Annotated in this window: 54 protein-coding genes, 1 pseudogene and 1 riboswitch (2 of these 56 cut by a window edge); of the genes and pseudogenes, 27 read left to right on the top strand and 28 right to left on the bottom strand. The window is 64.4% G+C overall.

From position 1 onward, the window contains the following. From DIZ22_RS08800 to DIZ22_RS08790, 3 genes are all read left to right on the top strand, one after another. On the top strand, positions 1-2,242 hold the 3' portion of the coding sequence (locus DIZ22_RS08800) for a TonB-dependent receptor (RefSeq protein WP_048937019.1). Its footprint begins 137 nt before the window's first position; only the last 2,242 of its 2,379 coding nucleotides appear in the window; its start codon lies beyond the left edge, outside the window; the stop codon is at positions 2,240-2,242. Beyond that, the gene (locus DIZ22_RS08795; protein WP_048937018.1) at positions 2,242-3,471 is read left to right on the top strand and encodes a dipeptidase; all 1,230 of its coding nucleotides are present in this window, start codon (positions 2,242-2,244) and stop codon (positions 3,469-3,471) included. The genes DIZ22_RS08800 and DIZ22_RS08795 overlap by 1 nt, the downstream gene beginning before the upstream one ends. Positions 3,472-3,590: 119 nt before the next feature. Beyond that, positions 3,591-4,220, top strand: coding sequence for a methyltransferase domain-containing protein (locus DIZ22_RS08790; protein ID WP_122928108.1), 630 nt, complete (start codon positions 3,591-3,593; stop codon positions 4,218-4,220). Between the two features lie 54 nt (positions 4,221-4,274). Here the strand turns inward: DIZ22_RS08790 and DIZ22_RS22385 are convergent, their stop codons facing one another. After that, on the bottom strand, positions 4,275-4,907 hold the full coding sequence (locus tag DIZ22_RS22385; protein ID WP_048937017.1) for an RcnB family protein: 633 nt from the start codon (positions 4,905-4,907) through the stop codon (positions 4,275-4,277). A 159-nt stretch (positions 4,908-5,066) separates the two neighbouring features. On the opposite strand from DIZ22_RS22385, the gene DIZ22_RS08780 reads away from it, so the two are divergent. Both DIZ22_RS08780 and DIZ22_RS08775 read left to right on the top strand, forming a co-directional pair. Then, entirely contained in the window at positions 5,067-5,999 is a 933-nt protein-coding gene (locus tag DIZ22_RS08780; RefSeq protein ID WP_122928107.1) for an ABC transporter ATP-binding protein, read from the top strand. Next, complete coding sequence (locus tag DIZ22_RS08775; RefSeq protein WP_037518912.1) at positions 5,996-6,766, top strand: ABC transporter permease; 771 nt, start codon at positions 5,996-5,998, stop codon at positions 6,764-6,766. The genes DIZ22_RS08780 and DIZ22_RS08775 overlap by 4 nt, the downstream gene beginning before the upstream one ends. A 64-nt stretch (positions 6,767-6,830) precedes the next feature. Here the strand turns inward: DIZ22_RS08775 and DIZ22_RS08770 are convergent, their stop codons facing one another. The 5 genes from DIZ22_RS08770 to DIZ22_RS08750 form a co-directional block, all read right to left on the bottom strand. Beyond that, positions 6,831-7,151: a hypothetical protein gene (locus DIZ22_RS08770; RefSeq protein WP_004212065.1), complete on the bottom strand. Its 321-nt coding sequence runs from the start codon at positions 7,149-7,151 to the stop codon at positions 6,831-6,833. Between the two features lie 113 nt (positions 7,152-7,264). Next, the gene (locus DIZ22_RS08765) at positions 7,265-8,575 is read right to left on the bottom strand and encodes an MATE family efflux transporter (RefSeq protein WP_107917692.1); all 1,311 of its coding nucleotides are present in this window, start codon (positions 8,573-8,575) and stop codon (positions 7,265-7,267) included. Between the two features lie 118 nt (positions 8,576-8,693). Further along, entirely contained in the window at positions 8,694-9,623 is a 930-nt protein-coding gene (locus tag DIZ22_RS08760; RefSeq protein WP_048937014.1) for a DUF808 domain-containing protein, read from the bottom strand. Positions 9,624-9,741: 118 nt separating this feature from the next. Continuing rightward, positions 9,742-9,984, bottom strand: a complete 243-nt coding sequence (locus DIZ22_RS08755; RefSeq protein WP_048937013.1) for a hypothetical protein — start codon at positions 9,982-9,984, stop codon at positions 9,742-9,744. Beyond that, positions 9,981-10,340, bottom strand: coding sequence for a hypothetical protein (locus DIZ22_RS08750; RefSeq protein WP_048937012.1), 360 nt, complete (start codon positions 10,338-10,340; stop codon positions 9,981-9,983). The genes DIZ22_RS08755 and DIZ22_RS08750 overlap by 4 nt, the downstream gene beginning before the upstream one ends. Before the next feature lie 103 nt (positions 10,341-10,443). Here DIZ22_RS08750 and DIZ22_RS08745 point away from each other — a divergent pair, with 103 nt between their 5' ends. Continuing rightward, entirely contained in the window at positions 10,444-10,713 is a 270-nt protein-coding gene (locus DIZ22_RS08745) for a hypothetical protein (RefSeq protein ID WP_048937011.1), read from the top strand. Positions 10,714-10,715: 2 nt separating this feature from the next. Here DIZ22_RS08745 and DIZ22_RS22380 read toward each other — a convergent pair whose 3' ends face one another. Both DIZ22_RS22380 and DIZ22_RS08740 read right to left on the bottom strand, forming a co-directional pair. Then, a complete protein-coding gene (locus DIZ22_RS22380; RefSeq protein ID WP_276309026.1) occupies positions 10,716-10,841 on the bottom strand; it encodes a hypothetical protein in 126 nt (41 codons plus the stop codon). A 47-nt stretch (positions 10,842-10,888) separates the two neighbouring features. Beyond that, positions 10,889-11,611: pseudogene (locus DIZ22_RS08740) on the bottom strand (LysR family transcriptional regulator); the annotation flags it as partial. Positions 11,612-11,743: 132 nt separating this feature from the next. Here DIZ22_RS08740 and DIZ22_RS08735 point away from each other — a divergent pair. Continuing rightward, entirely contained in the window at positions 11,744-12,496 is a 753-nt protein-coding gene (locus tag DIZ22_RS08735; protein ID WP_048937055.1) for an SDR family oxidoreductase, read from the top strand. A 78-nt stretch (positions 12,497-12,574) separates the two neighbouring features. Here DIZ22_RS08735 and rplI read toward each other — a convergent pair whose 3' ends face one another. Genes rplI through rpsF form a run of 3 tightly spaced genes read right to left on the bottom strand, consistent with a single transcriptional unit; the run spans position 12,575 to position 13,827 of the window. Next, positions 12,575-13,171, bottom strand: a complete 597-nt coding sequence (gene rplI, locus DIZ22_RS08730; protein WP_004212072.1) for a 50S ribosomal protein L9 — start codon at positions 13,169-13,171, stop codon at positions 12,575-12,577. A gap of 13 nt (positions 13,172-13,184) precedes the next feature. After that, complete coding sequence (rpsR, locus tag DIZ22_RS08725) at positions 13,185-13,409, bottom strand: 30S ribosomal protein S18 (RefSeq protein WP_004212076.1); 225 nt, start codon at positions 13,407-13,409, stop codon at positions 13,185-13,187. Between the two features lie 13 nt (positions 13,410-13,422). After that, a complete protein-coding gene (gene rpsF, locus DIZ22_RS08720; protein WP_004212077.1) occupies positions 13,423-13,827 on the bottom strand; it encodes a 30S ribosomal protein S6 in 405 nt (134 codons plus the stop codon). A gap of 246 nt (positions 13,828-14,073) precedes the next feature. Between rpsF and DIZ22_RS08715 the strand changes: the two genes are divergently transcribed. After that, complete coding sequence (locus DIZ22_RS08715; protein WP_122928106.1) at positions 14,074-15,477, top strand: GntP family permease; 1,404 nt, start codon at positions 14,074-14,076, stop codon at positions 15,475-15,477. A gap of 55 nt (positions 15,478-15,532) precedes the next feature. Here the strand turns inward: DIZ22_RS08715 and DIZ22_RS08710 are convergent, their stop codons facing one another. The 7 genes from DIZ22_RS08710 to DIZ22_RS08680 form a co-directional block, all read right to left on the bottom strand. Next, complete coding sequence (locus DIZ22_RS08710) at positions 15,533-15,886, bottom strand: RcnB family protein (RefSeq protein ID WP_010335400.1); 354 nt, start codon at positions 15,884-15,886, stop codon at positions 15,533-15,535. Positions 15,887-16,063: 177 nt separating this feature from the next. Beyond that, on the bottom strand, positions 16,064-16,780 hold the full coding sequence (locus DIZ22_RS08705) for a CPBP family intramembrane glutamic endopeptidase (RefSeq protein WP_048937009.1): 717 nt from the start codon (positions 16,778-16,780) through the stop codon (positions 16,064-16,066). 25 nt (positions 16,781-16,805) lie between these two features. Next, the gene (locus tag DIZ22_RS08700) at positions 16,806-16,997 is read right to left on the bottom strand and encodes a hypothetical protein (RefSeq protein ID WP_048937008.1); all 192 of its coding nucleotides are present in this window, start codon (positions 16,995-16,997) and stop codon (positions 16,806-16,808) included. A 110-nt stretch (positions 16,998-17,107) separates the two neighbouring features. Next, entirely contained in the window at positions 17,108-18,313 is a 1,206-nt protein-coding gene (locus DIZ22_RS08695; RefSeq protein ID WP_004212085.1) for an ABC transporter permease, read from the bottom strand. Next, the gene (locus tag DIZ22_RS08690) at positions 18,313-19,035 is read right to left on the bottom strand and encodes an ABC transporter ATP-binding protein (protein ID WP_017501185.1); all 723 of its coding nucleotides are present in this window, start codon (positions 19,033-19,035) and stop codon (positions 18,313-18,315) included. The genes DIZ22_RS08695 and DIZ22_RS08690 overlap by 1 nt, the downstream gene beginning before the upstream one ends. Positions 19,036-19,039: 4 nt before the next feature. Next, the gene (locus DIZ22_RS08685) at positions 19,040-20,587 is read right to left on the bottom strand and encodes an efflux RND transporter periplasmic adaptor subunit (RefSeq protein ID WP_053094327.1); all 1,548 of its coding nucleotides are present in this window, start codon (positions 20,585-20,587) and stop codon (positions 19,040-19,042) included. After that, entirely contained in the window at positions 20,577-22,028 is a 1,452-nt protein-coding gene (locus tag DIZ22_RS08680) for an efflux transporter outer membrane subunit (protein WP_048937006.1), read from the bottom strand. The genes DIZ22_RS08685 and DIZ22_RS08680 overlap by 11 nt, the downstream gene beginning before the upstream one ends. A 190-nt stretch (positions 22,029-22,218) precedes the next feature. Between DIZ22_RS08680 and fabD the strand changes: the two genes are divergently transcribed. The 3 genes from fabD to fabG are packed head-to-tail and all read left to right on the top strand — an operon-like array spanning position 22,219 to position 24,714. Continuing rightward, the gene (fabD, locus tag DIZ22_RS08675) at positions 22,219-23,154 is read left to right on the top strand and encodes an ACP S-malonyltransferase (protein WP_048937005.1); all 936 of its coding nucleotides are present in this window, start codon (positions 22,219-22,221) and stop codon (positions 23,152-23,154) included. After that, on the top strand, positions 23,151-23,972 hold the full coding sequence (locus tag DIZ22_RS08670; RefSeq protein ID WP_048937004.1) for a crotonase/enoyl-CoA hydratase family protein: 822 nt from the start codon (positions 23,151-23,153) through the stop codon (positions 23,970-23,972). Before fabD ends, DIZ22_RS08670 begins: the two co-directional genes overlap by 4 nt. Position 23,973: 1 nt before the next feature. Beyond that, positions 23,974-24,714, top strand: a complete 741-nt coding sequence (gene fabG / locus DIZ22_RS08665) for a 3-oxoacyl-[acyl-carrier-protein] reductase (RefSeq protein WP_004212094.1) — start codon at positions 23,974-23,976, stop codon at positions 24,712-24,714. A 17-nt stretch (positions 24,715-24,731) separates the two neighbouring features. Here fabG and DIZ22_RS08660 read toward each other — a convergent pair whose 3' ends face one another. After that, on the bottom strand, positions 24,732-25,955 hold the full coding sequence (locus DIZ22_RS08660; RefSeq protein ID WP_048937003.1) for a glycosyltransferase family 87 protein: 1,224 nt from the start codon (positions 25,953-25,955) through the stop codon (positions 24,732-24,734). A 207-nt stretch (positions 25,956-26,162) separates the two neighbouring features. Here DIZ22_RS08660 and DIZ22_RS08655 point away from each other — a divergent pair, with 207 nt between their 5' ends. From DIZ22_RS08655 to metA, 4 genes are all read left to right on the top strand, one after another. Further along, positions 26,163-26,396, top strand: coding sequence for an acyl carrier protein (locus DIZ22_RS08655; RefSeq protein ID WP_004212096.1), 234 nt, complete (start codon positions 26,163-26,165; stop codon positions 26,394-26,396). Positions 26,397-26,574: 178 nt separating this feature from the next. After that, positions 26,575-27,834: a beta-ketoacyl-ACP synthase II gene (gene fabF, locus DIZ22_RS08650; protein ID WP_048937002.1), complete on the top strand. Its 1,260-nt coding sequence runs from the start codon at positions 26,575-26,577 to the stop codon at positions 27,832-27,834. 109 nt (positions 27,835-27,943) lie between these two features. Beyond that, positions 27,944-28,915: an endolytic transglycosylase MltG gene (gene mltG / locus DIZ22_RS08645; protein WP_048937054.1), complete on the top strand. Its 972-nt coding sequence runs from the start codon at positions 27,944-27,946 to the stop codon at positions 28,913-28,915. A gap of 60 nt (positions 28,916-28,975) precedes the next feature. Further along, positions 28,976-29,084: riboswitch (SAM-I-IV-variant riboswitch) on the top strand. 39 nt (positions 29,085-29,123) lie between these two features. Further along, positions 29,124-30,050: a homoserine O-succinyltransferase gene (gene metA / locus DIZ22_RS08640; RefSeq protein ID WP_004212101.1), complete on the top strand. Its 927-nt coding sequence runs from the start codon at positions 29,124-29,126 to the stop codon at positions 30,048-30,050. A 10-nt stretch (positions 30,051-30,060) separates the two neighbouring features. Here the strand turns inward: metA and DIZ22_RS08635 are convergent, their stop codons facing one another. Beyond that, positions 30,061-30,480 (bottom strand): hypothetical protein, encoded by a 420-nt coding sequence (locus DIZ22_RS08635; RefSeq protein WP_048937053.1) that lies wholly within the window; start codon positions 30,478-30,480, stop codon positions 30,061-30,063. A gap of 107 nt (positions 30,481-30,587) precedes the next feature. Between DIZ22_RS08635 and DIZ22_RS08630 the strand changes: the two genes are divergently transcribed. Beyond that, positions 30,588-31,091, top strand: a complete 504-nt coding sequence (locus tag DIZ22_RS08630) for a 2'-5' RNA ligase family protein (RefSeq protein WP_164488926.1) — start codon at positions 30,588-30,590, stop codon at positions 31,089-31,091. Positions 31,092-31,593: 502 nt separating this feature from the next. Here DIZ22_RS08630 and DIZ22_RS08625 read toward each other — a convergent pair. The 6 genes from DIZ22_RS08625 to DIZ22_RS08600 form a co-directional block, all read right to left on the bottom strand. Further along, positions 31,594-32,820, bottom strand: a complete 1,227-nt coding sequence (locus tag DIZ22_RS08625) for an FAD-dependent oxidoreductase (RefSeq protein ID WP_048937000.1) — start codon at positions 32,818-32,820, stop codon at positions 31,594-31,596. Between the two features lie 123 nt (positions 32,821-32,943). Further along, positions 32,944-33,981: a rod shape-determining protein gene (locus DIZ22_RS08620; protein ID WP_048936999.1), complete on the bottom strand. Its 1,038-nt coding sequence runs from the start codon at positions 33,979-33,981 to the stop codon at positions 32,944-32,946. A 144-nt stretch (positions 33,982-34,125) separates the two neighbouring features. Beyond that, positions 34,126-35,169 carry a choice-of-anchor A family protein gene (locus DIZ22_RS08615; protein ID WP_048936998.1) on the bottom strand — a complete coding sequence of 348 codons (1,044 nt, stop codon included), beginning with the start codon at positions 35,167-35,169 and terminating at the stop codon, positions 34,126-34,128. 221 nt (positions 35,170-35,390) lie between these two features. Beyond that, positions 35,391-35,780: a DUF4440 domain-containing protein gene (locus tag DIZ22_RS08610; protein WP_048937052.1), complete on the bottom strand. Its 390-nt coding sequence runs from the start codon at positions 35,778-35,780 to the stop codon at positions 35,391-35,393. Positions 35,781-35,921: 141 nt separating this feature from the next. Continuing rightward, positions 35,922-38,267: a TonB-dependent receptor gene (locus tag DIZ22_RS08605; RefSeq protein WP_240626832.1), complete on the bottom strand. Its 2,346-nt coding sequence runs from the start codon at positions 38,265-38,267 to the stop codon at positions 35,922-35,924. Between the two features lie 285 nt (positions 38,268-38,552). Next, entirely contained in the window at positions 38,553-39,275 is a 723-nt protein-coding gene (locus DIZ22_RS08600) for a GntR family transcriptional regulator (protein WP_048936996.1), read from the bottom strand. Between the two features lie 157 nt (positions 39,276-39,432). On the opposite strand from DIZ22_RS08600, the gene DIZ22_RS08595 reads away from it, so the two are divergent. From DIZ22_RS08595 to DIZ22_RS08560, 8 genes are all read left to right on the top strand, one after another. Continuing rightward, positions 39,433-40,920: an aldehyde dehydrogenase family protein gene (locus DIZ22_RS08595; protein WP_122928104.1), complete on the top strand. Its 1,488-nt coding sequence runs from the start codon at positions 39,433-39,435 to the stop codon at positions 40,918-40,920. After that, entirely contained in the window at positions 40,917-41,723 is an 807-nt protein-coding gene (locus DIZ22_RS08590) for a carboxymuconolactone decarboxylase family protein (RefSeq protein ID WP_048936994.1), read from the top strand. Before DIZ22_RS08595 ends, DIZ22_RS08590 begins: the two co-directional genes overlap by 4 nt. Continuing rightward, complete coding sequence (locus tag DIZ22_RS08585; protein WP_048936993.1) at positions 41,720-42,475, top strand: SDR family oxidoreductase; 756 nt, start codon at positions 41,720-41,722, stop codon at positions 42,473-42,475. The genes DIZ22_RS08590 and DIZ22_RS08585 overlap by 4 nt, the downstream gene beginning before the upstream one ends. Beyond that, positions 42,472-43,281, top strand: coding sequence for an NAD(P)-dependent oxidoreductase (locus tag DIZ22_RS08580; protein ID WP_048936992.1), 810 nt, complete (start codon positions 42,472-42,474; stop codon positions 43,279-43,281). The genes DIZ22_RS08585 and DIZ22_RS08580 overlap by 4 nt, the downstream gene beginning before the upstream one ends. Before the next feature lie 19 nt (positions 43,282-43,300). Next, positions 43,301-44,086: an SDR family oxidoreductase gene (locus DIZ22_RS08575; protein ID WP_048936991.1), complete on the top strand. Its 786-nt coding sequence runs from the start codon at positions 43,301-43,303 to the stop codon at positions 44,084-44,086. A gap of 239 nt (positions 44,087-44,325) precedes the next feature. Then, the gene (locus tag DIZ22_RS08570; protein WP_234415590.1) at positions 44,326-46,611 is read left to right on the top strand and encodes a TonB-dependent receptor; all 2,286 of its coding nucleotides are present in this window, start codon (positions 44,326-44,328) and stop codon (positions 46,609-46,611) included. A 98-nt stretch (positions 46,612-46,709) separates the two neighbouring features. Further along, on the top strand, positions 46,710-48,359 hold the full coding sequence (locus DIZ22_RS08565) for an amidohydrolase family protein (RefSeq protein ID WP_048936989.1): 1,650 nt from the start codon (positions 46,710-46,712) through the stop codon (positions 48,357-48,359). Between the two features lie 39 nt (positions 48,360-48,398). Then, positions 48,399-50,090 (top strand): amidohydrolase family protein, encoded by a 1,692-nt coding sequence (locus tag DIZ22_RS08560; RefSeq protein ID WP_048936988.1) that lies wholly within the window; start codon positions 48,399-48,401, stop codon positions 50,088-50,090. 42 nt (positions 50,091-50,132) lie between these two features. On the opposite strand, the gene DIZ22_RS08555 is transcribed toward DIZ22_RS08560, so the two are convergent. After that, positions 50,133-50,591 carry an Lrp/AsnC ligand binding domain-containing protein gene (locus DIZ22_RS08555; protein ID WP_017499923.1) on the bottom strand — a complete coding sequence of 153 codons (459 nt, stop codon included), beginning with the start codon at positions 50,589-50,591 and terminating at the stop codon, positions 50,133-50,135. 304 nt (positions 50,592-50,895) lie between these two features. Here DIZ22_RS08555 and DIZ22_RS08550 point away from each other — a divergent pair, with 304 nt between their 5' ends. Both DIZ22_RS08550 and DIZ22_RS08545 read left to right on the top strand, forming a co-directional pair. Continuing rightward, positions 50,896-53,310, top strand: coding sequence for a membrane-bound PQQ-dependent dehydrogenase, glucose/quinate/shikimate family (locus tag DIZ22_RS08550; RefSeq protein ID WP_048936987.1), 2,415 nt, complete (start codon positions 50,896-50,898; stop codon positions 53,308-53,310). Positions 53,311-53,402: 92 nt separating this feature from the next. Continuing rightward, a complete protein-coding gene (locus DIZ22_RS08545) occupies positions 53,403-54,701 on the top strand; it encodes a carbohydrate porin (RefSeq protein ID WP_048936986.1) in 1,299 nt (432 codons plus the stop codon). 26 nt (positions 54,702-54,727) lie between these two features. On the opposite strand, the gene DIZ22_RS08540 is transcribed toward DIZ22_RS08545, so the two are convergent. Continuing rightward, positions 54,728-55,348, bottom strand: coding sequence for a TetR/AcrR family transcriptional regulator (locus DIZ22_RS08540; protein WP_048936985.1), 621 nt, complete (start codon positions 55,346-55,348; stop codon positions 54,728-54,730). A gap of 86 nt (positions 55,349-55,434) precedes the next feature. On the opposite strand from DIZ22_RS08540, the gene DIZ22_RS08535 reads away from it, so the two are divergent. Continuing rightward, positions 55,435-55,728 carry the 5' portion of an NAD(P)/FAD-dependent oxidoreductase gene (locus tag DIZ22_RS08535; protein ID WP_122928103.1) on the top strand. The gene runs 1,032 nt beyond the window's last position, so 294 of the gene's 1,326 nt are visible here — the first part of the coding sequence; the start codon lies at positions 55,435-55,437; its stop codon lies off the right edge, out of view.

Raw genomic sequence — 55,728 nt, 5'->3', positions numbered from 1 at the left:
TCGTCGTATCTCGCAATCGTCGGAAGCGATCGGCGAAGACAAGATCAACAATGTCGTCGCCGTCACGCGCGAGGCGCTGCTGTCGGCGCCGTCGGGTATTTCGGGCCTGAAGATGCTGGAGCAACTGCCCGGCTTCAACGTCCAGACCGACGGTGCACTGGGCCTCTATGAATTCGGCAACAGCGTCCAGACCCGCGCCTTCAACCTCGACCAGATCGGCTTCGTGGTCGACGGCATTCCGACCGGCCGCAGCGACGCCTTCGGTGGCAGCCCTGTCTTCCGCTATGTCGACAATGAAAATCTGGGCGTGGTGGAAGCCTCCGTCGGCGCCGCCGATGTCGGCCTGCCCAGCTATTCCAGCCTCGGCCCGGTGGTGCAGTATAACAGCATCGCCCCGCAGGAGGAGATGGGCCTGTTCGTGTCGCAGAGCTTTGGCGACAATAATATGAAGCGCACCTTCATCCGCGCCAGCACGGGCCGGGTGGGGCCGTTCCGGGCCTATGTCAGCCGCACCAAGCTGGACAGCGACCTGTGGCGCGGCCCCGGTTCGGTCGATCGCGAACATTGGGAAGGCCAGATCCATGCCGATCTGGGCGGCGACAGCTGGGCGCGCTTCAAGTTCGTGTCGAACGACTTCTTCGACTATGACTCGCCGACGATCACCCGCGCCCAGTATAATTGCACCGCCACCAGCGTGGTCGGCGCCTGCGGCCGCGACTTCGCCTATATCGAGAATGTGCCCAATACCACGACCGGCTTCGCGCCGACGGCGGCGGGCGTCTATTATTCCAATTCCAACTACACCAATGTCTACAACCTCGCGATCAACGTGCGGAAGGACAAGCTCTATGGCGGCACCTTCCACCTGGGTATCGCCGACGGCGTGTGGGCGGAATCGACCCTCTATTATGAAGACAAGAATGGCTATGGCGTCTCGCCCGACAGCTATTCCAACTCGCTGACCCGCTACACGGCACAAGCGGCTGCGGGGCTGGACGTCACCGCCCCCAAGGGCGTGCAATATGGCCGTTCGGGCGTCGGCGGCGATCGCTATGGCGTGACCACCAAGCTGCATTGGGAAAGCGGCAATAATGTCGTGGAAGGCGGCATCTGGGCTGAAGTCGACAAATATCACCGTACCCAGGCGCGCTACAACACGATGGATGGCGCCCCCGATGGCGAGCCCAATCTGGACGAACTGGTCTATCTGCGCCGCGACTATCGGTCCAAGCGCGACACGCTGCAGATCTTCCTGAAGGACACGCTCAAGCTGATGGATGACCGGCTGATTCTGGATGCCGGCTTCAAGGGGCTGATGCTGGACTACAGCCTGGGCGGCTATCGCGATTTCGACGACTATTATCGTGTCGTGGGCGGCACGGCGGTCGCAGGCTGGGGGGCGCAGTATAATACGGCCCATTATCGCGACATGTTCCTCCCGATGGCGGGCCTGCTGTTCAAGATCAACGAGCGCAGCCAGATCTTCGCCTCCTATGCCGAGACGATGGCACTGCCCAAGGGCATGGATGACATTTATGCCGTGACGCGCACCGGCACGTCGGCGCTGGTGCCCCAGCCCAAGGCGGAACGCGCGCAGAATATGGAAATCGGCTTCCGTACCAACCAGGGGCAGCTCTACGCCTCGATCGCGGGCTACTACACCAAGTTCAAGAACCGCATCCAGTCGATCACCACTTTCCAGGAAGGCGGCGGCAGCACCACCGAAACCTTCTACCAGAATGTCGGCCGTGTCGAATCCTACGGCGTGGAAGCCAGTGGCACCTACAAGCCGGCCTTCCTCAACGGCCTGGCCTATGCCAACGCCAACGTCACCTACAATAACGCCAAGTTCCAGGATGATATCGTCGCGTCGGTCACCTATGCGACCTCCGGCAAATATATCCCGGACAGCGCCAAGTGGATCGTCAGCGGTGGCGTCACGATCGAGCCTGCAAGCTGGCTGGTTGCGAACATCAGCGGCAAATATACGTCGAAGCGCTGGTCGACCTTTACCAACACGGCAGGCTCCAGCGTACCGGCTTACACCGTGTTCAGCGGTTATGTGGATATTGGCGACGGCTGGAGCTTCGGCCCGGTGAAGAGCATCAAGGCGCGCTTCAACGTCGACAATATCTTCGACAAGGACACGCTGTCCTACATCTCCTCCTCGGTGACGGGCGACGGTTCCTTCCGGCCGTTGTCCCCACGCACCTTCCAGTTCACCATTTCGGGCGAGATCTGATGCGGAATGCTTATCTGATGGGGGCAGCGCTGGTCGCGCTGCTCCCGATTGCGGCGCAGGCCCAGCCAAAAACCGTGTCGAAACAGGTCTATCAGCTGCACCAGAAGCTGATCACGCTCGACAGCCATCTCGATACCCCGGCCTCGCTCGACCTGCCGGACTGGTCGATCGACGAGGAGCATGGCGTCCATAGCGACTACACCCAGGTCGACCTGCCGCGGATGAAGAAGGGCGGCCTGGATGGCGGCTTCTGGGCGATCTACACCGGCCAGGGGCCGCTGACGATCGAGGGCTTTCGCAAGGCGCGCGATTTCGCGTTGTTGCGTGGCATGTCGATCCGATCGATGGTGGCGGCCGACCCGGACAATTTCACGCTGGCGCTGGAGGCGAAGGACGCGGCGCCAATCGCCGCGGCGGGCAAGCGTATCGTCTATATGTCGATCGAAAATGCCTATCCGCTCGGCGAGGATGTCTCGCTGATCAAGACATTCTACGACATGGGCGTGCGCGTGTCGGGCTTTGCCCATTTCGCGCATAACCAGTTCGCCGACAGCTCGACCGATCCGTCGAAGAAGCCGCGCTATGGCGGCCTCAGCCCGCTCGGCAAGGAATTGCTGAAGGAAATGAATCGCCTCGGCATCGTCCCCGACGCCTCGCACAGCTCAGACCAGGTGCTGGACGATCTGCTGGCGCTGTCGACCACGCCGGTGCTGCTGACCCATTCGGGCTGCAAGGCGGTCTATGACCATCCCCGCAACATCGATGACGATCATCTGAAGGCGCTGGCGGCCAAGGGCGGCGTGATCCAGATGAATGCCTATGGCGCCTATCTACGCGCGTCCAAGCCCAATCCGGAACGGCAGAAGGCGCTGATGGCACTCTACAGCCAGATGCGGGAGGACGCCAGGGTTTCGCCCGAGGCGCGGGCCGCGATGCTCGCCAAGCGGCAGGAGATCGACCGACTCTATCCCGACACCGACCGGCCGACCTTCGACGATTTCATGGCGCATATGCTGCATGCGCTGAAGGTCGTCGGCCCCGATCATGTCGGCATCGGCCTGGATTGGGACGGTGGCGGCGGTGTCGTCGGCATGGAGGATGTGGTTGATCTGCCCAAGATCACCGACGCGCTGCTGAAGGCCGGCTATAGCGAGGCTGACGTACAGAAAATCTGGTCCGGCAATGTGTTGCGCGTGCTGGCCGCGGCTGAAGCGGGCAAGCAGAAATAAGGGCTTGTGCCGGACCGGCCGTTGCTGGTCCGGCATGAAATCTTGTTAAGCCAATCGACGGGGGCGTTCCGGCCCGCTAAGGGGAGTCGGCACCAGAAAGGAGCGGTCGCATTTCGCCCATGCAGCACAAGCCGAAGCGCAGCCGGGCAATCGCCCTGCCGAACAGCGAGTTTCGCGCCCGCGCCACCGAATATCTCGATTTCATTGCCGCCTGGGTGAAGAAGCCCCGGCAGACCGCCTCTGTCGTGCCCAGCAGTCGCTATCTGGCGCGGCTGATGGTGGCCGACATCGATCCGCAGGGCGGCCGCGTGCTGGAACTGGGCGGGGGCACGGGCGTCTTCACCCGCGCCATTCTGGAGACCGGCCTGCCGGCCGACCGGCTGGAGGTGGTGGAGATCAACCCCGCCTTCGCGCGCGGACTGCGGCGTCATTTCCCGCATGTCTCGATCCTGGAGACGCCGGCGCAGATCGTCTCGGTCGCCGCCGCCGGTGGCCCCGGCGACTATCAGACCGTGGTCAGCGGCCTGCCGCTGCTGGCGATGGACCGCGCGATGCACATCGACATATTGTCCGAAGCCTTCCGCATGCTGAAGCCGGGCGGTAGCCTGGTGCAGTTCACCTATTCAACGCGACCGCCGGTCAGCCGTGCGGTGCTGGACCAGCTAGGCCTGGAAGTTGTCCGCGCCGGCCATACGGTGCGCAATTTCCCGCCAGCGACGGTCTTCCGCTTCACCCGACGGGGTGAATGATCGGGGCAAGAGAAAAGGGCCGCATCGGATGATGCGGCCCTTCCTGTTTCTGCCTCAGTAGAAGGCGCCGTAGACGACATCGACCACGCGGCGCGATCGGACCTCGACCAGCAGCAGGTCGGGGCCATAGCGCACCCAGCGATAGCCATAGGGCGGCGCGCCCAGGCCCAGGCGCCAATAGTCGTTGTAATAATAATAGCTGGAGAAGAAGACCGCCGGCAGGAACAGGCCGACCGTCCAGCGGCGATAGCGATAGCCATGGGGATAGCGGAAGGCCGGGCCGGGGATCGGCCGGAAATTGGGCGGACGGCCGGCGCCGGGGCGATGCGGCTGGCCTGGCCGTGGTGGCTGGACGCCGGGACCACCGGGACGGGGCGGCTGCGGTGAAGGGCCACCCGGTCGGGGTGGTTGAACCGCCGGTCCACCTGGCTGGCCCGGACCGGGCGAAGGCTGTCCGGGGCGGGGCGGTTGCGGGCGAGAGGCACCGGGCCGGGACGGCTGTGTCGACGGACCGCCGGGGCGGGAAGGCTGCACTGATCCGCCGGGGCGTGAGGGGGCGGGGGCAGGGCGCGTGGACGGAGATGGTCGAGCGCCGCCGCCGGATGGCGGTCGGCCGCCCTGCTGGGCAATGGCGATATCGGGAACGACGATCAACGCGATCGACAGATAGAGAACTGCCTTTTTCATAGCCTTCTCCACATGGTGGGGCGTCAAGCCTATGCCCGCTCATTACCGGCTTCAATCTTTTTCCAATATGTTGCTCCGCTTCGCTATTTGCCGCGCAGCCGGTTGCATGGCGCGGTCCGCCTCCTATCTTGCCGACACAAGGAAAGGGGGCGCTGCCGCATGGCATCCATCATCGAAATCAAGGGCCTGACGAAAAGCTATGCGTCGGGCTTTCAGGCGCTCAAGGGCGTCGACCTGAATATCGAGGAGGGCGAGATTTTCGCGCTGCTCGGCCCCAATGGCGCGGGCAAGACGACGATGATCTCGATCATCTGCGCCAATGTCCGCCCCTCTGGCGGCACCGTGACGGTCGCCGGCCATGACATCATCCGCGACTATCGGGGCGCGCGCGCTGCGATCGGACTGGTGCCGCAGGAGCTGAATACCGACCAGTTCGAGCGGGTCATCGATACCGTCACCTTCAGTCGTGGCCTGTTCGGCAAGCCGCGCAACGACGCCTATGTCGAAAAGGTGCTGCGCGACCTGTCGTTATGGGACAAGCGCCACAACAAGATCCGCGAACTGTCCGGCGGCATGAAGCGCCGGGTGATGATCGCCAAGGCGCTGAGCCATGAGCCGCGCGTGCTGTTCCTGGACGAGCCGACCGCCGGCGTCGACGTCGAATTGCGCCGTGACATGTGGAAGCTGATCGGCGAACTGCGCCAGACCGGCGTCACCATCATCCTAACCACCCATTATATCGAGGAGGCCGAGGAAATGGCTGACCGGGTGGGCGTCATCAACCATGGCCAGTTGATGCTGGTCGAGGACAAGACCGCGCTGATGGAGAAGATGGGCAAGAAGACGCTGTCGATCATGCTGGCCGAGCCGATCGAGGCGCTGCCGCCCGAACTGGCCGAATGGGATGTGGCGCTCAAGGCGCAGGGGCAGGAGATCGAATATCTGTTCGACACCCGCGCCGAACGCACCGGCGTCTCTTCGCTGCTACGCAAGCTGGGCGATCTCGGCATCGGATACAAGGATCTCAACACGCGGCAGAGCAGCCTGGAGGATATTTTCGTGAGCCTGGTCCATCAGGAGAAAACGGCATGAACGGCCCGAATCTGCGCGCGGTCGCCGCCATCTACAAGTTCGAGCTGCACCGGTTCCGACGCACCTGGCTGACCGGCCTGCTGGTGCCGGTCATCACCACCTCGCTCTATTTCATCGTGTTCGGCGGGGCGATCGGATCACGCATGACGCAGATCGACGGCATTCCCTATGCCGCCTTCATCGTGCCGGGCCTCATCATGATGTCGATGTTCACGGAGAGCATCTTCAACGCCAGCTTTGGCATCTACATGCCCAAATTCACCGGCACCATCTATGAGCTGCTATCGGCGCCGGTGTCGGCGATGGAGACGGTGATCGCCTATGTCGGGGCGGCGGCGACCAAGGCGCTGATCGTCGGCTTCATCATCTTTGCCACGGCCCATCTGTTCGTCGATCTGCCGGTGGCCCACCCCTTTGCCATGGTCGGCTTCATGCTGCTGATTGCCGTGAGCTTCTGCCTGTTCGGCTTTATCCTGGGCATCTGGGCGCAGGGGTTCGAGCAGTTGCAGGTGATCCCGCTGCTGATCATCACGCCGATGACCTTCCTGGGCGGCGCCTTCTACTCGATCCACATGCTGGCCGAGCCGTGGCGCACCATCACTCTGTTCAACCCGATCGTCTATCTGATCTCGGGCTTTCGCTGGACCTTCTTCGGCAAGGGCGATGTCGGGATCGAATTCAGCCTGTTGTTCGTGGGCGGCATGCTGGCGCTGTGCCTCGGCATCATCGCCTGGGTCTTCCGCACCGGCTATCGGCTCAAGAAGTAAGGATACGAAAAGGGCGGCCAATGGCCGCCCTTCTTCATTCGGGTCGATGCGATGCCAATGCCGATCAGGCGGCGGCGCTCTGCGGATCGACCGCGAACAGGGTCACGCCCTTATATTTGTCGTCGCCCTGGTCATAGAGGCCGTGCATCGCCTCGAACGTCTCGTCCAGAATCTCGACGTCGCTCAGGCCCGCCAGCTTGAACGTGCCCAGCTTCAGCTCGCGCGGCGGGCGGCCGTCGCGGTCGGTGGTCACGGCGTCCATGAACATCTCGTCATGGCGCGTGTAGAGGATGTGCGGGGCCAGCGTGACGACCATCTTGTTATAGGTCGCCTTGAGGCACTTCTGAAGCGCGATCGCTTCGAAGATAGGGGTCGGAGAGTCCATGATGGGCCGCCCATATCAAGAAACACGGCCCTGTTTCAATTGCTTTGTGCGTCGCACCATGTGCCTGCCGTGCAACCGGCCGGATTTTCACGACGAATTGTGCGGCCGTTTTACTAGCGCAGAACCAGGCCCAGCCGATCGCGCAGCGACCAGCGCGCGATCAGCAGGATCGCCACCGTGCCGAGGCCTGCAGCCAGGCCGAACCAGATGCCCACGCCATGCAGTCCCATCGGGAAAGCGAGCAGGGCGCCGACGCCGATACCGATGATCCAGTAGCCGAAAAGCGCGAAGATCATCGGCACCTTGGTATCCTGGATACCGCGCAGCACGCCGGCGCCGACGGCCTGGGCCGCATCGACCAGCTGGAACAGCGCGGCGACCGCCAGGAAGCTGACCGCCAGATTGGCGGTGGCGAGATTGGCCGGATCATGGACGTCGAGGAAGATCGACACCAGCGGTCGCGGGATCAGGACCAGCATCAGCGCAGCCGCCATGGCGAAGCCGGTGCCGACGATCAGCGCCAGCCAGCCGGCCCGACCGATCGCGGCGGGATCGGATCGGCCATAGGCGACGCCGACGCGCACGGTCGCGGCCTGACCAATGCCCATCGGCACCATGAAGACCAGCGAGGCGATCTGGATCGCCACGGCATGGGCGGCGAGCGATTCCCGGTCGATCAGCCCCATCAGGAAGGCAGAGGCATTGAACACCGTGACTTCCAACCCCAGCGTGATCGCGATCGGCAGGCCCAGCGTCCAGACGGCGCGCTGCCGGTCGCGGTCACGCGTCCAGAAGCGGCCCATCAGCCGATAACGGCGGAATCGGCGATCGACCAGGATGACGGTCAGCAGGCCGAGGAACAGGAAGGTCGAGGACAGGGTGCTGGCGATGCCGGCGCCCAGCAGGCCGAGCGCGGGCAGGCCCAGATGGCCGAAGATCAGAGCCCAGCCGACCAGCACGTTGAACGGGATGGCGAGCAGCATGATGATGAGGCCCCAGAGCGGGCGCTCCAGTGCCGAGATGAAGTTGCGTAGCGTGGTGAAGCAGAGGAAGGGCAGCAGCGCCCATTGCATGCCGCGCATCAGATGGCCGGCTTCGCGCGCCAGGTCTGGCTCCTGCCCCATGGCGCGCAATATCGCCTCGCAATGCCACAGGATCAGCCAGGCCGGCAGCACGAAGAAGGCGGCGGCGCGCAGCGTCTGGTGGACCGTGCGGCGCACGTCGCGCACCGAATGGCGGCGACGGCCGCGTTCGCTGGCGATCAGCGGCGCGGCGGCGGTGACAAGGCCGAGGCCGAAGATCAGCAGCGCGTTGAACAGGTTGATCGCCAGCGCCCCGGCGGCGACCGCTTCCGCGCCCAGTCGTCCGACGAGCAGCAGATCGGTCGCTGCGATCCCCGACCAGGCGACATTGCCCGCGATCATGGGAATGGCGAGCGTGACGAGCGCGCGCGCCTCGATGCGCCAGGGGGAAGATTGGGTCACTTGGAAGGTCCGGAGCGAGGGAACGCCGGCAAAGGCGCGGGCGCTCCCCTTAATCGCCTCAGTGCTTCTTGAACAGATGCAGCACGGCAACGATGATGCCGCCGATCACCAGGCCGACAATGCCCGCGCCGATCGCGTTCACCAGCCAGTCGATCACTGGCGCGATCGCGGGCACGGCATGGGCGGCGCCCTCGGCCAGATGATGGATCGTGCCGGGGATCAGATCCCAATGGAATTCGTGCAGGCCATGAACGATCAGGCCGCCGCCGACCCACAGCATCGCCGCCGTGCCGACCACGCCCAGCACGCTCATCACGACCGGCATCGCCTTTACCAGGCCGCGGCCGATGGCGCGCGTTGCCGCGCCGCTGCGTTGGGCGAGGTGCAGGCCGATATCGTCCATCTTCACGATGAAGCCGACCACACCATAGACGCCGGCGGTGATCGCGATGGCGACGACGACCAGGATGATCGCCTGTTCCCAGATCGGTTCGCTGGCGACAGTGCCGAGCGCAATCGCCATGATCTCGCCCGACAGGATGAAGTCGGTGCGGATCGCGCTGGAGACCTTCTGGTCCTCCAGTTCCTTGGAAGTCAGGGTCGCGGCGGCATCCGCCACCTCGTCATGGCCGCCCTGGATCGCCTCCATCAGCTTCTCCGCCGCCTCGAAGCAGAGGAAGGCGCCGCCCAGCATCAGCAGCGGCGGCAGCAGCCAGGGGGCAAAGGCGCTGAGCGCCAGTGCCGCCGGCAGCAGGAACAGCAATTTGTTGCGCAACGATCCGCGCGCGATCTTCCAGATGATCGGCAGTTCGCGGTCGGGCGATAGGCCCATGACATAGTTGGGCGTCACGGCGGTATCGTCGATAACGACGCCGGCGGCCTTGGTGCCGGCCTTGCCGGCGGCAGCGGCGACATCGTCCAGCGACGTGGCCGCCATCTTGGCGATACCGGCAACATCGTCGAGCAGCGCGATCAGACCCGAAGGCATGGTTGAATAATTCCCCTGTTGAAACGGATGGATATCATCCGTGCGCGCTTCTTAATGCGCGGGCAGGGTGGGGGCAATGGAGCGATGATTGCCGGTTCGTGACCAGGCGTCGGCGATATCAGTAATTGCCGGGCGGATCGCTGGCGGGGAAGGACTCGTCGGACTGTTCATCGACCATGTCCCAATTGCTGTCGTTCGCCTGCGGCCCGGCGTCGCGGACGATGCCGGACGAGCCGACCGGGCCGCGATCGTCCAGATCATCGGCGGCGGCACCATCATCTTTGCTGGCGCGTTCCTTCAGGCTCTTCCAGGCAACGGCGCCTAGGCCGGTCAGGAAGGCCAGTTTCAGCAATCCCCTCATGGTGTCTCCTTCGGTGAACTGTGAAGATGGACCCACTTGGCAGCGTCCTGGTCGATGCCTTCGGGAGGCAGGCGAATTTCGCCCTCCTCGTCCGCGCTGCCGGGATGATCCTCGTCCGCGCCAGTCATGCCGGGCGGAAAGATGGTCCAGCGCTGCTGCAAGGCGGTATCGATCATTGCCTGCCAGGCGGTGACGTCCCCCGTCTCGCGCATTGCCGGATCGGGCTCCTTGAGCATCGCCAATATGCTGGCGGCATCCTCGACCCAGTAGGGCCAATTATGCGTTGCCCCGGCGGCGAGGTGCCGGGCGAGGCGCTCAAGCAGGGTACGTTGATCCATGGTATCTGGAACGTTCATGGCGACTCTCCGTTCCTCATTTTCTCGCCATGCAACTTAATGGCAATCCTCGGGAAATGCCTGTCGGTATTTGAACCGATATGGGACAAAAAAGGAGGCAGACATGCCCATAGGCGATAAGCGCCGCTATACTGACAAGCAGAAGCGCAAAGCCGCGCATATCGCGCAAAGCTATGAAGAGCGCGGCATTTCGCATGACGAGGCGGAGGCGCGGGCCTGGGCGACCGTGAACAAGGATTCGGGCGGCGGCAACCTGTCGGGATCGGGGCGGGGCAAGCCCGACAGTCATGCCGCCGAACGGCGTAAGACGGCCGATCGATCGGCGGCGGCGAAGAAGGGCTGGGAAACCCGCCGCCGACGGGCGCAGGGCTGAAATCAGGGTGAGAAGATATCGCCGTTGCTGAAATGCGCGGCGAGATGATCGATCCAGGCGCGGACCAGCGGCGGCAGCCCGGTGCGGGTGGTGAAGACGAGATGGACGATCCCTCCTGTGCCTGCCATTCCGGGAACGGCAGCGCCAGGGCGCCCGAGCGCAGGTCGGCCATGCAGACATGATCGGGCAGTAGCGCTACGCCCAACCCGGCAATGGCGGCACGGCGGATGGTCTCGAAATCGCCGCAGTTCAGGCGCGGATGATGCTCGATCGACCGTGTCGCACAATCGAGGCCTTCCAACTGCCAGCTCACCGCGCCATCCTCCCCCGATGAACTGAGCGTTGGCAGGGTTGGCAGGGCATCAATATCCTTGCCGGCGACCTGATTGGCAAGCGCGGGGCTGGCGACCAAGATGCGGCGGCTGCGCGCCAGCGTGCGCATCGTCAGTTCCGCGTCGGTGTCCAGCCGGGTGCGCACGCGCAGGGCGACATCGATCCGCTCGCCGATCAGGTCGACGGGCCGATCGACCGCGACGATCTGCACATGGCCCTTGGGATAGAGCGTCAGGAAATCGGGCAATATGGCGGCCACGAACGGGGTGAGGCCGGTCGGGCAGGAAAAGCGGACGGTGCCCTTGGGTTCGCTGAGGCTGGCCTCGACCAGAGCTTCGGCGCGCTCGGCAGCGGCGACGGCGATACGGCACTGGTCATAGACCGACAGGCCAAGCTCGGTGACCCGGAAACGGCGGGATGAGCGTTCGATCAACCGCACGCCCAGTCGCTGTTCCAGCTCCGCAACCCGGCGGCTGAGTTTCGACTTGGGCAGGCGCAACGCGCGGCCGGCAGCGGCAAATCCACCGTGGGTCACAACCGCCGCAAACAGACGAAGATCATTCATATCCTGCATGCCATCGTTCTAATTATGGAACGAAGGATGTCAATTTTGCCGTCTACAGCGAAAATCGTTCCAGGATTATTTCCAATGCCACAGGCGGTGCAGGGTGTATCGCCGGACAGAAAGGAAATGATCATGGCACGCAAATTGGAAAACAAGGTGGCCGTGGTGACCGGCGGCACGACCGGCATCGGCCTGGGAATCGCGCAGGAACTGGCCGAAGCCGGGGCCAGGCTGTTCATCACCGGACGGCGGCAGGAGGAACTCGACGCGGCGGTCCGCACCATCGGCCATGGCGCCGTCGGCGTGCAGGGCGACGTGACCCGGTTCGCCGATCTCGATCGCCTCTATGATGTCGTGCAGCAGCATGGCGCACAGATCGACATATTGGTCGCCAATGCCGGCGGCGGCAGCTTCCAGCCGATCGGCGCCATTACCGAGGAGGAATTCGACCGGACCTTCGGCCTGAATGTGAAAGCCACGCTGTTCACGGTGCAGAAGGCGCTGCCGCTGCTGCGCGACGGGGCATCGATCATCCTGACCGGATCGACCGAGTCGGTGCGCGCCTTGCCGGCCTTCAGTGTCTATGGTGCGACCAAGGCGGCGATCCGAAATTTTGCGCGGCACTGGATCCTTGACCTCAAGGACCGCCATATCCGGGTCAACACGATCGCGCCGGGTGCGACCCGCACGCCGGGGCTGCAGGGCCTGACCGCCGATGATGCCGAATGGCAGGCGCTGGAAGGTGGTCTGGCCTCGCAAATCCCGCTCGGCCGGCTGGCCGACCCGCGCGAGATCGGCAAGGCGGCGCTGTTCCTCGCCTCCGATGACGCCAGCTATGTCAACGGCGTCGAACTGTTCGTCGATGGCGGCTTCGCGCAGATTTGAGCCACAGCCGCTCTCTTCAGGACAACAAAAAAGCCGCCCGGTGACGGGCGGCTTTCTCGTTTGTCAGAGCGAAGAGGCTCAGGCTTCTTCGGCCGGGGCTTCTTCCGCCTCGACGGCGATTTCGCCCGGCTCGGCGTTCGGATCGTAATCCTCGGTGAAGCCGGCTTCGTCCTTCTCGAACAGGTCGGCCATCACGTCGACGCCCTGCGCCTGCAGTTCGGCTTCTTCCGGCGAGCGGGCAACGTTCACCGTGATGGTAACGGCCACTTCCGGGTGCAGCGCGACCTTGACGTCGAAGACGCCCAAGGTCTTGATCGGACGCTCCAGCACGACCATCGCCTTGGAGACGTTGGTCACGCCATCGGCGTGCAGCGCGTCGACGACGTCACGGACGGCGACCGAGCCGTACAGGTGGCCGGCGTTCGACGACTGGCGGATCAGGACGATCTGCTTGCCGTTGACGCCTTCGGCAGCCTTTTCGGCGTCCGAACGACGAGCGGCGTTGTCGGCTTCGATCTTCGCGCGGTTGGCTTCGAACACGGCCTTGTTGGCGGCGTTCGAACGAAGAGCCTTCTTGTTGGGCAGCAGGAAGTTACGAGCGTAACCATCCTTCACGGTGACGACGTCGCCGATCGCGCCCAGCTTTTCGATGCGCTCAAGGAGAATGATTTCCATGGGTCTTTCTCCCTTACTTCACGATGTAGGGCAGCAGGCCCAGGTGACGGGCGCGCTTGATGGCCTGGGCCAGCTCACGCTGCTTCTTGGCGGACACCGCGGTGATGCGGCTGGGGACGATCTTGCCGCGCTCGGACACGAAGCCCTGCAGCAGACGGACGTCCTTGTAATCGATCTTCGGCGCATCCTTGGCGGCGAAGGGGCAGCTCTTGCGGCGGCGGAAAAACGGGCGTGCCATGTTTCAGATCTCCTTATTCGGCAGCCGGGGCTTCTTCGCGCTCACGGCGCGGGCCACGGTCACCACGGGGGGCACGGTCGCCGCGTTCGGCGCGTTCCTGCTTGCGCATCATCACCGACGGACCGGCTTCCAGCTCTTCGACCTTGATGGTCATGTAGCGGATGATGTCTTCGTTGATCTGGGTCTGACGCTCCAGCTCGGCAATCACGTTGCCCGGTGCGTCGATGTTCAGCATGACGTAGTGCGCCTTGCGGTTCTTGGCGATCTTGTACGCGAGCGAACGCAGGCCCCAGGTCTCGACCTTGGTCACCTTGCCTTCATTTTCCTCGACGATCTTGGTGGCGGTTTCCGCCAGAGCGTCCACCTGCGCCTGTGCCAGATCCTGGCGCGCAAGGAACACATGCTCGTAAAGAGCCATGGGTATTGCCTCATCTGTTGGCCGATCGCTGACGCCCACCCCATGTGGAACGCCCCTCCGGCTGTCGTCTCAAGCATTCGAAATCGTCCGACGTCCGAATCCGGGGCCGAGCGAAGGCGCGCCTATGACGGAAAAGCGGGGGAAAGGCAAGCGGCATCGGTGCAGCCATGGGCGGCAGCGGCCCTGCTTGCAGTCAGGCTTCACCTGTCTCTATCCTGCGCTTCAGAAAATGAGAAGGAGAGACGGATGGCGGTCGCGATCGCGGCACTGGCGCTGATCTTGCTGATGCTGGCGGCCTATCGCGGCATGAGCGTCATACTGATGGCGCCTTTGCTCGCCATGCTGGCGGTGTTCCTGACCGATCCGGCGACAGTGCCCACCGCCTTTTCCGGCCTGTTCATGGACAAGGTCGCCACCTTCCTGAAGCTCTATTTTCCGGTCTTCCTGCTTGGCGCGCTGTTCGGCAAGCTGGTCGAGATATCGGGTTTTTCCCGCGCGATCGTGACGGCGGTGATCGGTTTCGTCGGCGCGGGGCGGGCGATCCCGGCGATCATGATCGTGACGGCGCTGCTGACCTATGGCGGGGTCTCGGTCTTCGTGGCGGTGTTCGCCGTCTACCCCTTCGCCGCCGAGATGTTTCGCCGCGCCGATATTCCCAAGCGGCTGGTACCCGCGACCATCGGCCTTGGCGCGCTGACCTTTACCATGGATGCGCTGCCGGGCACGCCGCAGATCCAGAATGTCATTCCGGCCAGCTTCTTTGGCACCACTGCCTGGGCGGCGCCGGTGCTGGGCATGATCGGATCGGTGGTGATCGCGGCGGCGGGCCTTGCCTATCTCAACTGGCGCCGTCGGTCGATGGCGGCGGCGGGGGAGGGCTATGGCGCGCCCGAAACGCTGGTCAACGAACCCGATCGGCAGGAGGAGGCGGTGACCGTCCACCCGCTGGTCGCCCTACTGCCACTGCTGGTGGTGGGGCTTGGCAATCTGGCGTTGACGCTGCTGATCCCGCGCATCACCGGCGGGGCGGAAGAGGTGAGTATTCGGCTGGCGGGTCTGCCCGGTCCGGTGACAGCGAAGGTGACACAACAGGCGGCGCTGTGGGCGGTGGAGGGGGCGCTGCTGCTGGGCATCGCCACCATCCTGATCTTCGCTTTCCCGATCGTGTCACGGCGCTTTGCGGAAGGGTCGAAGGCGGCGGTCGGCGGCGCCTTGCTGGCGGGGATGAACACGGCGGTCGAATATGGCTTTGGCGGAGTGATCGCGGCGCTGCCCGGCTTCCTGGTCGTCAAGGACGCGCTGAAGGCGGTGCCCAACCCGCTGATCAACGAAGCCATTACGGTGACGACCCTGGCCGGCATTACCGGGTCGGCGTCGGGCGGCCTGTCGATCGCGCTGGCGGCGATGGCGGACCAGTTCGTGGCGGCGGGCGATGCGGCGGGTATCCCAAGAGAGGTGCTGCATCGGGTCGCGTCGATGGCATCGGGGGGCATGGACAGCCTGCCGCACAATGGCGCGGTCATCACCCTGCTGGCGGTGACGGGCCTCACCCATCGTCAGGCCTATAAGGACATATTCGCGCTGACGCTCATCAAGACGATGACCGTCTTCGTCGTGATCGCCGTCTATTATCTGACCGGGCTGGTGTGAACGCGAAAGCGCCCCGGAGCGGTGGCTCCAGGGCGCTTTTCAGGAAGTGGGGCGCTTAGCGGATGGCGCCGGCGACGACCGCGCCGATGATCCCGCTGGTGATCGCGACCAGCACCGCGTCATTGCCCGAGCGGACCCAGTGATAACCGCGCGGCGGGGCCGACAGGCGATAGCCGCGATAATTGTCGACGACCCGGTAATTGGTCGCATAGCGGCGATCGAAGCGCTGGCCCTTGGCCCAGTGGCGATCGTTGCGCACCACCGTCTTCTTCTGGACGACGGTGCGGTGCGGACCTTCCTTCACGACCCGGACGGTCTCGCGATGGGGCGCGGCCTGGGCCTGGGCGGTGACGATCGGGCTGGCGGCAACGGCGGTGGCGGTCAGGGCCAGGATGATCTTCTTGAACATGTCTTCACTCCTCTTGTTTCAATCGAGGGCGCCGCTTCCGGCGTCGAAGACAGAGATAGGCCGCGCTTGTCGCAAGCCTGTCCCAAGGGTGGGGCAGTTTTGTCGGAAATTGTATCAAAACCCGATTTAAGCTGAATATCGGTTCAGAAATGGCGATTTTTCAATGCCTTGTTCGACTCACAACATCAGCGAGATGGCATTGCCGAAATTGTGCAGCAGGATCGGCAGCAGCAGGCTGCCGGTACGCAGGCGCAGCCAGACGGCGAGTAGCGAGGGGATGGCAGTAAGCGCCATCACCATCGGGTCAAAGCTGAAATGGCCGCCCGAATAGCTGAACGCATGGGCGAGGCCAAACAGGCCGCAGGAAAGCAGGGCGCCCCAGCCCCAGTCGACGCCGAGAAAGCGAACCCGCCGGGTAAAGGCGCGATCGAGCGCGAAAAGCAGAATGCCGCGATAAAAGGGTTCTTCCTCCAGCCCCGGCATGGTGAGCTGGAAGGCGATTTCCTCTGCGCTGCTGGGATCGTCGGGGAAATAGAGCGCGAGCGCGGTGAAGAAGGCGCAATAGAGGAGAGCCACGGGCAGGGCAGCGGTCAGGCTGCCGCGTGCTTGCCGGAGGGTGAGGCCGACCCGCTTCCAGCCGAAGGCGGGCAGGGATGCGACCAGCAAAGTGAGGGCGAGGGCTAGCAGCTTGCCCTGCCAGTTCCAGTCGGCAGCAGGGATGAGGTCGGGGATATGGCGATAGGCGCGGGTCAGCAGCGCGTCATTGGCAGCGACCAGGGCGACGGCAACCAGCAGCCAGCCAGGCCGAAAGCCGCGCCGATCGATCAGGCCGATCGCACCGCCCGCGGCCAGCAGCAGCGCCAGCGTGCCGAGCAGGCCGATGACGCCGTTCATGCGCGCCGCTCCGGCGCGCGGCGGTTCAGTCGGTGGAAGTGGGCAGAGAGACGGGGGGCAGGGGCGTGGCGGTGACGGTCATGCGGGCGAGCAGGATGGGATGATCCTTGCCCTCCAGCAATTGTGCCGTCTGCGGTGCCTGCGCGTCGGCAAAGGGTGTGAGGCTGACCCCGAGCAGCAGAGCACTGCTGATGAGGCTGGCGGCGATCATCTTCATGGAGGCATCCCTTCCACAGCGCCGGGGCGGCGCCATGGAAGGAGGGATCAGGCAGAAGATGTCGCAGCATTATCCCGGATAACCGCCCTTTTGTCGGAAAATGTATCAGCCTATTCGTGCCGCAGCGCGTCGATCGGGTTCAGGCTGGCCGCCCGGCGGGCGGGGAAATAGCCGAACACCACGCCGATCGCCGCCGAAAAGAGGAAGGCGATCAGATTGACCTGCGGATCGAAGGTGAAGGGCACCTTCATCAGCGGCGCGATGCCGACCGATGCGATGAGCGCAATGACCAGGCCGATCAGGCCGCCCATGCACGATAGCACGATCGCCTCCACCAGAAACTGCATCAGCACTTCGCGCGCGACCGCACCGATGGCGAGGCGGATGCCGATCTCGCGGGTGCGTTCGGTCACCGACACCAGCATGATGTTCATGATGCCGATGCCGCCGACCAGCAGGGATATGGCGGCCACCGCCGCGACGATCTGGGTCAGGATGGTGGTGGTGCCGGTCAGCGTGTCGCTGATCTGCTTGGTGTCGAAGACGTTGAAATTATCCTCCGCGCCAGCCTTGATCTTGCGGCGTTCGCGCATCAGCTGTTCCAGGCTGTCCTGCACGGTCGCGCTGTCATAGGCGTCGTCGACCGCGACCATGATCTGGCTGATGTCGCGATCGCCGGTGAAGCGGCGCTGGACGAACTTGATCGGCATGACGACGACATCGTCCTGGTCGCCAAAGCCGCCCTGGCCGCGGGTCGCAAGCACGCCCACCACCTGACAGCTGACGCCCTTGATCCGCATCCGCTTGCCGATCGGGTCATTGCCCTGGAACAGGTTGGTGCGCACCGTATTGCCGATGATGCAGACCGATTTGCCGGCCTCTTCCTCGTCCGGCATGAACAGCCGGCCTTCCGACACATTCCAGGACTGGACCTGCGAATAGGCGGAGGTCGTGCCATAGACGGTGGTCGACCAGTTATTGCCTTCATAGATGGCGGTGCCGCTCGACTGGACCACCGGCGCCACGGCGCGCACGCCGGTCAGCTGGTTCTCGATCGCGGTCAGGTCCGCTTCCTTGAAATTGGGCGGGCGCGGCCCGCCGCCGCCACGGCCAAAGCCCTGGCCGGGTCGCAGTTGCAGCACATTGGCGCCGAGCGAGCTAATCTGTTCGCGCACGGCGGCGGTCGCGCCATTGCCCAGCGTCACCATGGTGACGACGGCGGCGACGCCGATGATGATGCCGAGCGTCGTGAGGAAGCTGCGCATCTTGTGCCGGTTGATCGCCCGGAAGGCGAGGATGACGGTGGTCCCCAGCATCAGCCCACGGCTCCCTTCTGCGGTCCGCCCAGGCCCTTTTCGATCCGCTCGACCAGACCATCCTTGAAATGGACGATGGTGCGGGCAAATTCGGCCATGTCGGGTTCGTGCGTCACCATCAGCACGGTGATGCCGCTATTCTGGTTGAGGTCGGTCAGCAATTGCATGATTTCCACCGACCGTTCGGAATCGAGATTGCCGGTCGGTTCGTCGGCCAGCAGCACATCGGGCTGGGTGACGATGGCGCGGGCAATGGCAACGCGCTGTTGCTGGCCGCCGGACAGTTCGGCCGGCGTATGGTCCCACCAGTCCTTGAGGCCCACCTTGTCGAGCGCGGCCATGCCCATGTCGTAACGGGTCTTCTTGTCCTCGCCGCGATAAAGCAGGGGCAGCTCGACATTTTCGAGCGCGCTGGTGCGGGCGAGCAGGTTGAAGCCCTGGAACACGAATCCGAGATAGCGGCGGCGCAGCAGCGCGCGCTGATCGCGGTCCAGCGTCTCGACATGGCGGCCCTTGAACAGGAACTGCCCGCCCGATGGCACGTCGAGGCAGCCCAATATGTTCATCGTCGTCGACTTGCCCGAGCCCGAAGGCCCCATGACGGCGACGAAATCACCCTGCTCGATGTCGAGGTCTATGCCCTTGAGTGCCTGAAAGGCGGTGGGGCCGCTGCCGAAGATCTTGGTGATCCCCCGCAGCGAGATGATGGGATCGGCGGCCATGGGATCAGGTTCCGCTCTGCCGGCCGGTGCCCCGGCTTTCCGCGCCGCTGCTGCCCTGCGGGTCGGCGGGCGTCGAGGCGACCGGGGCGGTCTGGGGCGCGGCATCGCCCGAATTGCCAAGCGACTTGACGCTGGCGGGGCTGCCGTCGGCGGCGGGATTGCGCGGGCGATCCTTCGTGTCGCCAGCGGCGGGGTCTGCCTTCTGGTCCTCGGCGGGCTGCTGCGCGCCGGCGGCAAGCTGGCCGGTGATGACCTTCATGCCGGGCTTCAGGTCGCCGCCGGTGATGACGGTGCGCGATCCGTCGCTGGCGCCGACGGTCACCTGGATCGCCTTGGGATCGCCCTTTTCGTCGAGGACATAGAGGGTCTGGCTGCTGCCCGCGCCGAAATTGACCTGGCGGTTGGCACCGCTGCGGCGCATGCGGCCGGGGCCGGGCAGGACGCTGGTGATGCCGCCGCCTGATCCGGCACCGCTGCTGGGCTTGAAGCGAAGCGCGCTGTTGGGGACGAGCAGCACGTCATGCAGTTCCTGGGTCACGATGTCGGCGGTCGCGGTCATGCCCGGACGCAGGGTTTCGTCCGCATTATCGACCGACAGCACGGCGGTATAGGCGACGACCGTGCCGGTCGAGCTGCTGGTCGTGCTGGTCGAGGACGAGGAGGACGAACTGCTGCTGGAGCTGTTCGACCCGACATTCACCCGCGTGACCTTTGCCGGGAAGGTGCGGCCGGGGAAGGCGTCGACGGCGAAATTGGCGGTCTGGCCTTCCTTGACCTGGCCGACATCAGCTTCGTCCACCGATACCTCGACCTCCATCTTGGTGAGATCCTCGGCGATGGTGAACAGCACCGGCGCATTGAGCGAGGCGGCGACGGTCTGGCCCGGCTCGATGTCGCGCGACAGGACCACGCCGGTTACCGGCGAGACGATCTGGGCGATCGAAAGGTTGGTCTGGGCGGTCGACAGCTGGGCGCGCGAGACATTCACCTGCGCCTGGGCCGAACGAAGGTTGGCGAGCGCGCCATTATAGTCGGCGCGGGCCGAATCCAGTTCGGTCTTGGCCGGCACCTTGCCACCGGAAAGCTGATAGACGTTGAGCTGGCGGTCCAGTGTCGCCTTGGCCAGCGCGACCTGCGCCTGCGCCTGGGCGACGCCGGCCTGGGAGGAGGCGACCTGGGCCTGCGTCTGGTTGATCGTGTCGACCAGGCGGCGGGTGTCCAGTTCGGCGAGCTTCTGCCCCTTGGTCACGCGATCATTGACGTCGACATAGACGGCGGTGATCTTGCCCGACTGTTCGGACCCCACATCGACCTGGTTGATCGGCTTCAAATTGCCGGTCGCCGACACGCTGACTGTCAGGTCGCCCTGGCGCGCCTCGCGGGTCGCATAATTGGGCTTGTCATCGCCGGCAAAGCAGCGGGCGACAAGCAGGACGAGGATCAGCAGCACGACGCCGATGGCGCCGCGGATAAGCCATTTGCGATGCGGCTTTTCCGGCTTGGCGCCCAGAAAGTCGTTGAGATCCTGATCGGGGCTGGCGTCATTGCTCATGGGGGCGGTCATCCATATTCTGCCAGCCGCCACCCAGCGCATTATAGAGCTGGGCGATGGCCAGGATCTCGTCCGATTGGGCGCTGGCAAGGCTGTTGCGGGCGTTCAGCAACGTGGTTTCGCTGCTGGACAGGGTCTGGAAGTCGATCAGGCCGGACTGATACTGGCTGCGCGCCAGGATTGCGGCATTGTTCGACGCTTCGTAAGCGGTGGCGAACTCGATCTTGCGCCGGCGGGCGCTGTCGAGCGAGGCCATGCCATTTTCGACATCCTCCAGCGCGCCGAGGACGCTCTGCTTGTAGGCGGCGAAGGCGCCGTCGGTCGCCGCCTTCTGCGCGCGAACCTGCGAGGCGAGGCGGCCACCATCGAAGATGGTCTGGGCGACATTGGCAAAGACGCCGCCGGTGATGAGGTCGAACAAATCCTTGAAGGCGTTCGACGTGGTGCCGATGTTGCCGCTGATGCCGAGCGAGGGATAGAGCTGCGCTTGGGCGACGCCGATCCGTGCGGTGGCGGCGGCCAGCGCCCGTTCGGCGGACCGCACATCGGGCCGCTGGCGCAGCGTATCGGCCGGAATGCCGGTGGCGATGTCGGTTGCGGCGGTGGGGATCGGTGCCGGCGTTTCGAGCGCGCGGGTCGCGTCGCCCGGCGCCTGGCCGGTCAGCACGGCGATGCGGTTGAGGCTGCCCTTCAGGCTGGCTTCGAGCTGGGGGATGGTGGCGTTGGTCTGGGCGAGCTGGGCTCTGGCCTGCTGCTCGTCGAGCGAGGAGACCAGCCCGGCCTGCAACCGCCAGCGGGCGATGTCGTAATTGTCCTGCTGCACCTTCTGCGTCTCGCGGGCGATGCGCAGCTGTTCCTGTGATGCGCGCGCCTGGACATAGTTGGTGACCAGTTCGGAAATGATGGTCATCCGCACATTGGCGAGGTCATAGCCGGACGCGGCAAGATCGGCCCGCGCGGCTTCGGCCGATCGCGACAATTCGCCGAACAGGTCGATCTGCCAGCTGGCATTGGCGCCGGCCGAATAGCTGCTGGACCAGTTGCTGGCGCCGGTGGAGATGACGTTGCCGCTGTCGTCGACACGGGTGCCGCCGGCCTGGCTGCGGTAATTCTTGCCGCCGCTGGCCGATCCGTTCACCTGCGGCAGGAAGGCGGCATTGGCCTGGCGCAGGGATTCCCGCGCCTGCCGCAGCCGTGCCTGCGCCTGGACGATGTCCAGGTTGCCGGCGATCGCCTGATCGATCAGGCCGGTCAGCGTCGGATCGTTGAGCCGCGTCCACCAGGTGGCGAGGGTGGCGTCGTCCAGCGCGGCGCCGCTGCCCTGGCTATAGCCGGCAGGCACGCCCAGCGCGGCGGATTGCGGCGCGTGATAGTTCGGTCCCGCCGCGCAGGCGGACAGGGCAAGCACCGATCCCGTGAGCCATGCAATGCGATATCGCACCTTTTCCTTGCACTCCGTCGTCGTTAAAGGGGCCAGCAATATTCCCCCGGAGAGACAGGGGGCAGGTATGTCAGGTCGTTACGTGCCGAAAAGCAATGTACGCCTCAATGCCATATATGTCTCAAAGTGTAACGTGCGTGAATTCCCGTGTTTTTCCCAGGAAAGACACCAGTAGATCAGAGGATGGAAGATGAGGGCATTTCTTTTCCCGGGCCAGGGTAGCCAGTCGGTCGGCATGGGCAAGGCGCTGGCCGAGGCAAGCCCGGCGGCAAAGGAACTGTTCCAGGAAGTCGATGACGCCCTGTCGCAGCATCTGTTCCGGATCATGGTGGAAGGCCCCGAGAGCGACCTGACCCTGACCGAGAACGCCCAGCCGGCGATCATGGCCAACGCGCTCGCCACGCTGCGCGTGATGCAGAAGGAAGGCGGCTTCAGCTTGGCTGACAAGGGTGATTATGTCGCGGGTCACTCGCTGGGCGAATATAGCGCGCTCTGCGCGGTCGAGGCGTTCGACCTTGGCACCACCGCCCGCCTGCTCAAGCTGCGCGGTCAGGCGATGCAGGCCGCCGTGCCGGTAGGCGAGGGTGCGATGGCGGCGCTGCTGGGCGCCGACATCGAAAAGGCGCAGGCGCTGGCCGATGCCGCGGCCGAAGGCGAAGTCTGCACCGTCGCCAACGACAATGATCCCAGCCAGGTTGTCATTTCCGGTCACAAGGGCGCGATCGAGCGCGCCGTCTCGCTGGTCAAGGATTATGGCATCAAGCGCGGCGTGCTGCTGCCGGTGTCGGCGCCCTTCCACTGTCCGCTGATGCAGCCGGCCGCCGATGCTATGGCGGAAGCGCTGGCGAAAGCGACGATCAACGCGCCGCTGCTGCCGGTCTATGCCAATGTGCTGGCCGCGCCGATCAGCGACACGACCGACATTCGCGAGCGTCTGGTCGAGCAGGTCACCGGCCGCGTCCGCTGGCGCGAGTCGATCGGCGCGATGTGGGACGCGGGCGTCACCGATTTCGTCGAACTGGGCGGCAAGGTGCTTGGCCCGATGGTCAAGCGCATCGCGCCCGACGCCACCGTGCGCAGCGTGGTGACGATGGACGATATCGAGGCGGTGCTGGGCGCGCTGTGAGCGAGAGCCCGGTCCTTAGCCCCCCCGTTCTAACCCAGCGCGACGGGGCCGTCCTGACGGTCACGCTGAACCTGCCCGACCGGCGCAATCCCATCTCCGATCCGGCGATGGTGGATGCGCTGTGCGACGTGTTCGAGGCGGCGGACCGGGATGCGAGCATCCATGTCGCGATCCTGACCGGGGCGGGCAGTGCCTTCTCCTCGGGCGGCGATCTCAACGCGATGCGGCCGGATGCCGGCGGGCTGCGCTCCAGCCTGCCGGCGCAGACGCGGCGCAATTATCGCGCGGGCATCCAGCGCCTGCCTCTGCTTTTCCAGGCGATCGAGCTGCCGGTGATCGCGGCGGTCAATGGCCCGGCGATCGGCGCGGGGCTGGACCTGGCCTGCATGTGCGACCTGCGCATCGCGGGGCAAAGCGCGCGTTTCGCCGAAAGCTTCGTGAAGCTAGGCCTGGTGTCGGGCGATGGCGGGGCCTGGTTGCTGCCGCGCATCATCGGCTTTTCCAAGGCGTCGCAGCTGTCGCTGACCGGCGAGACGATCGACGCGGGCGAGGCACTGCGGATCGGGCTGGTCGGCGAGGTTGTGCCCGATGCGGAGCTGATGACGGTGGCGCGGGCGCAGGCCGATGCGATTGCCGCCAACCCGCCGCATGCGACACGGATGACCAAGCGGCTGCTGCGCGCGGCGCAGACGGCCGAACTATCACAGATACTGGAAATGGCGGGCGCCATGCAGGCGCTGGCCCACGCGACCGCGGATCATGACGAGGCGATCACCGCCTTCTTCGACCGCCGGCCGCCGCACTTTAAGGGAGACTAGAATGTTCGATCTGACGGGAATGACCGCGCTGGTGACTGGCGCTTCGGGGGGCATCGGTTCCTCCATCGCCAAGGCGCTGGCCGCGCAGGGCGCCACGCTGGCGCTGTCGGGCAGCAATGAGGAGAAGCTCAAGGCCTTTGCGGCCGAACTGGGCGGCGACCACAAGACCTTGGTCTGCAACCTGTCCGACCCGGCCGCCGTCGACGCGCTGGTGCCGCAGGCGGTGGAAGCGCTGGGCGGCAAGATCGACATCCTGGTCAACAATGCCGGCATCACCCGCGACAATTTGATCCTGCGCATGAAGGACGAGGAATGGTCGCAGGTGATCGCGGTCAATCTGGAAGCTGCCTTCCGCCTGTGCCGCGCCGCCGCCAAGCCGATGATGAAGGCGCGCTTTGGCCGCATCATCTCGATCACCTCGGTCGTGGGCGTCACCGGCAATCCGGGCCAGTCCAACTATTGCGCGTCGAAGGCCGGCATCATCGGCATGTCAAAGTCGCTGGGCCAGGAACTGGCGAGCCGCGGCATCACCGTGAACTGCGTGGCCCCCGGCTTCATCCGGTCGGCCATGACCGATGCGCTGAACGATGCGCAGAAGGGCACGATCCTGGCCAAGATCCCCGCTGGCGATCTGGGCGATGGCGACGATATCGGTGCGGCGGTCGCCTATCTGGCGAGCAAGGAAGCAGGCTATGTCAACGGCCAGACCCTGCACGTCAATGGCGGCATGGCGATGATCTGACCGACCGGCAGGGGCGGTCAGGCGATCTTCGTCCGGCCGGGCAGACTATAAGCGAGCGCGCCGTCCAGCAGGATGGCGCGTCGCATCGCCAGCGCCAGCACCGCGATCGCGGCGATCAGGTTGACCGGCACATGGGTCCATTCCGACACGGCCCGGCCGAACAAAGGCGCCATCCAGGCATAGGCCAGCCAGCTTCGTTCCCAGCCAAGCACGCCGCGCTTGCCCATGTCGGCGGCGACGAAGGCGATCGCCATCCCCAGCAGCACATAGTCATAATCGAGCACATAGGGTGTGCAGAGCAGGGCGGCGCTGAGCGCAGCGGCGCCCCGCACTTCCATCGTCCCACGGCGGGCGACCAGCGCGGCGATGCCGATGGCGATGGCTGTCACCAGGCCCTGCACCACATAGGCGGCTGGAATGCTGCCGCCCCATTGGCGAATGGCGGCAAAGGGGCTTTGGATCTTTTCCCAGCCGGTGGCACCATTTTCGATGATGATATGCTGCGTCAGGGGCAGAGAATCGATGAACGCCTGCCACACCGGCCAGCCCCAGATCAGCAATGTCAGCAGGCACAGGCCGGCCGAGGTCAGACCGGCGGCCAGGAAGGCGCGGGCATTGCCGCGTGCGATGATCAGCACAGGGATCAGCACCGCAAATTGCGGTTTGTAGACCAATGCGCCCAGCAGCATGCCGGCGATCCAGGGACGTCGGTCGAGCAGGGCCATGCCGCCGCCCAGCAGGCCGGCGGTCATGAACGCATTCTGGCCATGGCCCAGGCACACCATCACCACCGGCGCACCGAGCGCGATGAGCAGCGCGTCGCGCTTACCCAGCAGGACATGGCGGACGACCATCAGCGCGCCGGCCAGCGTCAGTCCCTGCCACAGCAGCAGGGCAGGGGTGTAGGGGATTTGCGCCAGCAACGTGGCCAGGATCAGGAAGGGCGGGGGATAGTGCCAGCCATAGAAAGGGATGGCGGGATCATGATGGATCGCCTTCTGCACTTCATGATGGGCGGGCCAGTTCCATGCCTGGGCGGCCTGGCCATGGTCGGCCATCCATCCCGCCGTCCAGACGTTTGAAAAGTCGGTGCCAAGCGGTCGGCCAAGCGAATCTACCGTGCCATGGGCCGTCGCGAACAGGTGGGCAAGGCCGATCAGCGTTGCTGCCAGCATCAGCCAGGCGGTCATTCTTGCCCGTTCCGGGGTGATGAACTGGTCGGGGCACAGGCGGTCGATCATCGCTGTTGACTGGCACAAGCGGCTGAAATTTTGGTAAACAACCCGTTGTTTCCGGGTTTTTTCCGGCTTTTTATTGCCGAAACGCACCTGTCCCTCCATCTAGGGGCTTGGCGGCCTTCCCTCTTGCCTCTATCGGGGCTTGGCACTAGGGCAATGCCTTAACGGTTATTCAGAACCACCAACGATACCCAGTAAGAAGGACCACTCATGAGTGAGACCGCGGATCGCGTAAAGAAAATCGTCGTCGAGCATCTGGGCGTCGAAGCCGAGAAGGTGACCGAGGACGCCAGCTTCATCGACGATCTGGGCGCAGACAGCCTGGACATCGTTGAACTGGTGATGGCGTTCGAAGAAGAATTCGGCGTCGAAATCCCGGACGATGCGGCTGAGAAGATCGCCACCGTCAAGGACGCGATCGACTATATCGACAGCAAGGCCTAAGGGCTTCGCGGCCTGCCCTCAGTGGCGGGCCGCCCTCCTTGCACAAGGATTGGCTCCTCCTGTCCGGTGATCCCGGAGCTTGGGGAGCCTTTTCGTATCTGGCCTGCCGTTCACAAGTGCGTGTGGAACGCCTAGATGAGCGGCACGGAACCAAAAATTGGAATTTCGGAGCAAGCATATGCGTCGCGTCGTCGTAACCGGCCTTGGCATGGTAAGCCCGCTTGGCGGGGATGTCGAAACCACCTGGAAGAACATCATCGCGTCGAAATCCGGCGCGGCGACGATCACCCGCTTCGACGCCACCGATTACAAGTGCCGCATCGCCTGCGAAGTGAAGCCGGCGGATCATGAATATGGCTATGACGCCTCGCTGGACGTCGACCACAAGATCCAGCGCCAGGTCGATCCGTTCATCGTCTATGGCATTTCCGCCGCCAGCCAGGCGCTGCGCGACGCGGGCCTGGACAATATGTCGGAAGAAGAGCGCCTGCGCGCCGGCTGCTCGATCGGTTCGGGCATCGGCGGCCTGCCGGGCATCGAAAGCGAATCGCTGGTGCTGGCCAACAAGGGCCCCAACCGGGTTTCGCCGCACTTCGTCCATGGCCGCCTGATCAACCTGATCTCGGGCCAGGTCTCGATCAAGTACGGCCTGATGGGTCCGAACCATGCCGTCGTCACCGCCTGCTCGACCGGCGCCCACTCGATCGGCGACGCTGCGCGCATGATCGCGATGGACGATGCCGACGTGATGCTGGCGGGCGGCGCGGAAAGCGCGATCTGCCCGATCGGCATCGCCGGCTTCGCCCAGGCGCGTGCGCTCTCGACCGGCTTCAACGACACGCCGGAAAAGGCGAGCCGCCCTTATGACGTCAACCGTGACGGCTTCGTCATGGGCGAAGGCGCGGGCGTGGTCGTGCTGGAAGAATATGAGCATGCCAAGAAGCGCGGCGCGAAAATTTACGCCGAAGTCATCGGCTATGGCCTGACCGGCGACGCCTATCATGTCACGGCGCCGCACCCGGAAGGCAATGGCGGTTTCCGTTCGATGCAGATGGCGCTCAAGCGTTCGGGCCTGGCGCTGGAAGATATCGACTATGTGAACGCGCATGGCACGTCGACCCCGCTGGGCGACGAGCTGGAGCTGGGCGCAGTCAAGCGTCTGTTTGGCGATCATCTGGGCAGCATGTCGATGTCCTCGACCAAGTCGGCGATCGGCCACCTGCTGGGCGGCGCGGGCGCGGTGGAGAGCATCTTCTGCATCCTCGCCATGCGCGACCAGATCGTGCCGCCGACGCTCAACCTCGACGAACCGAGCGAAAGCTGCAAGGGCGTCGACCTGGTCCCGCACGTCGCCAAGGAGCGCAAGGTGCGCGCGGTGCTGAACAACTCGTTCGGCTTCGGCGGCACCAACGCCTCGCTCATCATGAAGGCGATCTGATACGCCTGATCCTCCCCTGAAAAGGGGAGGATCATGTAAGCCATAGCCGGTTGGGCATTATTTGGGTCGGGCAGTTGGGATGATGGCAAGACGATCCGGCGCAAATCCGGTGCGGCGACTGGGCTGCATCATCCTTCTGATCGGCCTGGCCGTTGTCGCCTTTGTCGGTTTCCGCTTCGTCCATGGCTGGACCGAGACGGGGCCGGCCACCCAGAATATCAGCATCGTCGTGCCGGAGGGATCGACCCTGTCCGATGCCGCGGTGCTGCTGAAATCGGCTGGCGCGGTGCGTTCGGCCGATGCCTTCCTGACCCGCGCGAAGGTCTTTGGCGGCGCCAAGCCGATCAAGGCCGGCGAGTTCGTGGTGCCCAAGGGCGCCAGCAACCGCGAGATATTGTCGATCCTGCAGGGCGGCAAGACGCTGACCCGGCTGGTCACCATCCCCGAAGGCATGCCGTCGATCCTGGTGCAGGAACGGCTGATGGCCAATGACGAGCTGACCGGCGATGTCGCGGTGCCGCAAGAGGGCAGCGTGCTGCCCGACAGCTATGCCTTCGACAAGGGCGAGCCGCGCGCCGCCGTGCTGAAGCGGATGCAGGCGGCGATGGACAAGGCGCTGGCGAAGCTCTGGGCCGAACGCGCGCCCAATACGATCGCCAAGTCGCCCCAGGAGGCGATCATCCTCGCCTCGATCGTCGAGAAGGAAACCGCGATCGCCAAGGAGCGGCCGATGGTCGCGGGCGTCTACAGCAACCGCCTGCGCAAGAACATGATGCTGCAGGCCGATCCGACGATCATCTATCCGATCACCAGGGGCAAGCCGCTCGGCCGCCGGATCAAGAAGTCCGAGATCGCCGACGTCAACGACTACAACACCTATGCGATGACCGGCCTGCCCAAGGGGCCGATCGCCAATCCGGGCCGGCTGTCGATCCTGGCGGTGCTGCACCCGGCGGAGACGAATGCGCTCTATTTCGTCGCGGACGGGAAGGGCGGCCATATCTTTGCCGACACCTATCAGCAGCATAATGAGAATGTGCGGAAGTGGTTCGAGATCCGCCGCGCGCGGGGCGAGCTGTAAAGCCCGGCTTGGCCGATATATAGCCGGGCTTGCCACATGGTCCGGCGCGCGCTAGGGATAGTCCAGCATCAAGAGTTGGGGCGACGCCCAACGCCAACCTGCCGTTCCGGGCAAGGTGGCACTCCCGATCCGGGAGGATGTGGCCGATCCGGCAACAAAGCGGACCTCAGCCACCGATCGTCGCCCCGCCAGGAAGGACTGACGAGACGTGCCGATCAAGATTGCCGATGACCTGCCCGCCCGCCGCACGCTGGAAGCCGAGGGCGTTGCCGTGATGGGCGAGGCGGATGCGGTGCGGCAGGATATCCGCCCGCTGCGGATCGCGCTGCTGAACCTGATGCCCAACAAGATCGATACCGAGACGCAGCTTGCGCGGCTGCTTGGCGCCTCGCCGTTGCAGGTGGAACTGACGCTGGTGCGGATCAGCGACCATGTGTCGCGCAACACCTCGGCCGATCATATGCAGTCCTTCTATCGCGCCTGGACCGATGTGCGCGACGAGCGGTTCGACGGCTTCCTGATCACCGGCGCGCCGGTCGAGCATCTGCCGTTCGAGGAGGTGAGCTACTGGCAGGAACTGCGCGCCATCTTCGACTGGACCCAGACCCATGTGCATCGTTCGCTCAGCATCTGCTGGGCGGCGCAGGCGGCGCTCCATCATTTCCACGGGGTCGAGAAACATGCGCTGGAGCGCAAGGCGTTCGGCGTGTTCCGCCATCGCAACCATGCCCCGGCCTCGCCCTATCTGCGGGGCTTTTCGGACGATTTCTCGATCCCGGTGTCGCGCTGGTCGGAAGTGCGGCGGGAATCGCTGCCGGTCGATCGCGGGCTGCAATTGCTGGCCGACAGCGCGGAGACCGGGCCTTGCCTGGTCCATGATCCGCGCCATGGCTTCCTGCACATGTTCAACCATGTCGAATATGACACGCGCACACTGGGCGACGAATATGCGCGCGACGGCGGCCGCCAGATGCCGGCCCATTATTTCCCCGACGACGACCCGACCCGCCCGCCGGAAAATCGCTGGCGCAGCCATGCCCATCTGCTGTTCGGCAACTGGATCAACGATCTCTACCAGACCGCGCCGTTCGACGTGGACATGATCGGCCAGGAGATATTGCAGAGCGCGGCCTGATCGGCGCCGATCAGCGCAGCAGGCCCTTGGCCGCCTGACTGCGGGCGTAGAGCCACTGGCCGATGCCGATCAGGATGATGACGGCCGGGAAGATCGCTGCGCCCGCGCCCTTCACCGCCAGCAGGTCGGTGCCAAGGAACGTGTGTCCGAACTGGACGATCACCGCGAGCAGCGACAGCAGGAACAGCGGCACCGCGACGCGGCGGCGCAGCAGCAGGGCGATCGCGCCCAGCGTGCCAGCGCCCACCGCCACCGCATAGACGGCCCAGGCCCAGCCGGGCATCTGGGCAAAGGCGCGGGCGGTGTCGGGATCGGTTTTGGCGAGTTCGCCGAGGTCGGCGCCATATTGCATGACGAAGGCAGCGACCCCCATCAGGTTCCATAGCAGCAGGATGACGGCGATGATGACGAAGGATGCCGGTGCGCGCATGATGCTTCCCCTCCTGGGCCGCGCCTGCTTGCCGGGCGCGGCATCTGTCATCATATAGCCTGTCCCGGCCGGGCGAAAGTCCGCCATCGCGTTGCAGGGAGGCGGTCCTGGCTGATCCGATCATTGTCACCGCGCTGCTGGGCGCCGCCGATTTCGCCTGGGCGGATGGCTTGCGCCGCGCCCATTTTCCGCCCGAACGCAATCAGGTGCCGGCGCATGTCACCCTGTTCCATCATCTGCCGCCTTCGCTGCTGCCCGAACTCAGGACGCGGATGAAGCAGATATGCGCCGGCCCGGCGCCACGGGCGCGGCTGGGCGATGTGCTGCTATTGGGGCAGGGGGTCGCCTATCGCATCGACAGTCCCGATCTGGCGGCGTTGCGTGGCGAATTGGCGGACGCCTTCACCGGCCTGCTGACGCCGCAGGACCAGGCCGGCTTTCGCCCGCATCTGACCGTGCAGAACAAGGTGGAGCCCAGGGTCGCGCGGGCGCTGGCCGACCGATTGCGCGCCGATTTCCATCCCCGCCCGATCGCAATCGCAGGCCTGGCTGCCTGGCACTATCGCGGCGGACCATGGGAACTGGCAAGCGAGACCCGGTTTCGGGGGTAGGGGATTTGGGTGGATTGCGGCCATCCCACCAACGTCATGCTGAACTTGTTTCAGCATCCATCAAGCCTAACAAACCATTGGTCTATTGGGAGGAATGGACCCTGAAACAAGTTCAGGGTGACGATGATGGAATGGCCAAAACTGGTCGTCAGCCGTCAAAACCCGATATCGTCATTGCTTCGCTACGCTTGCAATGGCGGGGTTCGCTCGCTTCCCGGCCGTCTTTCCTACTCAGCATATTTCTGGTCCACCCTGTGGGATGGAATTGGCCGCTCCCATTGCCCCGATATCGACCTTGCTGCAGCGCCCTGCCGCAACAAGTCTGTCGCGTCCTGGTCGCCTGATCGTCGCTTCGCTGGCGCGTCGGTGTCGCTTCACAGGCGCGCGATTGTCGCGCCGCCGTCGCTTTCCGATGACCCTATGCGGGGAAAATGGCGCAAAACGGGGCGACGACACTGTGAACTTCGTAGGAAAATCCGATTGTCGCGTCGTCGCCGACCGGTCAGGCGAGGCCCACTTCCTTGAGCGGAATGCCGGCATCGGCCAGTTGCGCCGGGTCGAGATGGGCGCCCGACAGCACATGGGCGCGGCCCTGGACATAGTCCTTGACCGCATTGACGCAATCGAGCGCGATCAGCTTGCCGCCCTTCAGATAGACGACCGAGAAACTGCGGGTGGCGGGATCGCCGCGCAGCACGGTCTGGTCGAAGCCGGTCGAGAGGCCCACCGTCTGGAGCTTGAGATCATATTGGTTCGACCAGAACCAGGGCACCGCGTCATAGGCCTCTTCCTTGCCGAGGATGTGCGCCACGGCGGTCTTGGCCTGGTCATTGGCGTTCTGGACGGATTCGAGGCGCATCTGCGCGCCGCCGGCAAAGCGGTTGGCATGGGATGCACAATCGCCCACGGCATAGATGTCGGGGAGCGAGGTGCGGCAATATTCGTCGACATCGACGCCATTGCCGCCGGCCGCGCCGGCCGCGATCAATGGGCCGGTTTCGGGCACGATGCCGATGCCCACGATCACCATGTCGGTCTCGATCCGCTCGCCATCCTGCATCAGCACCGCAGTGGCCCGGCCGTCCTCGACCGCGATACAGTCCATCTTCGCGCCGGTGCGCAGATCGACGCCATGGGCGCGATGCTCCGCCTCGTAGAAGCGCGAGAGATCCTCACCCGCGACGCGGGCCAGCACCCGGTCGAGCGCTTCGAGCAGGACGACGGTCTTGCCGAATTTGGAGAGGACGGCGGCCGCCTCCAGCCCGATATAGCCGCCGCCGATGATGGTGACATGGTTCACGCTGTCGATCTTCGCCATCATCGCGTCGACATCGTCGCGGCGGCGCACGGCATGGACATTGGCGGCTTCAGCGCCGCTGCAGGTCAGCATCCGGGGGCTGCCGCCGGTACACCAGATCAGCTTGTCATAGCCGATTTCCGCCTCGCCGACGGTGACGAACTTGCCGACCGGATCGACGCTCTTGACCCGCTTGCCCAGCAACATGTCGATCTTGCGCTCGTCCCAGAAGGCGGCGGGGCGGATCAGGATACGGTCGAAGCTCTTGTCGCCGGCGAAATATTCCTTGGACAAAGGCGGGCGCTCATAGGGCGGATCCTTCTCGTCGCCGATCATGCCGACCGAGCCTTCGAAACCGTGCTGCCGCAGCGAGATCGCCGCCTGCGCGCCGGCATGGCCGGCCCCCACGATCAGAACGTCATAATAGCTCATCCGCCCGCTCATCCTCTTTTATCCGGGGCTTTGCTTGGCGGCATTTGGCGATGCTGGCAAGCGCCGATGTGGCGGGGCGGGCAAGCGATGCCCGCCAACCATCGTCGGGGCGGTGCGCGCCGGTCAGGACATGGTCAGAACGCCTTCATAGGCACGGTCTTCCAGCGCCTTGCCGGCGCCCATGGCGACGCACATCAGGGGCGTGTCGGCGATCCGCACGGGCAGGCCGGTGGCTTCGGACAGCGCCTCATCCAGCCGGCGCAGCAGCGCGCCGCCGCCGGTCAGGGTGATGCCCTCGTCGATGATGTCCGACGAGAGTTCGGGCGCGGTCTGTTCCAGCGCAGTCATCACCGCCATCACGATCTGACCGACCGGTTCGGACAGGGCGTCGCAGATTTCCGTTTCGCTGATGGTCATTTCGGCCGGGCGACCATTTACCAGGTCGCGGCCCTTGACGATGATCCGCTCGCCCTCGCCATCGGGCGGGGTGGCGCAGCCGATCGCGCATTTGACCCGTTCGGCGGTGGCTTCGCCGATCATCAGATTATGGACGCGGCGGATGTGCGAGGCGATCGCGTCGTCCAGCTTGTCGCCGCCGACGCGCGCCGAATTGCTGTAGGCGATGCCGTTGAGCGACAGCACGGCCACTTCGGTCGTGCCGCCGCCGATATCGACCACCATCGCGCCGCGCGGTTCGGTGACGGGCAGGCCGGCGCCGATCGCCGCGGCCATCGGCTCCTCGATCAACTGCACCCGCGCCGCGCCGGCGTTGGAAGCCGCATCGCGCAGCGCCCGGCGCTCGACCATGGTGGAGCCGGTCGGCACGCAGATCACCACATCATAGCGGCGGCCGAAACGCCCGCCATCCTGCGCCTTTTCGACGAAATGCTTGATCATCTGTTCGGCCACGTCGATGTCGGCGATCACGCCGTCGCGCAGCGGGCGGATCGCCTGGATATTGGCCGGGGTCTTGCCCATCATCAGCTTGGCTTCATTGCCCACCACCTTGACCTTGCGGATGCCACGAATGGTCTCGATCGCGATGACGGAGGGTTCGTTCAGCACGATGCCGCGGTCGCGGGCGTGGATGACGGTATTCACGGTGCCAAGATCGATCGCCATGTCGCAGGCGGTCGAGGAGAAGAAGCGGGGCATTTTCATGGGAAAGCGGCGATCTGCAAAGATTGTGAAACAATGGCTCCCTGTGCCGCCGCCCGGCGGCGATCAGAAGGGCGCTGCGCCAGTCCGTCCGTTTCCCGCGTCTGGCCGAGGCTGAAGGGACGGAAAAGCGCGATAAAGGGCGGTTCAGGCGGTCTTGCGGATCAGGCGGCGCCCCAGCAGCACGCCGACGATGCCGAGCAGGAACAGGGTCCAGCCCGGCGCTTCGGGCACCGGCGTGCCGCCCGAGCTGCTGCCGGTCGGCGGATCGATCGGCGGGGTATAGCCGCCCGTATAGGTGCCCAGATGCATCTCGCCATTCTGGGTCAGGTTGCCGAACACGGCCGATCCCTGGATATAGTTGGCGGTGGTCGCATCGGCCCAGGGCGCGAGCAGCGATCCGCCCCAGCTATTGGTGAGGTCGAGCGACTGGGCGTCGCCGAAATTCCAGATCACATGTTCGCCAAGATTGGCGGTGCCGCCCAGGAAATTGTCGTTGAGGCTGACCGCGCTGCCGCTGACATTGACGATCGCGGTGTCGGCGCCGTTCAGGTTGAAGGCGATCTCGCCCACCTTGTCGAGATCGGCGGCGCTGATCGAGAAGACGGCCAGGCCGTTGGCGTCGGGGCTGGCGTTGAAGGTTGCGCGATTGCCGCTGATCACCATGTCGCTGTTGGCGGCCAGGCCCGACAGGTTGGTCGACAATTGCTTCATGCTGCCGGCCAGTACCGTGCCCTGCGTCGCCAGGCTGGATGCGAAGCCGGGGTCCGACGTGGCCAGGCCGGACTGGACGCTATTCTGGTTGATATTGGTGTTGCTGATGGTGCCGCCGACCTTCACCGTCTGGGCCGCGCCATTGAGGTTGAAGCCGCTTTCGACATTACCGCCGACCAGCGCGCCCGACCCGTTGTTCAAATTCTTGATGCCGCCGGTGACATTGCCGACCACGGTGAGGCCCGCCTGTCCGGTCGTGGACGTGGCGGGGGTGCTGATCTGGTAGCTGGAGGATGTGCCGGTGAGGTCGCCGCCAACGAAGGTGCGGCCCTCCACTTCGGAAGAGGAACTGAGGTCGCCCAGCACGATTAGATTCCATTCGCGCAGCGCGTCGGTGCCGGTTACGGGTGAGGCATGAGCGGGGGCGGCAGCCAGCAGCGCCAGCGACGCCGAAACCATGAAACCGGTCTTTTTCATAATAGATAACGCCAAGTCTTCGCATGTCGTCACAATGGATTGCGTGACGCGTGGCGAAGTCCCCCCTTCCGCTCTCTGGATTGTCGGCCCCGACTCCGACGCCGGAGCGCCAAGGACAGGGTGGGGGCGCCATAGTCCTGTCGGACCAGTGCGGCAATATTTTATTAACTATTGCACGAAGAGCGTGGCAGCTCGTCTTGGCGAGGGAAGGTGCGGACTTTTCAGGCCAGGGTCAGGTAAAGTTCCGCCTCGATCAGCCACTCGCTGCCAATCTGCCGCCATTTGGCGGTGTAGGCGCCCGAGGCGATGAGGATGCCGGACGATGCGGCGGCGCCCTGCCACTGGCCATGTTCGAAGGCGATCGGTTCGACGGGCGAGACGAGGATCGTGTCGGGCGTGCGGGTGTAGATGCTGCGATCGGGCGCGGCAAATTCGCGCTTCCAGGCCATCAGCTGCGCCTTGCGCCCGGCGATGACGCCGCTGTCGGTGCCGGTCACCATCACCACATCCTGCGCCAGGATCGGCCCGATGGCGGCCAGGTCGGCATCGGCGAGCGCCCGGTTGAAGCTGGCGCGGCGCAGGCGGATGGCAAGATCGGCGGTGGCGGTCATGGCGCTTCCCTTAGCAGGCGGCGCTGCCGTCGCCATGCCCGTCAGGCAAAAAAAGAACGCCCGCAGCGGGCTGCGGGCGTTCCGTTCGCCAGACCGGGCCATGTCGAGGAGGGCATGGCCGGCCCGGCGGGGAGAGGGGGGTTAGAGCTTGTAGCCCAGGGTCAGCACCCAGGAGCGGCCTTCGCCCGGATTGGCCCAGCCATTGTTACGGATGCTGGTATAATATTTTTCGTTGGTGAAGTTCTGGACGTTGAGCTGCGCCGTTAGCTTCTCGTCGAAGGTGTAGGACAGCATCGCCCGGTGAACGAGATAATCGTCCGAGTGATAGATCGGGACGATCGTCGTGCTGCCGGCCACCAGCGGCGTGACCAGGGCACGATTGTTGAGCGCGAAGCTGCCCTGGTAGGTCAGGCCATAGCCCAGTTGCAGCCCGAAGGGCAGGGTATAGGTGGTGAACAGGCTGCCCGAATGCTTGGGCGTATTGGTCATGTCCTGACCCTTCTGCACATCGGGGATCAGAACATTGTTGCCGCACGGGTTGGACGTAGCCGATCCGATCCCGGATGCAGTGCCCGTCCACGGGCTCGCAAGGCATGCATTGGACACGCTCTGGATGACCTTGCTTTCGAGATAGGTGTAGTTTGCGAAGATCGTCCAGGCTTCGGTGATGTTGCCGCTGGCGCCCAGGGTGACACCGTTCACGCGGTTGCGGCCATCATTGACGGGCAGCGTGCCGACAAACGGATCATTGCTGGTGACGCGATAATTTTTGCGCTCGTTGCGGAACAGGGCGGCGGTCAACTGAAGGCCGCCATCGAACAGGTCGATCTTGCCGCCGATCTCGTAATTGACTGCTTGTTCCGGATTGGCGTCGCAGGCGTCGTTGGAGCCATTGGTTCCGGTGATGATCAGGCCGCAGCCCGATCGCACCGTGGTGGCCGTCGGCGTCTTGCTGTTGGAATAGGCGACATAGAGGCTGGCATTGTCGGCCGGCTTGTAGACCAGGCCGATGCGGTAGGAGAAGAGATCGTCGCTCGCATTCTGCTGCGGGCCGGTGGTGTAGGCGCCCCCGGTGGCGGGGGTCGCGATCGTGTCGGAGCGGAAGCGGGCGCGGTTATGCTCCCAGCGGACGCCGCCATTCAGTTCGAGCCCATCGACGATCTTGGCCGCAGCAAAGGCATAGGTCGCGATGTTGAACAGGTCGCCCATCTGGTGGCCGGACCGGATCTTGTTGACCGGGCCGGTATAGATGCCGTTCGGATCGCTGATGCTGATCGGATCGAGCGTGGGGTTCGGCGTGGCGCCGTTGGCGTTGCGCAGGACGTTGCCATTGTCCAGCGTGTAATCTTCCTGCAGCATCGAGGTGCCGATGACCAGCGTATGGCCGCCCGGAATGTTGAAGGTCAGGTCGAGCTGATTGTAGAGCGTCTGGTTGACCGAGTCCCGGAAGCCGCCACGCGGGCCGCTGGGATAATACATGCCCGGCACCTGGCCGGCGGCGCAGGCCGCACCGGTCGGCAGTGTGCCGTTGGCGAGGCAATAGGCGCCCTGTGGCGGGTTGACGACCAGATTTTGCTCGACGCGCTGCCAGCGCGACAGGTTGCGGACCGACAGCAGGTCGCTGAAACGATGGTCGAAGATCGCCGTCGCCTGGTCGATCGTCTGATCCTGCTTGTCGAGATTCTTGTAGCCATAATAGCCGCTATAGGGCACGCCGGGCAGTGGCCCGTCATAGATCGCATTCTTGTAATAGGGGATGCCGTAAAGCGGCGTATTCTCGTCTTCCTGATGGGTGTAGAGCAGGGTCAGCGAGGTCGGCCCTTCCACGCCCAGCTTGACCGAGGGGGCCACGCCCCAGCGCTTGTAGCTGTCGACATCGCGCCGGGCGACGTCATTTTCATGATACATGGCGTTGAGGCGCACGGCGATTTGCTCGTTGACGCGGACATTGCTGTCGATGGTCGCGCGATAATAATCGGACGTGCCGATGCCGCCCTGCACCAGCGTTTCGCTGTCGGCCTTGGGGCGCTTGGTCACCAGGTTGATGTTGCCGCCGATCGCGCCCGAACCACCATAGACGGAGTTGGCGCCGTTGGTGACCTCGATCTGCTCCAGGTTGAACGGGTCGGTGCGGCTATATTGGGCGCTGTCGCGCACGCCATCGATGCTGATGTCGGTGTTGGCGCTCTGGCCACGCAGGTTGATGCTGTCGCCATAGCCGCCGCCGCCTTCGCCCGCGCCGAAGGTGATGCCCGGAACGGTGGACAGCACGTCGCGCAGGGTGAGGAGGTTCTGCTTCTGGATGGTCTGGTTGCCGATCACCGTGATGGTCTGCGGCGTGTCGAGCAGGGGGCGAACATATTTGGGCGATTCGGGCTTTTCCACCTTGATGGAACTGTCGTCGATCGCCGTGTCGGTGACCGTGACGCCACCCAGTGCCTGGCCCTGGCCATTATCCTGCGCGTGTGCGCCGGATGCGAAGGCCATTGCGCCGACGCAGCTCAGTGCAAGGAAGGATGGAGTGTTTCCATATTTCGCCATTGTTTCAGAACCCCTTTCGATTGTTGCAGGGGCTGCTATTGCGACCTATTCGCATTGTCAATGCTATTGCGAGTGGATATCTGTTCGACGATGCTTTTTTGCTAAATGATGTAAAAGTCGCACAGTTGGAAAAGTGGCTAAATGGCCAACATATGGATCATAACGGCCCATCAGCGGCGCGTGCCTGTCAGTGGCACCCGAAGGCATTGCTTTATCGCGTGCGATGTCGCTTCATACGCGGTCGAATGCGCACAAGGCGGCCAAAACCTGCCGATTTTGGCGGTCGGCCTCGAAATGGGCGAGGGCAGGGTCGCGATCGGCGATCGCGTCGATGATGCGCAGACGACCGTGGCGCCATATGCCGAGGTCGAACATGTCGGCCCCGGTGCCGTCGCGCTCCACATCGCGCGCGCTCCCCAGCGCGACACGGGTCAACAGCTCGAACAGGGGCTGGCTGACCATTTTGAACAATATGTCCTGCAGCCGGCCTTCCAACTGGCCGAGCCCGTCCATGCTATCGCATGCATCGATCTGACTGCGCAGATCGAGTAATTCCCTGTGAAGGGCCTGGTCGTCGCATCGCGCGGCAGCGGCGCAGAGCCGGTTGAACAACAGCGAGGTGATGTCGAGTATCTCGCGCCAGGAACCCGGTTCGCCGCACAGATAGGCGCCCAGCATCCGTTCCAGATCGGCCATTTGCGGTCGCCGGCCATAATAGCCGCCGCCTGGCCCGCGCCGGACCTCCAGCAAGCCCTCATGCTCCAGGATGCGTGCTGCCTGCTGGACCGTGACGATGCCGACCTCCAACTCGCGGGCAAGGGTTTGCAGCGAACCAATCTGCTCGCCGGCCGGTGCAGCGAGGATGCGCCGGCGCAGGGCGTCGGCGGTATGGCGGACGATCTGCCGCTTGCCGATCGCCGGTTCGGTCAGGTCATTTTGCTGGATGAGGCTCATATGAATTAATGTGCATATTGATTGATATTTCGCAAGGGCGATACTGAGCGCGATCGCCTTGATGATCTAATAATATGCACATTAATATCAATTCTAAGAGTCGCCGCCCGGTCCTGGAGCGGTGCCGCTGCGCTTGCCGCGCCGGAAGGAGAGAGCCATGGCGTTCAGGGATCCCGTGATCGACGCATTGCCGCGTCACCCCATCATCATTGGCGGACAGCGCGAAGTGCCCACCGGCCCGGCGCGCCACGCCCATGTCTATCCCGGCACCGGCAAGGTGACGCAGGAACTGGCGTTGGCAGATGCAGAGGATGTCGACCGGGCCACGGCCGCCGCGCGCAAGGCTTTCCCCGCATGGCGCGCGATGCCCGGCGACAAGAGGCGCGACCTCATGTTCCGCATCGCCGCCCTGCTGGAGGCCAAGTCGGCGGATTTCGCGCCGAGCCTGATCGCCGAAAATGGATCGGTGGCGATGGTGGCACCCTATATGGGCTATGATGCCGCCCAGAAGTTCCGCTATTTCGGTGGCTGGTGCGACAAGCTGCACGGGCGCACCATCCCGATGTGGGGCGCGCCGGCCCATGATTATGTCAGCTATGATCCCTATGGCGTGATCGGCATCATCGTACCGTGGAACGGGCCGCTTTTCGCCGCGACCATGGTGCTGGCGCCGGTGCTGGCAGCGGGAAATTGCGTGGTCATCAAGGCGCCCGAACTCGCTCCCTACAGCGTCATGCAACTGGTCGAACTGCTGCATGAGGCCGGCCTGCCGGATGGCGTCGTCAATCTGGTCACGGGCGGCGCCGATGTCGGCGCGGCGATGGTCAGCCATCCCGGCATCGACAAGATCGAGTTCATCGGATCGGGCGCGACCGCGCGCCAGGTGCTGGCCAATGCGGCCCAGTCGCTCAAGCCGGTTGGCCTGGAACTGGGCGGCAAGTCGGCCGTGGTCGTGTTCGATGATGCCGACCTGATGCTCGCCGCGAAGAAGGGGCTGACCGGGGCGATTTCCTCCAACGGGCAGGGGTGCATCAATGGCACGCGGCTGCTGGTCCAGCGGGGCATTTATGATCGCTATCTCGACCTGATCGGGGCGATGGCCGGCCATGTGCAATCAGGCGACCCGTTCGATCACGCGACGGTGCTGGGGCCGGTGATCAGCCAGAATGCGCTCGACCGGATCAGCGGCATGGTGGCGCGCGGCGTCGCCGATGGCGGCCGGATCATCGCGGGCGGCCAGCGGCTGGCCGGCGATTTTGCCGATGGCTTCTTCCTGCCGGTGACGATCCTGGCGGACGTGCCCGACCAGTGCGAGATCGCCCAGAATGAGGTGTTCGGGCCGGTGCTGGTCGTGACGCCGTTCGAGGATGAGGAGGAGGCGATCGCGCTCGCCAACGGCACCGACTATGGCCTGGGTGCCTATGTCCACACCCAGAATTTGCGCTGCGCCCATCATATGGCGCGCGAGCTGCAGGCGGGCATGATCCATGTGAACGGTTCGGGTGAGGCGATGCAGCCCAATTGCCCGTTCGGCGGCTTCAAGCAGAGCGGGCATGGCCGGCTGGGCGGGGTCGAGGGGCTGCATGAGTTCCTCCAGCCCAAGAATGTCTGGATGAGCATGGCCGCGCCGGAGGGTGGGCAATGAGCCTGTGTGATCCCGCAGCGCGCAGCGCTCTCGGCAGCGGGCTTCAGGCGGAACTGACGGGGCGGGATGATCCCGCGCCGCAATCACCGGTGGCGGAGAGCTGGCGCGATTTCATCTATGCCGAAATCTGGTCTCGTCCGGGGCTCGATCGACGCGCGCGCTTCCTGATCGCGCTGGCTTCGGCGGCCGGCGCCGATGCGCCCGCCGACCGGCTGGACGGCTATGTCCGTGGGGCACTGGCGACCGGCGCGCTGACCCAGGCCGAATTGCGCGAGGCGGCGCTGCATGTCGCGGTCTATTCCGGCTGGGATAAAGGGGGCGCGATCGATGCTGCGATCGATCGGGTCGAAGCGGAGCAGGGGCTGGCGCCGGTTCTGCTGGCACCGATCCGGGCCGAACCCTGGGATGCGCAGCAGCGCATGGAGCAGGGCTTTGCTGAATTTCGTGCGGTGATGACTTTTGACGGCCCGCGCGTCGGCAATGGCCTCCCCTATCTGCAGGATGGCATATTGAACTTCGTGTTCGGCGAAATGTGGTGCCGGCCAGGCATCGATCAGCGGTCGCGCCGCTTCCTCACGCTGGTGGGCGTCGCAGATTCCGCGGCCACCGTGCCGATCGCCAGCCATTTCCACGCAGCCATGGCGAGCGGCAATTGCACCGCCGCCGAACTCAACGAATTTGTCCTCCAATATGCGGTCCATGCCGGCTGGCCCAAGGCGTCGGTGATCCAGGGCGTGGTGCTGGAAATGGCCGGGAAGGTCGCCAAGGGCCTGGCCTGGAACGCGCGGGAGGAAGGGCGATGAGCATCGCGATCGACATGCGCGGCAAGGTGGCGTTGGTGACTGGCGCGGCTTCAGGCCTTGGCCGCGCGACGGCGGTGAAACTGGCACAGGCCGGCGCCGGGCTGTGTTTGGTAGACGTCAATGCACAAGGGTTGGCCGAAACGCTGAGCCTGCTTGCTGAGGGCGAGCATCAGACGGCGGTTGTCGATCTGGCCGATCCTGACGCTTGCCGTGCCACCGTCGATGCGGCTGTCGCCCATTTCAGCCAGCTCGATGCGCTGTGCAATGTCGCTGGCCTCATCTATCTCGCCAATTCGCCCGACATGCCCCGGCTGCTTTGGGACAAGACGCTGGCGGTCAACCTTACCGCGCCCTTCCTGCGGTCACAGGCGGCAATCCCGCATCTGCTGAAGGTCAATGGCGCGATCGTGAATGTCGTCTCTTCGGCCGCGTTCATCGGCGAGGCCTATGCCGCCGCCTATTGCGCGTCGAAAGCCGGCCTTCTCAACCTCACCAAGGCCATGGCGATGGAGTATCAGAAGCAGCCGATCCGCATCAACGCCGTTGCGCCCGGTGGCATGATGACCAATATCGCCACCAATTTCCGGCCGCCCGCAGGTTGCGACTTCGAATTGCTCAAGCGTTTTTCCGGGATGCGCGGCACGGTCGAGGTCGATGATGTCGCCGACATGGTCGCGCTGCTCGCCTCGCCGGCCGGGCGTGGCTTCCACGGCAATTGCATCTCGATCGATGCCGGGATCACCGCAGGATGAGCGGGATGGAACGGATCGGCTTCATCGGCCTGGGTAGCCAGGGTGGTCCCATGGCTGAACGGATCGCTGCCGCTGGCTATCCGCTCATGCTCTGGGCCCGCCGTGCGGATGCGCTGGCGCCCTTCCTCGAAAAGGGCGCCACGGCAGCGCCGGACATCGCGACTTTGGGGGCGACCTGCGATCATGTCGGCATCTGCGTCGTCGATGACGCCGGCGTGGCCGAGATCGTCGGGCAATTGCTGCCGGCGATGCGACCGGGCAGCCGGATCGTCATCCATTCGACGATATTGCCCGACCATTGCGTCGCATTGGCCGAACGCTGCGGGGAACGCGGCATTGCCTTCCTCGATGCGCCGGTCAGTGGCGGTGGCCCGGCCGCGGCGGCCGGCACCTTGACCCTGATGTGTGGCGGTGCGGTCGATGTCTTCAAGGCGGCCCGGCCGGTGCTGGAAAGCTTTGGCGGCCTGATCGTGCGAATGGGTGATGTCGGCGCGGGGCAGCGCGCCAAGATCGTCAACAATGCGCTGATGGCGGCCAATATGGGTCTGGCCCACGCCGCGATGGAGGCGGGCAGGGCGCTGGATCTGGATGGCACGGCCCTGCGCGACCTCATCAAGGCGAGCAGCGGCCGCAGCTTCGGTTTCGAGGTTTATGCCCGCCTGCCGACGCCCGGCGCCTTTGCCCATGGCGCGCCGCTGCTGCGCAAGGATGTCGGTCTGCTGATGGCCAGCCTGCCTGATGATGCCAGTGCCGAAGCCTTGTCCCGCGCCGCCACGCCCCTTCTCTCCGCCGCCTGCGGCGACTGACTTTTCAGGAGACCGATCCATGTCCTTCACTCTCGACCAGTTCCGCCTCGACGATAAAGTCGCGATCGTCACGGGCGCCGGCGGACGCGGCAATTCCATCGGCCGGGCCTATGCACTGGGGCTGGCGGCGGCCGGTGCCGCCATCGTCGTTGCTGACCTCAATGGGGAAGGCGCCCAGGCGGTGGCTGACGAGATCATCGCCAGCGGCAGCCGCGCCATTGCCGTCAAGGTCGATGTGGCTGATGAGGCATCAACGCTGGCCATGGCGACGGCGGCCAGTGATGCCTTTGGCGGCGTCGACATCCTCATCAACAATGCCGCGCTGATGGTCGATATCAGCTACGACAATATCGAAGCCGTCAGCCTCGACGCCTGGAACCGGGCCTTTGCGGTCAATCTCAATGGTGCGCTGCTCTGTGCCCGCGCGGTGATCCCTTCGATGCGGGCGCGTGGTGGCGGACGGATCATCAACCAGACGTCGGGCGGGGCATTTCCAGCGACGGGCCTCTACGGCATTTCCAAGCTGGCGCTGGTGGGCCTCACGACGACGCTCGCAAAGCAACTGGGCAAGGACAATATCACCAGCAACGCGATCGCGCCGGGCAATGTCACGTCGGATGCCGGCAAGATGCTGGTGCCCGACGATTCCCCGTTCATCCAGTTCCTGCAGATGAGCTGTGCCCTGCGCCCGCGTGGCGAGCCGGATGAACTGGTCGGCACGGCGCTGCTGCTCTGTTCGGACGCGGGGCGCTGGATTACAGGCCAGACGATCCATGTCGATGGCGGATGGGTGCTGCGGCCTTGAACGGAGGCGGGGCGTCATGGCACAAATTGCGGTCAGGCCATGATGCCCGCTGCCGGATCAGCGTCCGCGATTCCCGTTCGCAGGATCATCGGCATTTTACCGTAATCGCCGAATAATCTGCGTATTATCTCCAAAATCGTCAAATGTTACGAAACACATTCGGCTGCCCCCTTGATACCGTTTCCTCCAGAAAAGAACAGAAATGTGGCGAGGAAAACAAATAAAAACAGGGGGTTTTTATGTTGTCATCTCACAAGGGCCGCCTTCTCAAGCTGTTGCAGGCCGGCAGTGCATTATCCTGCATGGTCGCCATGGCTGGCGGCGTTGCACAGGCCCAGGAACAGGATCAGGGCGAAATCGTCGTTACCGCGCTCAAGCGCAACACCCGCGTTCAGGATACCCCGATCGCGATCACCGCCGTGACGGGCGCCAGCCTGGAAGCGGCGGGCACCAGCAGCTTCACCGAACTGACCCGCGATACGCCCAGCCTGCGCATCGTCGATGGCGGCCCCGGCAATCGGCGCGTCATCCTGCGCGGTGTCACGGCAGCCGGTGAACCGACGGTCGGCGTCTATTATGACGAAGCGCCGGTGTCCGGCTCGGTCGGCACCACCAGCGATGCTGCTGGCGCCACGCCCGACTTCCGCATTTTCGACGTCGAACGCGCCGAAGTGCTGCGCGGGCCCCAGGGCACGCTCTACGGCTCCGGTTCGATGGGCGGCACGCTGCGCATCATCTTCAACAAGCCCAGGACCGACAAGATTGAGGCGGCCTTTGCCAGCACCATGTCGGCGGTCGAGGGCGGATCGATGGGCGCGTCCTTCGACGGGATGCTGAACGTCCCGCTGATCGAGGACAAGCTGGCCATCCGCATCGTCGGCAACGCCACCCAGGTCGCGGGCTATGTCGACAACAGCTATTATGGCTACAAGAATATCAACGATCCCTACACCTATGGCGGGCGCATCATGCTGCGCTTCACGCCGACAGAGGCGCTGACGCTGGACCTGAGCGCCAATTACGAGAAGGCGGCCGGTGAATCGCCGCGCTGGTATGCCGAAACCGGCAAGCGCTGGACCACCGACGCGCGCGCGGAATCGGGCAATTACGACACCAACCGCATCTATAATGCGACGCTCAACTATGATTTCGGCCCGGTCGTGCTGACCGCCATCACCACGTACACCGATCGCGACCGCATCGTCGTCGGCGATGTCAGCGATACGTTCAACGGCCGCGACACGGCGGCCCGCTGCCAGACCTATCGCGGCAATGGCGCCGCCTGCTCCGCTGACGTGCTGGCCGATTATCTGTCGGACACCCGCGCCCTGCTGTCGTCCAGCCTGTATCAGCCGCAATCGGTCAAGAACTGGCTCAACGAAATCCGCCTGAGTTCGACCGGGGATGGCCCGCTCAACTGGACCGTCGGCCTGTTCAGCGAGGACCGCAAGACGGTGGTGCGCTCGACCCTGCTCAAGGCCGATCCGGACACTGGCTTCCTCTACGATCCGGACGATATCGCCAATCTCGCTTATGACCGCACCATCAACGACAAGCTGAAGCAGAAGGCGGTCTTCGCCGAAATCTCCTACAAGCTGTTCGACAAGCTGACGCTGACCGCAGGCGCGCGCTATTATGATTATAAGAAGACGGTCGGCGGCCGGATCGACATGGGCCAGGAACATTATGCGTCGGTCGTGACGCCCTATACCGAAGCCAAGTCGTCCGAGGACGGCGTCCTTACCAAGTTCAACATCTCCTATCAGGCGACCCCTGATGTGATGGTCTATGCCCAGGCGGCGCAGGGCTTCCGGCCGGGCGGCGTCAACCAGGTGATTGGCCTGTCGGCGGCGCTGGCCGCCTACACATCGGACAGCCTGTGGAACTATGAACTGGGCTTCAAGAGCAAGATCCTGCCGCGCACCTATCTCAACATGGCGACCTACCAGATCGACTGGAGCAACATGCAGGTGTCGGCCCGCACGGCGGGCACCGGCTCGGTCTTCGGCCTCATCTCCAACGTCGGCGCGGCCCGCATTCGCGGCGTCGAGGCGGAATTCTCCACCGAGATTGCCGGCATCAGCTTCAGCGCCAACGGTTCCTACACCGATGCCAAGCTGACCGAGGATCAGGTCAGCACCATCGTCGTGGCATCGGGTCGCAAGGGCGACCGGATCGCCAATGTGCCGAAATGGAATTTCGGCGGATCGGCCGAATATAAGCATATGCTGACCGATGCGATGGATGCCGTCATCCGCACCGATGTCACCTATAATGGCAGTTCCTACAGCACGATCAGCCCGACCGACACCTATCGGCGCCGGCTGGACGATTATACGCTGACCAACCTGCGCCTGGGCGTGCAGGCCAGCGACAACAACTGGGGCGCCCATTTCTTCGTGAACAATCTGTTCAACGAACTGGCAGTGGTCAGTTCCAGCTCCAGCAGCAACACCGGCGGCAAGACGGTGGTGTTTACCGCGCCGCCGCGCACCTACGGCATCAACCTCACCAAGAAGTTCTGATCGCCTGGCACGGGGGCGGCCTGTCGGTCGCCTCCCTTTTTGGGGGCCTTATGGCGGCCCCATGATCGATACAGGGGGATGATATGTTCAAGCGACACATGTGTTTCGCCGGCCTTTCACTGCTCGCGCTGGCTGCCGGAGGGGCGATCGCCCAGCCCGCCAAGGCGCCGGTGGAAGCGGTCAAGCCCCGCGCCGGCGCCAATCCCGCACCGGCGCGCGCTGCCGGCGAAGGCGCTGGCCCGTTCCGCAAGATGGTGATACGCGGCGTCACCCTGATCGACGGCAGCGGCGCGCCGCCGCGCGGGCCGGTCGACATCGTGATCGAAAATGACGTCATCGCTGACATCCTGCCGGCCGGAACGCCCGGCCTGCCGTTCAAGCAGGGACGCGCGCCGACCGACGCCGATTATGAACTGGACGCGACCGGCATGTTCGTGACGCCCGGCTTCATCGACATGCATGTCCATGGCTCCACCGACGACAAGGCGCCGGACCTGTCCTATTCCTACAAGCTGTGGCTGGCCCACGGCGTCACCACGGTGCGCGGCGTCGACCTCGCACCCATGGAAGTGTCCCTGAGCGAACGCGCGCGCTCCGCCCGTAACGAGATCGTCGCGCCGCGCATCTTCGCCTATCAGCGGCCGGGGCAAGGCAAGGGCTGGACAGGCGGTCGCACCAACACGCCGGAAAAGGCGCGTGCCTGGGTGCAATGGGCGGCCAAGCAGGGGATCGACGGCATCAAGTTGCTGGATGATCCGGACCAGCCGCCCGAAGTGATGGCCGCCATCATGGATGAGGCGAAGAAGCTGAAGCTCGGCACCACGGCGCATCTGTCCCAGATCGGTGTGGGCCGCATGAACGCCGAACAGGCGGGCGATGCGGGCCTTGGCACCGTCACCCATTTCTACGGCCATTTCGAATCCCTGCTGAAGAATGGCCCGGTCCAGAACTGGCCGGTCGACTATAATTATGCCGACGAGCAGGATCGGTTCGGCAATGTCGCCAATCTGGCGGAAGAAAGCGTCGAGCCGGGATCGGACCGCTGGTGGGCCTATCTGGAGCATCAGAAGGCCAATCATGTCACCTTCGACCCCACCATGACCATCTATGCCGCCGGCCGCGATCTGATGTTGGCGCGTAACGCCGACTGGCACGACAAATATACCATGCCGCAGCTGTGGAATTTCTACATGTCCTCGCGCGAGAACCACGGCTCCTATTTCTATGACTGGACCACCGCGATCGAGGTGAAGTGGCGGAATTTCTACCACAAATATATGCGCCTGATTAACGACTACAAGAATATCGGCGGTCGCGTCACCACCGGGTCGGACTCCGGCTTCATCTTCAAGCCCTATGGCTTTGGCTATATCCAGGAACTGGAGCTGCTGCAGGAAGCGGGCTTCAATCCGTCACAGGTGATCCAGTCGGCGACGCTGAACGGCGCGCTGACACTCTATGATCCCAGGGGTGAAGTGCCACCGATCGGCACGGTCCGCGTCGGCAAGCTGGCGGACCTCGTCATCCTCAAGGAAAATCCGCTGCAGAATTTCAAGACGCTCTACGGCACCGGCACGCTGCGCCTGAACGAGCAGACCCAGCGGCTCGAACGGGTGGGCGGCGTCAGCTACACGGTCAAGGACGGCATCGTCTATGACGCGAAGAAATTGCTGGCGGATGTCGCGGACATGGTCGTTGCGGAAAAGCGGCGCATGGGCATGCCGGAACAGGGGCTGCCCCATCCCTGACGGGGCGGGGCTTGATAATTCAACAGGGACGGGAAAAGAATGAAGAACAAGATGCTGATCCGGTCGGGCCTTGCTGCGCTCGCCCTCATGACGGTCGCCAGCGCCTCTCATGCGCATGATCCGGACGAATGGTATGTCGGCGGCGCTGCCGGCATCGTCAATGGCAAGAAGCCGACCTTCGTGCCCGCGCCGGCGCGTGGCAGCGCTGACAATGTCGGCCCCTTCCGCAAGCTGGTGATCCGTGGCGCGACCCTGATCGACGGCACCGGCGCACCGCCGCGCGGCCCCTATGACATTGTCGTGGAAGGGAACAAGATCACCGCCATCACCCAGGCCGGCTGGCCCGGCCTGCCACAGGCGAAGGGGCGTGCGCCGACCGACGCCGATTATGAGATCGACGCGACCGGCATGTATGTGATGCCCGGCTTCAACGACATGCATGTCCACACCCCCGCCAGCGACAAGGCGCCGGATATGAGCTATGCCTACAAGCTGTGGCTGGCCCATGGCGTCACCACGGTGCGCGGCGTGCCGCTGGCCGATCCGGTCGTCGCCAGTTCGGAAAAGAACCGCTCCGCCGCCAACGAGATCGCGGCACCGCGTATCTTCAACTACCAGACGTTGGGCGCCGGCTGGGACGGCGGGCCGATCGACAGCCCGGACAAGGCGCGCGCCTGGGTCAAATGGGCTGCCGCGCACAATATCGACGGCATCAAATTCTTCAATCGGCCCGAGGAGACGCCGCAGATCATCGCCGCCGCCATTGACGAGGCGCACAAGAACAAGATGGGCACCACGGCCCATCTGTCACAGACCGGCGTCGCCAATTTCAACGCCTATGACGCGGCCGAGGCGGGGCTGGATACCGTCACCCATTATTATGGCCATTTCGAATCCCTGCTGAAGGACGGGACGATCCAGCGCTTTCCGTCCGACTATGACTATAATAACGAACAGCATCGCTTCGGCGAGGTGGCGGAAATCTGGAACCAGACGGTCGAGCCGGAATCCGAACGCTGGTGGGATTATCTGAAGCATCAGAAGGAGAAGCATGTCACCTTCGACCCGACGATGAACATCTATGCGGCATCCCGCGACCTGATGCGGGCGCGCAATGCCGACTGGCAGAATCTCTACACCACGCCGCAGCTCTGGGCCTATTTCCAGTCGACCCGCGACAATCACGGTTCCTATTTCTACGACTGGGGCACCGAGAACGAGTTTGCGTGGAAGAAATTCTACAACAACTATTTCAAGCTGGTCAACGACTATAAGAATATCGGCGGCCGGGTGACGGTCGGCACTGATTCCGGCTTCATCTACAAAGTCTATGGCTTCGCCTATATCGAGGAGCTGGAACTGCTGCGCGAAGCCGGCTTCTCGCCGCTGGAGATCATGCGCTCGGCCACCATGTGGGGTTCGCAGACCCTCTATGAGCCCAAGGGCATGGCGCCGCCGACTGGCGTGCTGCGCGTCGGCATGCTGGCCGACATGGTCATCACCAGGGAAAACCCGCTGGCCAATCTCAAGACGCTCTATGGCACCGGTCATTCGCGTCTGAACCCGGAAACCAACAAGCAGGAAATGGTCGGCGGCGTCAGCTACACGATCAAGGACGGCATCGTCTATGATGCCAAGAAGCTGCTGGCCGAAGTGGCCGAGATGGTGAAGGCGGAAAAGGCGCGCACCGGCCAGACCGGCGCCGGCCCGGCCAATCCCAACGCCATGTAATGGATCGAAAGCGGCGCTCTGGGGAAGGGCGCCGCTTTCATGTCATAGCGGCAGCGCCGTCGTCGACTTGACCTCTTCCAGCACCGCATAGGTCCGCGTCTCGCGCACACCCGGCATGTCGACCAATTCCTCGGCCAGGAATTTTCGATAGGCGGCCATGTCCTTCATCCGGACCTTGATCAGATAGTCGAAACCGCCGGCCACCATATGGCATTCCAATATGTCCCGCTGCCGCCGTGTCGCTTCGGCAAACTGGCGGAAGATGTCGCCGGTGGTGCGGTTGAGCAGCACTTCGATGAAGATCAGCAGCGGCCGCTGGTTGAGGTGCGGATCGAGCAGCGCGACATAGGAAGAGATATAGCCATTGTCCCGCAGCTTGCGGGTCCGGTCGAAACAGGCCGATGGCGAGAGGTTGCAATGCTTGGCCAGATCCTGGTTGGTTATGCGACCATCGATCTGAAGCTTGTTCAATATCTTCCGGTCAGTTTCGTCCAGGTTCATCGAAACCCCCAAAACGCTAGCAGTTGGCCAAACCTCAACGATATCTGTGCAAGTCGCGGAAAATGCTGGGCTGCGATCCCATGGGCTCATGCCGGGGATAACGTATCGCTGTGGGAAACCCTCAGCGGCATCGCACGTCCCTCGCGGGATTAGCGCCCAACTTGCCAGCGAGGCAGGAGTGTACTAAATGGTACACAATGTCGCAGCCGTCAGGGCTGGGCGACTCGATCGGCCTGTGGACCCGTGGGCACCGCTCTCCGACGACCATAAGAGATGAAGGAGGTGCCGCGTGTCAGGCACGAAAATGCACGGCCAGCCGCTTGTTCGCGGTTGGCTGCTTCTGTTGGGGGCGGTGATCCTTGCCGCTGGCCTCTTTTTCGCCATCGGCGGCGGCAAGCTCGTCAGCTTGGGCGGCAGTCCCTATTTCCTGATCGCCGGCATCGCGCTGGTCCTCGCGGGCGGCCTCATCGCCCTGCGCAAGACCAGCGGCGGCCTGCTGTTCGGCGCCACCTTCCTGGTGACGGTCCTCTGGGCGCTGTGGGAAGTCGGCTTCAGCTTCTGGCCGCTCATTTCCCGCTTGCTGGCGATGGGTGTCGGCGCGACCGTCGTTGCGCTCTCCTATCCGCTGCTGCGGCGCGGCGACGGTTCTGCGCCCGCCTGGCGGCCTGCATTGCTGATGGCAACGCTGGTCGGCCTGGGTTCGGCGGCCGGTGCGGCCGGCATGTTCATGGTCCATCCGACCGTGCCCTTTGCCGGGCAGGTGGCTTCGCTGGTGCCGGTCGATCCGGCGCGCGAGCAGAAGGACTGGACCGCCTATGGCAATACGCCAGGTGGCAGCCGCTTCGTCGCGCTCGACCAGATCACCCGCGACAATGTGAACAAGCTCAAGGTCGCCTGGACCTATCGCACTGGCGACGTCGCGCAGAGCGACGGCAATGGCGCCGAGGACCAGAATACCCCGCTGCAGGTCGGCGATACATTGTTCATCTGCACCCCGCACAACAATGTCATCGCTCTCGACGCCGATACCGGGCGCGAGAAGTGGAAGACGCTGATCAATGCCAAGGCATCGGTCTGGATGCGCTGCCGGGGCCTTGCCTATTTCGACGCCCATGCGCCGATCCAGCAGCCCAGCCTGCCCGGCGCGACGCCGGTGACCGCCGTGACGGTGCCGACGGGCGCCGCCTGCCAGCGCCGCATCCTGATGAACACGATCAATGCCGAACTGATTGCGCTGGATGCCGACACCGGCAAGTTCTGCGCCGATTTCGGCACCAATGGCCGGGTCGACCTGAAGGCCGGCCTCGGCAATGCGCCCGATCCCCAATATCAGCTGACCTCCGCGCCGACCCTGGCGGGCACGACTGTGGTGGTCGGCGGCCGTGTCGCCGACAATGTGCAGGTCGATATGCCGGGCGGCGTGATGCGCGGCTTCGACGTCATTACGGGCAAGCTGCGCTGGGCTTTCGATCCGGGCAATCCGGCGATCACCGGCACCCCGCCGGCAGGCAAGACCTATGCCCGCTCGACCCCCAATGTCTGGGCTGCCATGTCCTATGATCCGGCGTCCAACACCGTGTTCATGCCGGTCGGCAGCGCCTCGGTCGATCTCTATGGCGTCACCCGCAGCGCGCTCGATCATAAATATGGCGCGTCGATGCTGGCGCTCGATGCCACCACCGGCCGTGAGAAATGGCATTTCCAGACCGTCCATAACGACCTTTGGGACTTCGACCTGCCGATGCAGCCGAGCTTCGTCGACTTCCCCATCGATGCCGCCCGCAAGGTGCCTGCGCTCGTCTTTGGCACCAAGGCAGGGCAGGTCTATGTGCTTGATCGCGCCACCGGCAAGCCGCTCACCGACGTGAAGGAAGTGCCGGTCAAGCCGGCGAACATTCCGGGCGAGCCTTATTCGCTGACCCAGCCCAAGTCGCTCGGCATGCCGCAGATCGGCGTCGGCCCGCTGACCGAGGCGGACATGTGGGGCGCCACTCCGTTCGACCAGCTGCTCTGCCGTATCGCCTTCAAGGGCATGCGCTATGAGGGGCTCTACACCGCGCCGGGCACCGACAAGTCGCTGAGCTTCCCCGGATCGCTGGGCGGCATGAACTGGGGCGGCATCTCGACCGATCCGACCAGCGGCACCATCTTCGTCAACGACATGCGTCTTGGCCTGTGGGTGCAGATGTTCCCGCAGACCGCGGCGCAGAAGGGCCAGTCGGGCAGCGCGGGCGAGGCGGTCAATACCGGCATGGGCAGCGTCCCGCTGAAGGGCACGCCCTATTCGGTGGTGAAGGACCGCTTCCTGTCGGCGCTGGGCATCCCCTGTCAGGCGCCGCCCTATGGCACGCTGACCGCGATCGACCTCAAGAGCCGCGCCATCAAGTGGCAGGTGCCGGTGGGTACGGTGCGCGACACCGGGCCGATGGGCATCCGCATGGGCTTGCCAATCCCGATCGGCATGCCGACGCTGGGTGGCACGCTGGCGACGCAGGGCGGCCTGGTCTTCATCGCCGGCACGCAGGACTTCTATCTGCGCGCCTTCAACGCGGCGACCGGGGCGGAAGTCTGGAAGGCCCGTCTGCCGGTCGGCAGCCAGGGCGGCCCGATGAGCTACAAGTCGCCCAAGAGCGGCAAGCAATATGTGGTCGTGACGGCGGGCGGTGCGCGCCAGTCGCCCGACCGGGGCGATTATGTGATCGCCTACACGCTGCGCTGAACCATGGGCGGGGCGGCCCGGCGCTGCTCCGCCTGTCTGTCGTCATCATTCATGTCACCGCGCGCTGATGTGCCGCGCGGAAGGGAGGGGCTTTGGCCCAACATCTTCACCTCCATGCCCGCCTGACCCTGGCGGCATTGCTGATCCTGCTGCCGGTGGCGGGCGCCCAAGCGCAGGAGGTCGCGTCGGAAAAGCCGGTGGCGGCCCCGCGCGAAACGCTGACCGGCGACTGGGGCGGGTTGCGCACGCGGCTGAAGCAGGCGGGCGTCACCGTGCGCGCCGACTATGTCGGCGAAGCCTTCGCTGCGGTAGATGGCGGCCAGCGGCAGGGCAGCGCTTATACCCAGCAATTGCGCGCCAGCCTCGATTTCGACATGGACCGGATCGTCGGCATCTCTGGCGGCATCGTGCATGTCACCATCAACGACCGGCGCGGTGTCGGCCTCTCCTCCGACATCGTCGGCAATCGCCTGCCGATCCAGGAGGCGGCCGGCGGCAATTATACCCGTCTCTCGGAACTCAGCTACGAACAGAATATCGACAATGGCCGCCTCAACCTGCGCCTGGGCTATTTTGCCATGGGCAATGATCTGGGCGGGATGATCCTGGGCTGCAATTTCGTCAATGCGGCCTTCTGTGCCCATCCGCTGTCGGAATCGGGCAATAGCGGCTGGTATAATTATCCCAATGCCCGCTGGGGCGCGGCGGTGCGTTATCGCATCCGGCCGGATCTGGCGCTGCGCACCGGCGTCTATCAAGTCAATCCCCGCCTCAACGATCCCGACAATGCGTTCCGCCCCTTTGCCGGCGGCACGACCGGCGTATTGCTGCCGCTGGAGCTGGAATATGACCCCGGCCTCGCGCCGGGCAGTCATGTGCTGCCGGGCCATTACAAGATCGGCGCCTATTATGACACGTCACGCGCCGCCCGGCGCGGCGAGCAGGGCATGCTGCGGGGCCGCTATGGCGTCTATGCGCTGGCCGACCAGATGATCCTGCGCGAAAGAACGGGCAATCGCGGCCTTTCCATCTTCGCCCAGTTCACCGCCAATCCGGAGGCGTCGGCCCAGATCACCCACTGGTATGCCGCCGGGCTGGTCAAGACCGGCACCTTTGCCGGCCGGGACGCCGACAGCATCTCGATCGGCATCGTCCATGCACAGGTCAATCCACGCCTGCGCCGCGCAGCCGCCGATGCGCAGGATATTCCCGGCGGCTACGCCGCGCTGCCGGTGGGCGAGACCGCGATCGAGATGAGCTATGGCATCCAGTTGCGGCGCTGGCTCAGCATCCGGCCGGACGTCCAATATATTCTTGATCCCGGTGCCTTTTCCTACCGCCGCACCAATGATGCGCTGGCGCTGGGCGGCCAGGTCAAGATGCAGTTCTGATCCGGCCCATGGTCTCGGCCCAGTCTTCAGGCGTCTGCCCGGCAATAGCGCAGCACATTGTCGATCACCTGCGCGCGGCGCCGCTTGGCCGCCGCTTCGCTGGTCATGTCGACGCCGAAGATCGCGTGGAAACTGTGGCGGTTGGACACGAAGTAGAAGGCGAGGGCGCTGATCGTCATGTGCAAATCGACGGCGTCCAGCCCGGCGCGGAAGCTGCCATCGGCAATGCCGCGATCGATCAGCGCCTGGGTCTTGGGCAGGACGATCTCATTATGCCCTTCCGAAATCTCGCCGACATGCGGGCCGCCCCGGATATTCTCGTCCATCACCAGCCGCACCAGTTCGGGATGGTTGAAATGATAGTCGAAGGTGAGGGCGGTCAGCCGCTCCAGCGCGGCGAGCGGCGGCAGGTCGCTCAGTTCGGCCTCCAGTTCGGCCGATCTGATGCCGCGATAGGCTTCGGTCAGGACCGCGCGGTAGAGCCCGTCCTTGCTGCCGAAATGATAATAGATCATTCGCTTGGACGTCGCGGTCGCGGCCGCAATCTCGTCCACTCGCGCGCCGGCATAGCCTTTTTCCGCGAAATGCTGGGTCGCGATCGCGACGATGTCGCGCCGGTTGCGTTCGGTGAAATTCTGCTTGTCCACGCCTCGCTTTGCGACGCCGGGCGGCCTATTGCAATGCACAACCGGCGCGCCGGATCGCGATCCGCCGGTCTGCCGATCGAGGAGGAATGCGCTTGATCCCCGACAAGAAGACCCAGATCGTCATCGTCGGGGGCGGCGCCGCCGGCCTCGAACTCGCGCGCAAGCTCGGCGCCCGCTATGGCCGCAAGCGGCATGACATCATCCTGATCGATCGCAACCGCACCCATATCTGGAAACCGCTGCTGCACGAGGTCGCGACCGGATCGCTCGACGCCAGCCTGGACGAGGTCGGCTATCGCAGCCACTGCCACCGCTGGGGCTATCGCTATCTCTATGGCACGTTGCAGGGCATCGATCGGACTGCACGGCGGGTCCATGTC

The organism is Sphingobium sp. LF-16 (assembly GCF_003711185.1).
In the GTDB taxonomy this organism is placed as follows: domain Bacteria; phylum Pseudomonadota; class Alphaproteobacteria; order Sphingomonadales; family Sphingomonadaceae; genus Sphingobium; species Sphingobium yanoikuyae_A.
Note: the sequence above shows the minus strand (reverse complement) of the source record. Positions and strands in the feature narration are given on the sequence as shown.

What these genes read in the sequence shown, in the direction of transcription:
- DIZ22_RS08615 (WP_048936998.1), bottom strand. Translation starts at nt 35,169, where the DNA reads ATGAAAAAGACCGGTTTCATGGTTTCGGCGTCGCTGGCGCTGCTGGCT.
- DIZ22_RS08745 (WP_048937011.1), top strand. Translation starts at nt 10,444, where the DNA reads ATGCCCATAGGCGATAAGCGCCGCTATACTGACAAGCAGAAGCGCAAA.
- DIZ22_RS08700 (WP_048937008.1), bottom strand. Translation starts at nt 16,997, where the DNA reads ATGAAGATGATCGCCGCCAGCCTCATCAGCAGTGCTCTGCTGCTCGGG.
- DIZ22_RS08580 (WP_048936992.1), top strand. Translation starts at nt 42,472, where the DNA reads ATGAGCGGGATGGAACGGATCGGCTTCATCGGCCTGGGTAGCCAGGGT.
- rplI (WP_004212072.1), bottom strand. Translation starts at nt 13,171, where the DNA reads ATGGAAATCATTCTCCTTGAGCGCATCGAAAAGCTGGGCGCGATCGGC.
- DIZ22_RS08610 (WP_048937052.1), bottom strand. Translation starts at nt 35,780, where the DNA reads ATGACCGCCACCGCCGATCTTGCCATCCGCCTGCGCCGCGCCAGCTTC.
- DIZ22_RS08550 (WP_048936987.1), top strand. Translation starts at nt 50,896, where the DNA reads ATGCACGGCCAGCCGCTTGTTCGCGGTTGGCTGCTTCTGTTGGGGGCG.
- DIZ22_RS08570 (WP_234415590.1), top strand. Translation starts at nt 44,326, where the DNA reads ATGTTGTCATCTCACAAGGGCCGCCTTCTCAAGCTGTTGCAGGCCGGC.
- DIZ22_RS08735 (WP_048937055.1), top strand. Translation starts at nt 11,744, where the DNA reads ATGGCACGCAAATTGGAAAACAAGGTGGCCGTGGTGACCGGCGGCACG.
- DIZ22_RS08695 (WP_004212085.1), bottom strand. Translation starts at nt 18,313, where the DNA reads ATGCTGGGGACCACCGTCATCCTCGCCTTCCGGGCGATCAACCGGCAC.
- DIZ22_RS08780 (WP_122928107.1), top strand. Translation starts at nt 5,067, where the DNA reads ATGGCATCCATCATCGAAATCAAGGGCCTGACGAAAAGCTATGCGTCG.
- DIZ22_RS08575 (WP_048936991.1), top strand. Translation starts at nt 43,301, where the DNA reads ATGTCCTTCACTCTCGACCAGTTCCGCCTCGACGATAAAGTCGCGATC.
- DIZ22_RS08660 (WP_048937003.1), bottom strand. Translation starts at nt 25,955, where the DNA reads ATGATCGACCGCCTGTGCCCCGACCAGTTCATCACCCCGGAACGGGCA.
- DIZ22_RS08595 (WP_122928104.1), top strand. Translation starts at nt 39,433, where the DNA reads ATGGCGTTCAGGGATCCCGTGATCGACGCATTGCCGCGTCACCCCATC.
- DIZ22_RS08765 (WP_107917692.1), bottom strand. Translation starts at nt 8,575, where the DNA reads ATGATCGCGGGCAATGTCGCCTGGTCGGGGATCGCAGCGACCGATCTG.
- DIZ22_RS08795 (WP_048937018.1), top strand. Translation starts at nt 2,242, where the DNA reads ATGCGGAATGCTTATCTGATGGGGGCAGCGCTGGTCGCGCTGCTCCCG.
- DIZ22_RS08690 (WP_017501185.1), bottom strand. Translation starts at nt 19,035, where the DNA reads ATGGCCGCCGATCCCATCATCTCGCTGCGGGGGATCACCAAGATCTTC.
- DIZ22_RS08685 (WP_053094327.1), bottom strand. Translation starts at nt 20,587, where the DNA reads ATGAGCAATGACGCCAGCCCCGATCAGGATCTCAACGACTTTCTGGGC.
- DIZ22_RS08715 (WP_122928106.1), top strand. Translation starts at nt 14,074, where the DNA reads ATGGCGGTCGCGATCGCGGCACTGGCGCTGATCTTGCTGATGCTGGCG.
- DIZ22_RS08635 (WP_048937053.1), bottom strand. Translation starts at nt 30,480, where the DNA reads ATGCGCGCACCGGCATCCTTCGTCATCATCGCCGTCATCCTGCTGCTA.
- DIZ22_RS08705 (WP_048937009.1), bottom strand. Translation starts at nt 16,780, where the DNA reads ATGAACGGCGTCATCGGCCTGCTCGGCACGCTGGCGCTGCTGCTGGCC.
- DIZ22_RS08560 (WP_048936988.1), top strand. Translation starts at nt 48,399, where the DNA reads ATGAAGAACAAGATGCTGATCCGGTCGGGCCTTGCTGCGCTCGCCCTC.
- DIZ22_RS08655 (WP_004212096.1), top strand. Translation starts at nt 26,163, where the DNA reads ATGAGTGAGACCGCGGATCGCGTAAAGAAAATCGTCGTCGAGCATCTG.
- DIZ22_RS08590 (WP_048936994.1), top strand. Translation starts at nt 40,917, where the DNA reads ATGAGCCTGTGTGATCCCGCAGCGCGCAGCGCTCTCGGCAGCGGGCTT.
- DIZ22_RS08760 (WP_048937014.1), bottom strand. Translation starts at nt 9,623, where the DNA reads ATGCCTTCGGGTCTGATCGCGCTGCTCGACGATGTTGCCGGTATCGCC.
- DIZ22_RS08620 (WP_048936999.1), bottom strand. Translation starts at nt 33,981, where the DNA reads ATGAAAATGCCCCGCTTCTTCTCCTCGACCGCCTGCGACATGGCGATC.
- DIZ22_RS08755 (WP_048937013.1), bottom strand. Translation starts at nt 9,984, where the DNA reads ATGAGGGGATTGCTGAAACTGGCCTTCCTGACCGGCCTAGGCGCCGTT.
- DIZ22_RS08750 (WP_048937012.1), bottom strand. Translation starts at nt 10,340, where the DNA reads ATGAACGTTCCAGATACCATGGATCAACGTACCCTGCTTGAGCGCCTC.
- DIZ22_RS08565 (WP_048936989.1), top strand. Translation starts at nt 46,710, where the DNA reads ATGTGTTTCGCCGGCCTTTCACTGCTCGCGCTGGCTGCCGGAGGGGCG.
- DIZ22_RS08790 (WP_122928108.1), top strand. Translation starts at nt 3,591, where the DNA reads ATGCAGCACAAGCCGAAGCGCAGCCGGGCAATCGCCCTGCCGAACAGC.
- fabD (WP_048937005.1), top strand. Translation starts at nt 22,219, where the DNA reads ATGAGGGCATTTCTTTTCCCGGGCCAGGGTAGCCAGTCGGTCGGCATG.
- DIZ22_RS08605 (WP_240626832.1), bottom strand. Translation starts at nt 38,267, where the DNA reads ATGGCCTTCGCATCCGGCGCACACGCGCAGGATAATGGCCAGGGCCAG.
- DIZ22_RS08710 (WP_010335400.1), bottom strand. Translation starts at nt 15,886, where the DNA reads ATGTTCAAGAAGATCATCCTGGCCCTGACCGCCACCGCCGTTGCCGCC.
- fabG (WP_004212094.1), top strand. Translation starts at nt 23,974, where the DNA reads ATGTTCGATCTGACGGGAATGACCGCGCTGGTGACTGGCGCTTCGGGG.
- DIZ22_RS08600 (WP_048936996.1), bottom strand. Translation starts at nt 39,275, where the DNA reads ATGAGCCTCATCCAGCAAAATGACCTGACCGAACCGGCGATCGGCAAG.
- DIZ22_RS22380 (WP_276309026.1), bottom strand. Translation starts at nt 10,841, where the DNA reads ATGGCAGGCACAGGAGGGATCGTCCATCTCGTCTTCACCACCCGCACC.
- rpsF (WP_004212077.1), bottom strand. Translation starts at nt 13,827, where the DNA reads ATGGCTCTTTACGAGCATGTGTTCCTTGCGCGCCAGGATCTGGCACAG.
- DIZ22_RS08625 (WP_048937000.1), bottom strand. Translation starts at nt 32,820, where the DNA reads ATGAGCTATTATGACGTTCTGATCGTGGGGGCCGGCCATGCCGGCGCG.
- DIZ22_RS08585 (WP_048936993.1), top strand. Translation starts at nt 41,720, where the DNA reads ATGAGCATCGCGATCGACATGCGCGGCAAGGTGGCGTTGGTGACTGGC.
- rpsR (WP_004212076.1), bottom strand. Translation starts at nt 13,409, where the DNA reads ATGGCACGCCCGTTTTTCCGCCGCCGCAAGAGCTGCCCCTTCGCCGCC.
- DIZ22_RS22385 (WP_048937017.1), bottom strand. Translation starts at nt 4,907, where the DNA reads ATGAAAAAGGCAGTTCTCTATCTGTCGATCGCGTTGATCGTCGTTCCC.
- DIZ22_RS08555 (WP_017499923.1), bottom strand. Translation starts at nt 50,591, where the DNA reads ATGAACCTGGACGAAACTGACCGGAAGATATTGAACAAGCTTCAGATC.
- DIZ22_RS08770 (WP_004212065.1), bottom strand. Translation starts at nt 7,151, where the DNA reads ATGGACTCTCCGACCCCTATCTTCGAAGCGATCGCGCTTCAGAAGTGC.
- fabF (WP_048937002.1), top strand. Translation starts at nt 26,575, where the DNA reads ATGCGTCGCGTCGTCGTAACCGGCCTTGGCATGGTAAGCCCGCTTGGC.
- DIZ22_RS08775 (WP_037518912.1), top strand. Translation starts at nt 5,996, where the DNA reads ATGAACGGCCCGAATCTGCGCGCGGTCGCCGCCATCTACAAGTTCGAG.